The sequence below is a fragment of the Amycolatopsis sp. NPDC089917 genome (assembly GCF_040684635.1).
Lineage (GTDB): Bacteria > Actinomycetota > Actinomycetes > Mycobacteriales > Pseudonocardiaceae > Amycolatopsis.
The window spans coordinates 1-56,432 of sequence record NZ_JBFBGL010000048.1 but is presented as its reverse complement, the minus strand read 5'-3'; the positions used below and the strand labels follow the sequence as shown (position 1 = coordinate 56,432).

Sequence of the window (56,432 nt, the reverse complement as noted above, 5' to 3'; positions counted from 1 at the left end):
AAGATCGACCAGCCGGGCATCACCGACCCGATCGAACGCCGCACCCGTCAGCTCGCGATCACCGGACTCCTCGCCCCGACCGCGTTCCTGCACGGCAACGTGCTGACGTCGTCGCGGCCCGAGGCGAACAAGCCGGCGGTGGCCGTCGACATCTACCGCGGCGACCTCGGCCTCGACGCCGGCCGCGGGCAGTCGATCTTCCAGATCGACCAGTCGCTCGTCGAGGACGGCAGGCTCAAGAAGCTCACCCGGCAGAACCTGGACCAGGGGCAGGAGACCGTGCTGGACGACGGCACGAAGGTCCGCTTCGACGGCGTCCAGGAGTGGGTCGCCATCCAGGTCTCGCACGATCCGGTGCAGGGCTGGGTGCTGGTCTGCGCGATCGGGATGCTGATCGGGCTGGCGGGATCGTTGCTGGTCAAACGGCGCCGGGTGTGGGTCCGGGTGACCCCGGCCCGCGAAGGTGAGACGGGTACCGTGATCGAGGTCGCCGGGCTGGCGCGCACCGATCAGGCGGGCTACGGAGAAGAGTTCCAGCGGATCAGCGGCAAGCTGGTCCAGGGGCGGAGAGGCAACTAGAGGTCATGCCGATCAACGAGACGCTGTCCCAGTACAGCGACTACTCCTACACCACCGCGACGGCGATCTACGTCCTCGCGCTGATGTTCACCCTGGTCGAGCAGGGATTCGGCGCGAAGGGCCGCCTGGCGGCGGAGCGCAGCAAACAGCGCGTGCGGGAACTCGTCGGCGCGGGCGGGCCCTCGGTTACGGACCCCGCGACGCCCGTCGAGCCGCCGCGCGAGATCGGCCGCCCCGAGCGCATCGGCCGCATGGGCGCCGCGCTGCTGGTGCTCGCCGCGCTGCTGCACCTGGCCGCGATCGTGCTGCGCGGGTTCGCCGTGCACCGCGCGCCCTGGGGCAACATGTACGAGTACGGCATGGCCACGACCTTCATCGCGGTCCTGACCTGGATCGTCATCCTGCGGAAGTTCCCGGTCCGCCACCTCACCGGCTTCCTGCTCACGCCCGTCGTGATCCTGATGTTCATCAACGGGACGATGCTGTACACGACGGCCGCGCCGGTGCAGCCCGCGCTCCAGTCGTACTGGCTGATCATCCACGTCTCCGCGGCGATCATCGGTTCGGGCGTTTTCCTGGTCCCCGGTGTCGCGAGCGTCCTGTACCTCTTCCGCGCCGCCTACGACGAGAACCCGGCCAAGTTCGCCAAGTTCGGCCCGAAGCTGCCGACCGCCGACGTGCTCGACCGCATCGCCTACCGCACGACCATCTTCGCGTTCCCGGTCTTCACCTTCGGCGTGCTGTGCGGCGCCGTCTGGGCCGAGGCGGCGTGGGGCCGGTTCTGGGGCTGGGACCCGAAGGAGACCGTCGCGTTCGTCGCGTGGGTCATCTACGCGGCGTACCTGCACTCCCGCGCGACCGCGGGCTGGCGGGGCAAGCGGGCGGCGATCATCAACGTCGTCGGATTCTCCGCGACGGTCTTCAACCTGTTCTTCGTGAACCTGGTTACTTCGGGTCTGCACTCCTACGCCGGGGGCTGACCGTCGCCGCTGCACGCGAGCCGACTACCGTCGATACTGAGGTATGGGGGTAGACGTGCGCGGAGGAGGAATTCAGCGGTGACCGGACCCAGTGAAGAATCGGCTCCTGGCCACCCCGAACCCGCCGAGAGCGGCCAGCCCTCGGAGTTGTTCTCCGAGGACCGGACCGACTCGGCGCCGCATCCGCCCGCGAGCGCGTTCGAGGCCGAGCCGACCCAGGTCGTCCAGCCTCAGCAACCCCAGTACCAGGACCCGCAGCAGTATCAGCAGCAGGCCCAGTACACGCAGCAGCCCGCTCAGCAGCCGCCGCTGCCGCAGCCGTCGCAAGGGCAGTACCAGCAGCCCTACGACCAGAACCTGCCGCCGTTGCAGCCGCAGCAGGCGCCTCAGCAGCCTGCCGCCCAGTACCCGCCGCAGCAGCAGTACGCGCCGCAGCCGCAGCAGCCCGTCCAGCAGCAGGGCGTCCCGGGGCTCCCGCAGCCGCAGGGCAGGCACGCGCTGCCGGACGAACTCGCCACCGCGAGCCTGGTCAAGCCGCAGAAGCGCAAGCCGCAGTCGGGTTGGCGCAAGGCGCTTTACGTGGGCACGGGCAAGCTCGTCAACCCGGGGGAGAGCCCGGCCGACACCCGCAAGCGCGAGCTGATCGCGCAGATCAACCAGCCGCTGCGCGGGTGCTACAAGATCGCGATGCTGAGCCTCAAGGGCGGTGTCGGCAAGACCACCACGACGACCACGCTGGGCTCGACGTTCGCGTCGCTGCGCGGTGACCGGGTCGTCGCCGTCGACGCGAACCCGGACCGCGGGACGCTGTCGCAGAAGATCCCGATCGAGACCACCGCGACCGTCCGGCACCTGCTGCGCGACGCGGACAAGATCACCAGGTACAGCGACGTCCGTTCGTACACGTCGCAGGGCGGGAGCAGGCTGGAGATCCTCGCCAGCGAGCAGGATCCGGCGGTTTCGGAGGCGTTCTCCGAGGACGACTACCGGCGCACGGTCAACCTGCTGGAGCACTTCTACAACATCGTGCTCACCGACTGCGGGACCGGTTTGATGCACTCGGCGATGAAGGGCGTCCTGGACGTCGCGGACGCGCTGGTGGTGGTCTCGTCAGGCTCGGTGGACGGGGCGCGCAGTGCGTCGGCCACGCTCGACTGGCTGGAGGCGCACGGCTACGGCGACCTGGTCAAAAGGTCCGTCGCGGTGATCAACTCGGTGCGGCCGAAGGGCGGCTCCGTCGACCTCGACAAGCTCTCGGCGCACTTCGGCGCACGGGTCCGCTCGGTCTGCCGCATCCCGTTCGACCCGCACCTGGAAGAAGGCGCCGAGATCGAGCTGGACCGGCTCGGCGCCGACACCCGGCTGGCCTTGCTGGAACTGGCCGCCACCGTCGCCGACGGCTTCGGTGGGCAGCAGTACCAGCCGATCCAGCCCTAAGGGCTCTTATTCTTTGTCCTCGTCTTTACCCTTGCGCTGTTGCTCGCCGAGCTTGCGCAGGAAGTCGGGGTCGTCGTCCGGGGCCAGCGTCGGCCGCGCCGAGGGCACGCCGACGCGCTCGATCCCGAAAGCGCGCCACAAGACCACGGCGACGGTGAGCGCTCCGATGGCCGCGAGCAGATAGATCATGCCCGGTCCCTTTCCGCGTGGAGGACGTTGCTCAGTCCCACGAGGCTAGCCTCTTTGCCGAGCGCGGGGGGACCCATGGATACCCCAATGTGACGAAGGGCCATTGCGAACCCTTCGTCACTGGAGTCCCTTTTGGGAGAAATGCCTGTTCAGACCTTGCGAGCGGGCTCGCTGGCGTCGGTGGTGAGCTCGGCGAGGAGCTCGTTCACCTCGGCCTCGCGGAAACGGCGGTGCCCGCCGGGAGTGCGGATCGAGCCGATCCGGCCCGCGGTCGCCCACCTGGTCACGGTCTTGGGGTCGACCCGGAACAGGGCCGCCACTTCGCCGGGGGTGAGCAACCTTCCGCCCATGGTCGCGGTCATTTTCCGCCTCCTTCACGGCTTCACTGCTAAACCGGAGGCGGGCACAGTGCCCGTCGTGCCGGGTAGCCAACACGGCAATCGTTGCATCTCACCCGTCAGGTACTCGAACGGTTGTCCAACAGTAAAGAGCCCTTAAAGGTCAAAACCGACAACCGCGACATCGGGTCCGGGGCGCCGAGGACTTGTCACAGGTGTACGAAAACGCGCCCTGATCTCCCGAATCGGGCCGTGGCCCCTAAGGTGTAGCGGTGGACCAGGTGGATCGGAAGATCATCGCGGCATTACGGGAGAACGGCCGGGCTACCTACGCCGACCTCGGCCGGTCGGTCGGGCTCTCGGCGTCGTCAGTGCACGAGCGGGTCGGTAAACTCGAGGCCGCCGGCGTGATCACCGGCTACCACGCCATGGTCGATCCCAGCACGGTCGGACTCGGGGTGACGGCGCTCGTCGGCATCCACCCCACCGACACCGCGACCGACGAGGACGTGGCGGACGCGCTCGCCGCGCTGGACGAGGTCGAAAGCTGTTACGCCGTCGCGGGTGACGAGGCCTTCGTGGTCAAGGTGCGCGTGGCGACCGTCGACGATCTGGAGCGGTCGCTCAACCGGCTGCGGCGGATCCCCGGCGTCGGCCGGACGAACACCACCGTCGTGCTCTCCACCCGCTTCGAAGGGCGGCCCAACAACGCGGGCCTGGAGGACGGGCCGAACGGCAACGCGTAGCCTGCGTTGATGTGAGCGACAATCACCTGCCCCGAGACCTGACGTTGTACTTGCTGGCCAGGTTCGCCCTGGTCGGGGTCATCGGCGGCGGGTTGGTGCTGGCCAACGTCCCGCTGCTGGTGGCGCTGCTGATCGGGCTGCTCGTCGGGCTGCCGCTGGGCATGCTGCTGTTCCGCTCGCTGAACGCGCGCGTGACCGCCGGGCTCGCCCGCCGCAACGAAAAACGCGCTCGCGCCCGTGCCGAACTGCGCTCCCAGCTGCGTGGCGACCGAGTGGACGGGGCGGCGTGAGCCGGCTGCACAGCCGCAGCTGGGTCCGCGAAGCCGTCCGCATCATCGAGGCCGACGCGAACCGCAGCGCCGATACGCACCTCCACGTCTTCCCGCTGCCCGCCGACTGGGGCATCGACCTGTACCTGAAGGACGAGTCCGTCCACCCGACCGGCTCGCTCAAGCACCGGCTAGCGCGTTCGCTGTTCCTGTACGGCTTGGTGAACGGCCAGATCGGGCAGGACACCGTGCTGGTGGAGGCGTCCAGCGGCTCTACGGCGGTCTCGGAGGCGTACTTCGCGCGGATGCTCGGCCTGCGGTTCATCACCGTGGTGCCACGCAGCACCTCGCCGGAGAAGATCGCGCTCATCGAGTTCTACGGCGGCGAATGCCACTACGTCGACCGCGCGCCGGACATGTACCCGGAGGCCGAACGGCTCGCTTCGGAGTGCAACGGCCATTACCTCGACCAGTTCACCTACGCCGAGCGCGCGACGGACTGGCGCGGGAACAACAACATCGCCGAATCGGTGTACGCGCAGATGCAGTCCGAGCGGCATCCCGTGCCGACGTGGATCGTGGTCGGCGCCGGGACCGGCGGCACGAGCGCGACCTTCGGCCGCTACGTGCGCTACAAGCGGCACACCACGAAGATCGCCGTCGTCGACCCGGAGAACTCGTCGTTCTACGGAGCCTGGGAGACCGGCGCGCTCGACTACGCGACAGGCATGCCGTCGCGGATCGAGGGGATCGGGCGCCCGCGCGTCGAGCCGTCGTTCGTGCCCGGCGTGATCGACGAGATGCTGCAGGTGCCGGACGCCGCTTCGCTGGCGGCCATCCGGATCCTGCGCGAGCGGACCGGGCACTGGGCGGGCGGCTCGACCGGGACGAACCTCTTCGGCGCGTTCACGCTGATCTCGCGGATGGTCTCGGAAGGTCAGGCGGGCAGCGTCGTCACGCTGCTGTGCGACGGCGGCGAGCGGTACGCGAACACGTACTACGACGACGCGTGGCTGGCGCAGAAGAACATCGACATCGCGCCCTACCTGGAGAAGTACCGGGAGTTCCTGGTGAGCGGGAAGCTCGCTCCGGAGGCCTGACGGGCCGCTGCCTGGCGGGGCTGCTGCCTGGCGGGCTCGGGCGTGCTGCGGGGAGGTTGCGAAAGCCACTTTCGCAACCTTCAACGTTGCGAAAGTGGCTTTCGCAACATCCCGGCTGGGCGGCCTACCTCAAGTTCGCCGGATCACCAAAGAAGCAAGGGACCTTTGCTATCGCCGGGGCCGCATGTGGTGACCGTCCAGCTTCCGAGCCACAACAGGTAGTGCCCCAAAGCGGCAAACTCAAGGTATGAACGGCCCGTTCATCGCCCGAACGCAGTCCGGGCCGATTCGGGCCAGAAAGCGCGTGACCGGACCTTTCGCGCACCACTGTGTGGATTTATGGACATCTGACGTCCCTAAATCCACACAGTCGCGCCACAGAGGTCCGGTGACGGACTGGGGGAGAAGCTAGAGCGCGAGGGCGACGGCGGTCAGGACGGCCCACCCCAGCATGGCGAACCCGGTGTCCCGCAGCGCCGGGATCAGCGCCCGTCCCTGCGAGCCGCCGCCGACGGCCTTGACCGACTTCAGCAGGAGGGGCGCGGTCAGCAGACCCAGCAGCGCCCACGGCGTCACGAAGGCGAGCAGGACGCTCACGACGTACGGCACCGCGACCAGCACCAGGTAGAGCCGCCGCGTGCCCTTGTCGCCGAGCCGGGTGGCGAGCGTGCGTTTGCCGGACTCGATGTCGGTCGGGATGTCGCGGAGGTTGTTGGCGGTCAGCACGCCGGTCGAGAACGAGCCGACGGCGACCGCGCAGCCGAGCGCGGTCCAGCTGAGCTGTCCGGCTTGGACGTACACGGTGCCCAGCACACCGGCCAGCCCGAAGAAGACGAAGACCGCGATCTCGCCGAAACCGTAGTAGCCGTATGGCTTCTTGCCGCCGGTGTAGAACCAGGCGCCGAGGATGCAGACCGCGCCCATCGCCAGCAGCCACCACAGGCCGCTGATCGCGACGAGCACGAGCCCGAGGACTCCGGCGAGCCCGAGCGACGCCAGCGCGGCCGTCAGGACCGCCTTCGGCTTCGCGACCCCGGAGCCGACCAGCCGCAGCGGGCCGACGCGGTTCTCGTCGGTGCCGCGGATGCCGTCGGAGTAGTCGTTGGCGTAGTTGACGCCGACGATCAGGGCCAGTGAGACCAGCAGCGCGAGGAGCGACCGTGACCAGGAGAAGCCGTCGAGCGCGAGCGCGGCGCCGACTCCGGCGACCACCGGCGCCACCGCGTTGGGCAGCGTCCGCGGGCGCGCCCCTTCGATCCATTCCCCAGCAGTCGCCATACCGCCATTCTGGCCCTGGCGACTACCGGCCGGTATGCGGGGCTCGTCACCCGTTCGCGGTGCCGAGCCACCGCGAACGGGGGACGGAGCGCGCTACTTCAGATCGTTGATCGTGTCTTCCAGGGTCCAGGTGAGCGTGCCGCTGTTCGGAACGGCGGTTTCCGGTTCGTCCGCCAGCGCGGGTCCGGCCAAAGCGACCAGGCCCATCGTGACGGCGGTGCAGGCCAATACTGTGCGTGTCCAGCGCGTCATACCTAGACGTAAACCCGCGGGTAATGATCGTGTCAACAACGTCCCGGTAATCGGTGGGGAATTCACGACCTTCGTAGGAGATTCCTGACGGCCGTCCTGTCGACCTTCCCGGGGCCCCGCAAAGGGAGCTCTTCGGCGAACTCGACCCGCTTCGGCGCGGCCGCCGAACCGGCCTCTTCGCGGCACGCGGCACGCAGGGAATCGACGTCGCAACCAGCGCCGACGACGAGCGCGACGACCGCTTCGCCCCACTCCGGGTCAGGTACTCCCACCACGCACGCGTCCCGGATCCCGGGCTGCGCGGTCAGGATCCGTTCGACCGCCGAGGCGGCCACTTTCACCCCGCCGGTGTTGATCATGTCGTCGACGCGCCCGAGGATCTCCAACCGCCCGTCGGCCGTCCAGCGACCGCGGTCGGAAGTGCGGAAGCGGCCGCCCTCGAAGGCCTCCGCGGTCAGGTCGGGTCGCAGTCGGTAGCCGTGCGAGAGCACGTCACCCGTGATATAGACCCGCTCGTCTTCGAGTTCGAGGTGTACTCCGTCCAGCGGTACGCCTTCGTAGACGCAGCCGCTGGCGGTCTCGCTCATGCCGTACGCGGGGACGATCTTCACGCCCGCTTCGGCCGCTCGCTCGCGGAGCCCGGCGGTGGTCGCCGCGGCCCCGATGATGATCGCGTCGAAGGCGCGGGCCGCCGCGAGTCCCGCTCCGCCCGCGTCGAGCAGCCGTCCGAGCTGAGTCGGCACGAGAGCGGTGTAGCGCGGCCCGTCCTGGGCCAAGAGCGGCGCCGCGGCTTCGGCGAAGTCGTCGGGGCGGAAACCGGAGCCGTGCAGCACGGCCGGCGTCGTCCCGGCCAGCAGCGAGCGGACCAGGACCTGCAGCCCGCCGATGTACTGCGCGGGGGTCGCGAGCAGCCAGTGCCCCGGTCCGCCGAGCCGCGCGTGGGTGGCGTGCGCGGACGCAGCGAGCGCGGCGGCCGAGAGCAGGACGCCCTTGGGCTCGCCGGTCGACCCCGAGGTGGCGATGATCACCGCCGTCCCGTGCTCGGCCGGGCGTGTCGGCTCCATCGCGTCCCGCATCGCCTCCGACGCGAAGGGGAGGACGGCCGGACCGCCGTCGAGCGCCCCGGCCAAGGCCGAGGTCAGCCCGGTGATCGACGCCGGACTCCCGTCCACCTCCACCGCACGCATCCCGCCACCCTACGTCCGGCCCCAGATCGCGTTTAGCGGGCTAAACGCGATCTGCCTGGTCAGTAGTAGTAGGGGAAGGCCGACCAGTCGGGGGCGCGCTTCTCCAGGAAGGAGTCGCGGCCTTCGACGGCTTCGTCCTGCATGTACGCCAGCCGCGTGGTCTCGCCGGCGAAGAGCTGCTGGCCGACCAGGCCGTCGTCGGTGAGGTTGAAGGCGTACTTCAGCATCCGCTGCGCCGTCGGCGACTTGCCGTTGATCGCCCACGCCCAGTCCAGCGCCTCGGCCTCGAGTTCCGCGTGCGGGACGGCGGAGTTGACCGCGCCCATCGCCTGCATCTGCTCGGCCGTGTACTCGCGTCCGAGGAAGAAGATCTCCCGCGCGAACTTCTGCCCGACCTGCTTGGCCAGATACGCCGAGCCGTAGCCTCCGTCGAAGGAGCCGACGTCGGCGTCGGTCTGCTTGAACCGCGCGTGTTCGGCCGAGGCGAGCGTGAGGTCGCACACCACGTGCAGCGAGTGCCCGCCGCCCGCCGCCCAGCCGGGGACCACGGCGATGACCACCTTCGGCATGAACCGGATCAGCCGTTGGACCTCGAGAATGTGCAGCCGTCCGGCCCTGGCCGGATCGATCGTGTCGGAGGTCTCCCCATCCGCGTACTGATACCCGGAGCGTCCGCGAATACGCTGGTCACCACCGGAACAAAACGCCCAGCCGCCGTCCTTCGGCGACGGGCCGTTGCCGGTGAGCAGGACGCAGCCGACGTCCGAGCTCATCCGCGCGTGGTCGAGCGCGCGGTACAGCTCGTCGACGGTGTGCGGACGGAAGGCGTTGCGGACCTCGGGACGGTCGAACGCGACACGCACGACACGCTTGCCCGAACGGCTCTCAGCGGAGCGGTGATAGGTGATGTCGGTGAAGTCGAAACCTTCGATCTCGGTCCACAAGGCGGGGTCGAACAGCTCGGAAACCTGGGCGTCATCCACGTTTGGGAGAATAGGACGTGTGGCCGTGAGTCGTAGAGTGAAACCCGAGGTCTGCCGGTGAATCCTTCCACCGCGCAGGCCAGGGTCATCGTCGACGAACTCGTTCGCAACACCGTCTCGCACGTCGTCCTCTGCCCGGGCTCACGCAACGCCCCGCTGTCGATCGCGCTCTACGACGCGGCGGCCGCCGGACGGCTCCAGCTGCACGTCCGGATCGACGAACGCGGCGCCGCCTTCCTCGCCCTCGGCATCGCCGCGCGCACCGGCCGTCCCGTCGCCGTGCTGTGCACCTCGGGCACCGCGGCCGCGAACTTCCACCCCGCCGTCCTGGAGGCCGACCGCGCGGGTGTCCCGCTGATCGTCCTGACCGCCGACCGGCCACCCGAGATGCGGGCCGCCGGCGCGAGCCAGGTGATCGACCAGCACCAGCTCTACGGCAACGCCGTCCGCTACTTCGACGAACTCGCCGTCGCCGAACGCCGCGCCGGGCAGAACTCGTACTGGCGCGGCCAGATCTGCCGCGCCTGGAACGCCGCGTACGGCGAATGGCGCTGCGGGCCGGTGCACCTGAACATCCCGTTCCGGGAGCCGCTCGTCCCCGACATCAACGACGGTGACAAGGCAGGCGAGTGGTTCGAGTCACTCGAAGGGCGTCCCGACGGCGCTCGCTGGACCGAGCTGCCCGACTTCGGCGCGCTTCCCTCGTTCGTGGTGCCTTCGGCGCGGCACGGCCTGGTCATCGCGTGTGACACCGGCGTGCAGGCCGCCAGCGAATGGGCCGAGCTGCACGGCTGGCCGGTCGTCTCCGAGACCGGCGGTATCGGGATGGCGGGCGCGACGGCGATCTCGTCCGGCGCGTGGCTGCTCGGCGTCGAGGAGTTCATTTCGCGGCACAAGCCCGAACAGGTCCTGTGCATCGGCCGTCCGACGGTGTTCCGGCAGGTCCAGCGGGTGCTGTCCGATCCCGGCGTCGAGGTGCTGCTGGTCCGGCCCGATTCGGACTGGCCCGCGCCCGCGCACAACGTCCGCCAGGTCGGCCAGTGGTTCGACGAGCCGACCAAACCCGCCGATCCCGAGTGGCTCGCCAGCTGGCAGCGCGCGGACAAGGCGGCGTCGTCGGCGGTGACCGAAGCGCTGGCCTCCGAGCCGTGGCCGAGCGGGCTGCGCCTGGCCACCGAGCTGGTCGACGCGGTCCCGGAGGGGTCGCTGCTGGTCGTCGGCTCGTCCAATCCGACCCGTGACGTCGCGCTCGCCGGACGGCTGCGGCCCGACGTCCTCGTGCACCGCAACCGCGGCGTCGCCGGGATCGACGGCATGGTGTCGACCGCGATCGGCGCCGCGACCGTCCACAGGGGACATTCGTACGCCCTGCTCGGCGACCTGACGTTCCTGCACGACGCGAGCGGACTGCTGACCGGCCCCGCCGAACAGCGCCCCGACCTGACGATCGTGGTGCTCAACGACGACGGCGGCGGCATCTTCTCCCTGCTGGAGCAGGGCGCGCCCGAGCACGAAGCCAGCTTCGAACGCGTTTTCGGCACGCCGCACGGCGCCGACCTGGGCGCCCTGTGCGCCGGGTACCGCGTGCCGCACGTCGTCGCGGAGACGCTCACCGAGTTCCGCGCGGCGCTGAAGCCCGCGCCGGGGCTGCGGGTGGTGGAGGTCCGGGTGGACCGAACGCGCCACCGCGAGCTGCACGCGCGACTCCGTACGGCGGTTTCCTCCGCGGTGGGCGCTGTCTAGCCGATTCACGTCTCAGTCCAGAGGGTAGGAACCCCTCCTTCGGACGTGTCTCCGTGATGATCATCTGGATAGTTTCGAGCGCGCTGACCAATCCTGGGAGGATTCGCAATGCGCTTGAAGACTCGCGCCGGCTTCGCCGGATTGACCGCGGGCGTCGTCTCGGTGCTGCTCGCGGGCACCGCGGCAGCCGTGCCCGCACCCGGCTCGATCGGCATCGGTGACCCGTACTACCCACACGCCGGGAACGGCGGTTACGACGTCGGGCACTACGACCTCCGGCTGACCTACCAACCCTCGACCGACCTGCTGTCCGGGGCGACGACGATCCTGCTGACCGCGACACAGGACCTCTCGCGGTTCAACCTCGACTTCGGACTGAAGGTGTCGAGTGTCCGCGTCGACAACCGGCCCGCGCAGTTCGCGACGTCGACGGACGGCACCGGTGAGCTGAGCGTCACCCCGGCCACTCCGCTGAAGAAGGGCCAGACGGCGACCGTCGTCGTGGCCTACGCGGACACGCCGTCGAAGGTGAAGATCGACGGCTTCACCGCCTGGAAGAAGACCCCGGACGGCGCGCTGGCCGTCGACGAGCCGCAGAGCTCGGCCTGGTGGTTCCCGTCCAACGACCACCCGACCGATCTGGCCACCTACGACATCTCGGTCGAGGTCCCGAACGACGTCGCGGCGCTGTCGAACGGCACGCTCGTGCGCAAGACGGTGCAGCGGCCGGGCTGGACGCGCTGGAACTGGCGCAGCACCAAACCGCAGGCGACGTATCTGACGTCGCTGGAGGTCGGCAAGTTCGAGGTGAACGAGCAGACCACGCCGGACGGCAAACCGTTCATCACCGCCTACGGCGCCGACCTCGGCGAATCGCTCGGCGCGGCCAAGGCCAGCATCGAACGGACGCCGGAGATCACCGAGTTCCTCGCGTCGAAGTTCGGGCCCTACCCGTTCGAGGCACAGGGCGGTGTGGCCACCACCGGCATCACCTTCGCGCTGGAGAACCAGACGCGGCCGGTGTACGGCGCCCGGGCGTTCCGGTCCGGCTCCAACACCTCGGTCGTCGCGCACGAGCTGGCGCACCAGTGGTTCGGCGACAGCGTCACGCTCGGCAAGTGGAGCGACATCTGGCTGAACGAGGGCTTCGCCTCCTACGCCCAGTTCCTGTGGTCGGAGGAGACCGGCGAAGGCACCGCCGACGAACTCGCCCAGTACAGCTACGACGCGCATCCGGCCGACGACCCCTTCTGGCAGGTCCTGCCCGCCGACCCGGGCGCGGACAAGCAGTTCGACGCGGCCGTCTACGACCGCGGCGCGCTCGCGGTGCACGCGTTGCGCAAGGCTGTGGGCGACGACACGTTCTTCCGGATCCTGCGGACCTGGCAGCAGGTGAAGAAGAGCAAGTCGGCGGTGATCCCGGAGTTCATCGCGCTGGCGGAGAAGATCTCGGGCAAGCCGCTGTACGACCTGTTCCAGACCTGGCTGTACACCAAGGGCAAGCCCGCGGTGGGTCCGAACGGGACGCCCGCGGCCGCTCTCCGGGCCGCTGTGGCCCCGGTCGCACCCAAGTCCTACCCGCGGATCAAGGCGACCCAGGAATTCCTCGCCGAGCGACACGCCCACTGACGGGTAGCGCTACGCTCGCGGCGTGACGGCCAAAGCGGAGCGGGTGAGGCGCATCGGGTGGTACGCAGCCCTCGTTGTCGCCTCACTCGTCACCGTGCTCTGCGTCTCGCTGCTGTTCGCCGCCCTCCGCAACGACAGCGCGATCGAAGCCCAGCTCGGCCAGGCGACCGCGCAGGTCGAGTCGGTGGCGTTCGACCGGACGATCATCAACTACGCCACCCCCGACGGCATCATGCACAGCCCGTCCAACGGCGTGCTCTACCCGGCCGGGCTGGCCGCCGGGCAGCTGGTGAACATCGAGTACGACGCCGGCGACCCGGAGCTCGCGCGGGTCGCCGGACGCTCGGCGTCGAACACGCTGCTGCCGCTGGGCAGCACGATCTTCTTCACCTGGCTGATCGCCGGTCCGCTGCTGTGGTGGATCCGGCGGCAGAACGTCAAGTCCCGCGCCGTGTCCCGCGTCTGATCACGTGAGTTCCGCCCCCAATCACGCGAGTCCCGTCTTCAATCACGTGAGTTCGCCGTCTGATCACGCGGGCTGGCCGTGCGGAACCGGCGAACTCGCGTGATCAGGCGGACAACTCGCGTGATCAGAGGCGGGACTCGCGTGCTTGAAGGCGGGACTCAGCCGACCGACTCCCGCCACCAGCCCAGCACCTCGTCGGCCACCCCCGGCGCCGCGACCAGCAGCGCGTCGGAAGGCAGGGCCGCGCCCTCCCCGTGCCGGTCCAGCACCACGGCCCCCGCCTCGATGGCCAGCGCGACCGAGCCGGCGACGTCCCATTCGCGGTAGCTGTGCAGCACCGCCGCGGCCGCGTGGCCCAGCGCGACCTGCGCGATCGCCAGCGCGGCCGAGCCGAGCACCCGGACCCCGGCGTGCGCGGCGGCGGCCCGTTCGATGAACTGGCCCATGCCCGGCCAGACGCCCTTGCGGGTGAGTTCCGTGCAGACGATCGCCCCGGCGGTCCCGCAACGATCGGTGAGGGTGATGGGCTTGCCGTTCGCCCGGGCGCCGCGGCCGCGCGCGGCGGCGTAGATCTGGGCGCGGTACGGATCCGCGACCACGCCCACCACCGGCCCCGACGCGTCGATCAGGGCGAGGCTGTACGCGCACCAGGGGACACCGGCGACGTAGTTCGCCGTGCCGTCGACGGGGTCGACCACCCAGCGGTATTCGGCGACGTCGGCGCCGTGGTCGGCGCCGAACTCACCGCCGACGACGGGGATGCCGGGGAACTCGGCGGTCAGCACGCGGCGGGTGTGGCGTTCGAGGATCCGGTCCGTGTCGGTGACCCAATCGAAGGGTGAGTCCTTCGGATCGGGCTGGGCACCACGGCCCGCGGTGGCGGTGATCACGTCGGTCGCGTCGTTGGCCAGCCGCCCGGCCACTTCGAGGGCCCTCGACAACAGCCCGGGCTCGACGGGCTGAGGCGGCCTTGACGACAGGAGGGTCATGCCTGCCTAGTGTGGCCGAAACTGGTTTACGGAACACGACCTTGAGATGACATGTCGTCTGTTCCGTTTTTGTTGGCGTGGGCGTCACAACCGGATGCGAAAGTGATCGTCGTGCGAGTCGCGATAGTCACCGAAAGTTTCCTGCCCCAGGTGAACGGCGTGACCAACTCCGTGCTCCGCGTCGTGGAACACCTCCGCGACCGCGCGCACGACGTGCTGATCATCGCCCCGGGGCCGGGTCCCGGGGAGTACCTCGGCGCCCCGGTCGTGCGCATCCCCGCCCTCGATTTCCCCGGCGTGAACTCCCTCCCGGTCGGCGTGCCGACCCGGACGGTGCTCACCGCGCTGGCCGATTTCGGACCGGACGTGGTGCATCTGGCGTCCCCGTTCGTGGTCGGCGCCCGCGGGCTCGCCGCCGCGAGACGGCTGCGGGTGCCGTGTGTCGCGGTGTACCAGACGGACATCGCCGGTTTCGCCGCCGCGTACGGCTTCGGCCTCGCCGCCCGCGCGGCCTGGCGCTGGGTGCGCCGCCTGCACTCCCGCGCCGACCGCACGCTCGCCCCGTCGTCGGATTCGATGGAACAGCTGAAACTGCACGGGATCCCGCGGGTGCACCGCTGGGCGCGGGGTGTCGACATCGACCGGTTCTCGCCCGCCCACGCCGATCCCGCGTTGCGTGCCGAGCTGGCGCCGAACGGCGAGCTGCTGGTCGGGTTCGTCGGCAGGCTCGCGCCCGAGAAGGAGGTCGAGCGGCTGACCGCGCTCGCCGGGGTCGACGGGATCCGCGTGGTCGTCGTCGGCGACGGGCCGGAGCTCCCGATGCTGCGCGAGCGGATCCCCGGAGCCGCGTTCCTCGGCGCTCGATACGGCGAAGAGCTTTCCGCCGCGTACGCCAGCCTCGACGTCTTCGTCCACACAGGACCGCACGAGACGTTCTGCCAGGCCATCCAGGAGGCGATGGCGTCCGGGCTCCCGGTCCTAGCGCCGGCCGCGGGCGGCCCGAAGGACCTGGTCCTGCCCGGCCGCACCGGCTACCTGCTGCCCGCCGACCGGGCCGGTTTCTCGACGGCGCTGGTGGACAAGGTGAACGACCTGCGCGACGACGCGCTGCGCGCCAGGCTGGGGGAGAAGGCGCGCAAGGTGGTGCTGGGCCGGACCTGGCCCGCGGTCTGCCGGGAACTCGTCGGCCACTACGAAGCCGTTCAGGGCAAAGTCGCTCGCGCGGCCTAGATGCACATCGTCCAGCTCGCCAACTTCTACGGGCCACGCTCGGGCGGGCTGCGGACGGCGCTGCACCATCTCGGCGCCGGCTACGTGGCCAGCGGACATCAGGTGACCCTCGTGGTGCCGGGGCAGCGCTACGCGGACGAGACGCTGCCCTCGGGCGTCCGCCGGTTTTCCCTGCCGGCACCGCAGATCCCGGGCACCGGCGGCTATCGCGCGGTCGATCCGCACCGGGTCCGCGCGGTGCTGAAACGCCTCGAACCGGACAGACTGGAAGTGTCCGACAGGCTCACGCTGCGCGGCATGGGCGTCTGGGCGCGGCGCAACGGCGTGCCCAGCATGGTGATCTCGCACGAGCGACTGGACAGGCTGCTGGAGCAGTTCCTGATGCCGGAACCCGTCGCGCGGCGCGTCGCGGACGTCGCGAACCGGCGGATGGCGCGGGGCTACGACACGGTGGTCTGCACGACGGCGTTCGCCCGCGCGGAGTTCGACCGGATCGCCGCGCCGAACGTGCGGCGGGTCCCGCTCGGCGTCGACCTCAAGACGTTCGCCCCGGCCCGCCGCGACGACGGCTGGCGGCACACGCTGTCCGGGAACGCGGACGCGCTGCTCGTCCACTGTGGACGCCTGTCCCCGGAGAAGCACGTCGAACGCAGTGTGGACACCGTCGCCGCGTTGGCCGACGCAGGGCACCGCGTACGGCTCGTGATCGCGGGCGACGGGCCTCGGCGGCGCGCGCTGGAACGACGGGCACGCGGGCTCCCGGTGACCTTCCTCGGCTTCCTCTCCGGACGCGGCGACGTCGCGCGCCTGCTGGCCAGTGCCGACGTCTCGCTCGCGCCCGGTCCACATGAGACGTTCGGGCTGGCCGCGCTGGAAGCGCTCGCTTCGGGGACGCCGGTGGTGGTCTCGGCTTCGTCGGCGCTGCGGGAGATCGTGCGGCCCGGCTGCGGCGAGGCTGTCGACGATCAGGCCCCGGCGTTCGCGGGCGCCGTCACCGGACTGCTGGAGAGTCCCGAGGAAGCCCGGCGCGCGGCGGCGCGGGCGCGGGCGGAGGAATTCGCCTGGCCACGATCGGTCGAAGGAATGCTCTCCGCGCTCATCTGATCACGCCAAGATCATTTGTATCTTCTTTGTACAACCGGCATTCATCGTCCCCTCACGCCATCGAGCGAGAGGACGGCACGTGAGGTTCGAAGTACTGGGCACGTTCAACATCTCTTCGGGTTCGCGGTCGGTCCCGCTGCACGGCCGGATGAGAAGAACGCTCCTCGGCGTGCTGCTGGTCCGGGCGAACACCTTCGTGCCGGTCAACGTGCTCACCGAGGCCCTGTGGGACAGCCGGTGGGAGCCCCGGGCGGTGCCGAAGCTGCACTGGCACGTCCACAAGCTGCGGCAGGCCCTGCCCGAAGGCGACCGGCTCGGGTTCGACAACGGCGGCTACCGGCTGGAGGTCCACCCCGGCGAACTCGACGTCGAGACCTTCGAGACGCTCGCGAGCCAGGCGCTGAAGTCCGCGGATCCCGCGCAGCGCACGTCGCTGATCCGGCAAGCCCTCACGCACTGGCACGGCGCGCCCTACGAGGGCTTGGACGTCCCGATGCTTTCGGACGAGACGATGCGCCTCTCGGAGCACCGCCTTGTCCTGCTCGAAGAGCTCTACCAGGCGGAACTGGACCTCGGACGGCACGCGAGCGCGGCCGTCGAGCTGGCGGATCTGGTGCGGCGGCATCCGTTGCGGCAGCGTGCCCAGTACCTCCTGATGGACGCTCTTTGGCGAGCCGGGCGCACCTCCGACGCGCTGGCGGCGTATCGGCGTGCGCGCCGGTTCTCGGTCGATCAGCTCGGCCTCGAACCGGGGCCGGAACTGCGGTTGCTGGAGCGGAGGATCCTCGCCGGCGAGGTCGCGGGGGCCGGTGCGCACCGTGCCCCGGCGTTGCTTCACCGGACCAGGTGACCCTACGGGGCGTCGCTTTGCTCCCGCTTGGCCGAAGTGTCTCAGCGGGGGCGAGTTAGGGTTCGGACATGTCCCGAGCGAGTCTTGACAAGGATCCGCACGAAGTCGCCGCCATGTTCGACGACGTCGCGGACGGCTACGACCGCGCGAATTCGTTCATGACCTTCGGCTTCGACCGCCGCTGGCGCACCATCACCGCCCGGGTGCTGGACGCCAAACGCGGCGAGAAGGTGCTGGACCTCGCGGCGGGCACCGGCGTGTCCACCGTCGAGTACGCGCGCAACGGCGCGTGGTGCCTCGCCGCGGACTTCTCGGTCGGCATGCTCAAGGCAGGCAGGCATCGCGGCGTCCCGATGGTGGCCGCCGACGCGCTGAAGCTGCCGTTCGCCGACGACAGCTTCGACGCGGTGACCATCTCGCTCGCGCTGCGGAACTTCGTCGACACCAAGGCCGCGCTCACCGAGATCGCCCGGGTGGTCAAACCGGGTGGGCGACTGGTGATCTGCGAGGTGTCGACGCCCACATTCCCGCCGATCCGGTTCCTGCACCGCAAGTTCATCCTGAAGCTGCTCACCTGGGTCGGCAGCCGGACCTCGTCGAACCCCGAGGCCTACTCCTACCTGGCCGAATCCATGCTGGCGTGGCCGGATCAGCGGACGCTGGGGGAGATCATCGCGAGCGCCGGCTGGACCGAGGTGGAGTGGCTGAACCTCACGTTCGGCGTCGTCGCCATCCACCGCGCCAAAAAGCCCGCATAACTCCGCCTTCCTCCCCACCGCCACCCTCAACGGACGGGCTTCGCCCGGCTGTAGATTCGAGTCATGACACGTCGCAACCCTGACCACGACGCCGAGGTCATCGTCGTCGGTGCCGGTCCGGCCGGGTCCACCGCCGCCACGTACCTCGCCCGCGCGGGCGTCGACGTGCTGCTGCTGGAGAAGACCGAGTTCCCGCGCGAGAAGGTGTGCGGCGACGGCCTGACCCCGCGCGGCGTCAAGCAGCTCATCGACCTGGGGATCGACACCAGCGAGGACGCGGGCTGGGTGCACAGCCGCGGCCTGCGGATCCTCACCGGCGAGCTGACGCTGGAGCTCGACTGGCCGGATCTGACCAGCTACCCGCCTTACGGCGTCTCGCGGACTCGGCAGGACTTCGACGACCTGCTCGCGAAGACCGCGGTCAAGGCGGGCGCGCGGCTCTACGAGCGCACCACCGTCACCGGCGCGATCACCAGCCCGACCGGCCGCGTGATCGGCGTCGAGGCGAAGGTCGGCCCGGAGAAGACGCCGGTGAGCTACCGCGCTCCGCTGGTCCTGGCCTGCGACGGCGTCTCCGCGCGGCTCGCGCTGAGCGTCGGCATCCAGAAGAACGAGAAGCGCCCGATGGGCGTCGCGGTGCGCCAGTACTACAAGAGCCCGCGTCACGACGACCCGTTCATCGAGGGCCACCTGGAGCTGTGGGACCGCTCGGACCCGCGCGATCCCAAGCTGCTGCCCGGCTACGGCTGGGCGTTCCCGCTGGGCGACGGCACGGTGAACGTCGGCCTCGGCATGCTGTCGACGTCGGCCGCGTTCCGCAGCACCGACTACCGCGCGCTGCTGCGCCAGTGGCTCGACGGGACGCCCGAGGAATGGGGCTACCGCGAGGAGAACGCCATCGGCAAGGTCGGCGGCGCCGGTCTCCCGATGGGCTTCAACCGCACCCCGCACTACCGCGACGGCCTGCTGCTGCTCGGCGACGCGGGCGGCATGGTCAGCCCGTTCAACGGCGAGGGCATCTCGGCCGCGATGGAGTCCGCGCAGCTGGCGTCGGAGTTCGTCGTGCAGGCGCTGGCGCGGCGCGAAGGACCGTCGCGTGAGCGGGCCCTGGAGGGCTATCCGCGCGCCGTCGGGGAGCTGATGGGCGGCTACTACCGGCTCGGCAACGTGTTCGCGAAGCTGATCGGGAAGCCGAAGGTCATGCACGCCGCGACGAAGTACGGGCTGCGGATCAACTCGATCCTTCCGTTGGTCTACAAGGGACTTTCGGGCTGCTACGACGCCAAGGGCGGGGACGGCGTCGACCGCCTCATCGCCGCTCTTGCCCGCGCCACCCCCACCCCGCGCTGACTTTGTGGGCTGAAGGGGCCCTTCGCCGCATGCGACGCGGTGAAGGGCCCCTTCGTCGCGTCGGGGAGCCGCGCAGGTGGTCGGCAGGGGGTCGGGTGGGTCGTGGCCTCACCGCACGCGGTCCCCCTCGCCTCTCACCCCGCCTCCCACCTGCGCCGGACCACACGTCTGGACCAGCCACGGGTACTCCGCGCAGTGGTATCGGTCACAGGACAAATGTGGTCAAACGGACTCGGCGAAGCGATCTTGAGAACGACGTCGCAGGTCATCGGTATCGCACGTGGCAAGAAACCGTGCTGGCCGTGCGGTCAAGTTAGGGCAGCCTTATAGCACGGGGCCTAGGGACAAGAATGTGAGTCACGTCCTACACTCCCCCCATGCTTTGTGAATCGCTTCACATCCTCGACGGGAGGCTTGTGAACTATTTCACAAGCGAGGAGGCCGTCATGCACGGCCCGTAAGGGTTGCCTAACCCTCGGCGGTGTGACCCAGGTGACTTAGGGTGCCGACCGAGGGAAGCGGTGAACCCCGACTCGAAAACCGCAGCGGCGCGGAAAGGATGGCGAAAACCCCGTGCTGATGTTGCCCGTGCTGGCCCAGGCGGACACCTCGAAGGTGCCCAACCTGGACATGTACCTCCCCTTGGTCCTCCTGTTCGTCCTCGCTCTCGCGTTCGCGGTGCTTTCGGTGCTGCTCGGCCCGCTCGTCGGCCCGAGCCGGGCCAACAAAGCGAAGCTCGCGGCCTACGAATGCGGCATCGAACCGTCGCCGCAGCCGGTCGTCGGCGGCGGCCGGATGCCGGTCGCGTACTACATCACCGCGATGCTGTTCATCCTGTTCGACATCGAGATGGTCTTCCTCTACCCGTTCGCGGTCTCCGCGGACGCGCTGGGCATGTTCGGCCTGGTGGAGATCGTGCTGTTCATCGCGACGGTCGGTTTCGCGTACGCCTACGTGTGGCGTCGCGGCGGCCTGGATTGGAACTAGAGAAGCATGGGCCTCGAAGAAAAACTCCCCAACGGCATCCTCCTGGCCAGTCTCGAAGGCCTGGTGAACTGGGCCCGCAAGAACTCGATGTGGCCCGCCACCTTCGGTCTCGCCTGCTGCGCGATCGAGATGATGACCGTCGGCGGTTCCCGTTACGACATCGCGCGTTTCGGCATGGAGCGCTTCAGCGCGACGCCGCGCCAGGCGGATCTGATGATCGTCGCCGGCCGCGTCACGCAGAAGATGGCGCCGGTGCTGCGCCAGATCTACGACCAGATGGCCGAGCCCAAGTGGGTGCTGGCGATGGGCGTCTGCGCCTCGTCCGGCGGGATGTTCAACAACTACGCCGTGGTGCAGGGCGTCGACCACATCGTCCCGGTCGACATGTACCTCCCCGGCTGCCCGCCGCGCCCCGAGATGCTGCTCGACGCGATCTTGAAGCTGCACGCCAAGATCCAGGACGAGCCGATCAACGCCCGCCGGGCCGCGATCCGTGCCGCCAGCGGTGAGCGCACCGAGCTGATCGCCTCCTCGATCAAGTACGCGAAGAAGTGAGCGACGTGCCTGAAGAAACTCCCGAATCCCCGGAAACCGGCGGCGAGCAGTCCAGCGCCGAACGGCCCGAAGGCGGCCTCGAACCGCAGGGCACTCGCCCGGCCGAGCCGGTCGTCACCGGTAAAGAGCGCCAGGGCATGTTCGGCGTCCGCGGCACCGGTGACACCTCCGGTTACGGCGGTGTCCGCCTCCCCGCGTACAGCCCGCCCCCGGCGGAGCGCCCGTACGGCGGCTGGTTCGACGAATTCGCCGACGAGTTCTACGCGGCCTTGGCGGACAACAAGGTTCCGGCGAGCGCGATCCAGCAGACCACGGTCGACCGCGGCGAGATCACCTTCTACGTCGCCCGCGAGCACCTCGTCGAGATCGCCAGGACGCTGCGCGACGACGCCGGTCTCCGCTTCGAACTGCTGAGCTCGCTGTCCGGTGTGGACTACGGCGTCGACGTCCCGCTGCGGCTGCACTCGGTCTACCACTTCACGTCGATGACCTACCGCCGCCGGATCCGGATCGAGGTCACCCTCGACATCGAGGACCCGCACGTCCCGTCGCTGGTCGGGCTCTACCCGACGGCCGACTGGCAGGAGCGGGAAACCTGGGACATGTTCGGCATCGTCTACGACGGGCACCCCGCGCTCACCCGCATCCTCATGCCGGACGACTGGGACGGCCACCCCCAGCGCAAGGACTACCCGCTCGGCGGGATCCCGGTCGAATACAAGGGCGCGGAGATCCCGCCGCCGGACCAGCGGAGGTCTTACTCGTGAGCACCGAATTCCAGGAAACACCGGAAGCCGTCGAGTACGCCGACTCCCGCGACACCACCGAAGGCCGCGTCTACACCGTCTCCGGCGGTGACTGGGAAGACTTCATCGAGGACTCCCGCCACGACGAGCGCATGGTCATCAACATGGGCCCGCAGCACCCGTCGACGCACGGCGTGCTCCGGCTCGTGCTGGAGATGGAGGGCGAGACCGTCACCCAGCTCCGCTCGGTCATCGGCTACCTGCACACCGGGATCGAGAAGAACTGCGAGTACCGCACGTGGACCCAGGGCGTCACCTTCGTGACGCGCATGGACTACCTCGCGCCGCTGTCGACCGAGCTCTCGTACTGCCTCGGCGTCGAGAAGCTGCTCGGCATCCAGGCCCCGCGCCGCGCCGAGCTGCTGCGCGTGATGCTGCTGGAGATCAACCGCATCGGCTCGCACCTGGTCTACATCGCCACCGGCGGCATGGAGCTCGGCGCCACCACCGCGATGACGCTCGGTTTCCGTGAGCGCGAAGAGGTCCTGCACCTGCTGGAGCACCTCACCGGTCTCCGGATGAACCACGCGTTCATCCGGCCCGGCGGTCTCGCGCAGGACATGCCCGCCGACTACCACGAGGTCGTCAGCGCGTTCGTCAAGACGATGGATGAGCGGCTTCCCTTGTACGACAAGCTCTTCACCGGTCAGCCGATCTGGCGCAACCGGCTCAAGGGCGTCGGGTACCTGCCGGTCGACGCGTGCCTCGCGCTCGGCGTCACCGGTCCGGTGCTGCGCAGCGCCGGTCTCCCGTGGGACATGCGCAAGACCGAGCCGTACTCCCGCTACGACGAGTTCGAGTTCGACATCCCGACCTCGACCGACGCGGACTGCTGGGCGCGGTACCTGATCCGCGTCGAGGAGATGCACCAGAGCCTGAGGATCATCAAGCAGTGCCTGAAGAAGCTCGAACCGGGCCCGGTCATGGTCGAGGACAAGAAGGTCGCCTGGCCCGCGCAGCTCTCGATCGGCAGCGACGGCATGGGCAACTCGCTGGAGCACGTCCGCAAGATCATGGGCCAGTCGATGGAATCGCTGATCCATCACTTCAAGCTGGTCACCGAGGGCTTCAAGGTCCCGCCGGGGCAGACCTACACGGCGGTGGAATCGCCTCGCGGCGAGCTCGGGGTGCACTTGGTCTCCGGCGGCGGCACCAGGCCGCTTCGGGTCCACGTGCGCGAACCGAGTTTCGTGAACCTGCAGTCGATGCCCGCGATGGCCGAAGGCGGGCTCGTGGCGGACGTCATCGCCGCGATCGCCTCGATTGACCCCGTCATGGGGGGAGTGGACCGTTGAGCACCCAGCCCGGAACGACACCGACGCCCGAGCCCGGCACCAGCCTGGCCGAGCAGACCCACGCCGCCGCCGGTGGTGACGTCGACGTGATCGCGATCGCGCCGGATCCCGCCGAGGCGGAAGGGATCCTGGAGAACGCGAAGCTCGAAGACATCTTCGACGCCGACACCTACGCCAAGGCGCGGGACCTGATCTCGCGCTACCCGCAGTCGAGGTCGGCGCTGCTGCCGATGCTGCACCTGGTGCAGTCGGTGCAGGGGTACGTGAGCCAGGAGGGCATCGCCTTCTGCGCGAGCAACCTGGACCTGTCCGACGCCGAGGTCAGCGCGGTCGCGACGTTCTACACCATGTACAAGCGCCGCCCGTGCGGCGAGCACCTGGTGAGCGTCTGCACGAACACCCTCTGCGCGGCCATGGGCGGCGACGCGATCTACAAGAAGCTCCAGACGCACCTCGGTTCCGAGGAGAAGCCGCTGGGGCACAACGAGACCGCGGGCACGCCGAACGAGCAGGGCTCGATCACGCTGGAGCACGCCGAATGCCTCGCGGCCTGTGACCTCGCCCCGGTCATCCAGGTCAACTACGAGTACTTCGACAACCAGACCGAGGAAAAGGCCGTCGCGCTGGTCGACGCGTTGCGGGCGGGCAAGAAGCCGGCCCCGACGCGCGGCGCGCCGCTGACGGACTTCAAGGGCGCCGAACTGCAGCTCGCCGGGTTCTTCCCGGAGGACGCGCAGCAGTACCGCACGGACGTCGACGGTCCTTCGCAGGCCGTCGAAACCCTGCGGGGAGCGCAGGTCGCGCAAGACCGTGGCTGGACGGCGCCCGCCATGCAGGACGTAGCTCTCCCTGAAGTGGAGAAAAAGTAATGGCTGACCCGATCACCCCGGTCCTCACGAAGCGCTGGCTTTCGCCCAACTCCTGGACGATCCAGTCCTACGAAGCGCTTGAGGGCTACACCGCGATCCGCAAGGCGCTCAAGGCCACTCCCGAGCAGATCGTCCAGCTGGTCAAGGACTCCGGCCTCCGCGGCCGGGGCGGCGCCGGCTTCCCGGCCGGCATCAAGTGGTCCTTCATGCCGCCGAACGAGGACAAGCCGCACTACCTCGTCATCAACGCCGACGAGGGCGAGCCGGGCACCTGCAAGGACATCCCGCTGATGATGGCGGACCCGCACTCGCTGATCGAAGGCTGCGTCATCGCCTCGTACGCGATGCGTTCGCACCACTGCTTCATCTACGTCCGCGGCGAGGCGCTGCACTGCATCCGCCGTCTCAACGCGGCCGTGCGCGAGGCCTACGACGCGGGCTACCTCGGCAAGAACATCCTCGACTCCGGATTCGACCTCGACATCACCGTGCACGCGGGCGCCGGGGCGTACATCTGCGGCGAGGAGACGGCGCTGCTGGACTCGCTGGAAGGCCGTCGCGGCCAGCCGCGGCTCAAGCCGCCGTTCCCGGCCGCCGCCGGTCTCTACGCGGCGCCGACCACGGTCAACAACGTCGAGACCATCGCCAGCGCGCCGTACATCGTCAACGGCGGCTCGGACTGGTTCCGTCAGATGGGCCGCGAGAAGTCGCCCGGCCCGAAGATCTACTCGATCTCCGGTCACGTCGAGAACCCCGGCCAGTACGAATGCCCGCTCGGCACCACGCTGCGCGAGCTGCTCGACATGGCGGGCGGTATGAAGGACGGCGTCCCGCTGAAGTTCTGGACGCCGGGTGGTTCGTCCACGCCGATGTTCACCAAGGAACACCTCGACGTTCCCCTGGACTTCGAGGGCGCGGCGGAAGCCGGGTCGATGCTGGGCACGACGGCCGTGCAGGTCTTCAACGAGACCGTTTCCGTGCCGTGGGCCGTGATGAAGTGGACGCAGTTCTACGAGCACGAGTCCTGCGGCAAGTGCACGCCGTGCCGCGAGGGCACGTACTGGCTGGCGCAGATCCTGGAGCGCATGGTCGAGGGCAAGGGCACCGAAGAGGACATCGACACCCTGCTCGACGTCTGCGACAACATCCTCGGCCGCTCGTTCTGCGCCCTCGGCGACGGCGCGGTCTCGCCGATCCAGAGCGGGATCAAGTACTTCCGGGACGAGTTCCTGGCGTTGTGTGAGAAGAACAAGGCTCCGAAGCAGGAGCAGGAACTGGTGGGGGCGCAGGCATGACGATCGCACCCGACAAGCCCGGGACGGCCGCGGAGGAGACTCCGGTCCCCGAGGGCCACGTCAAGCTGGTCATCGACGGCGAAGAGGTCATCGCGCCCAAGGGCGAGCTGCTGATCCGCACCGCCGAACGGCTCGGCACGGTCATCCCGCGTTTCTGCGACCACCCGCTGCTCGACCCGGCCGGCGCCTGCCGCCAGTGCCTGGTCGAGGTCGAAATGGGCGGCCGCCCGATGCCGAAGCCGCAGGCCTCGTGCACCATGACGGTCGCCGACGGCATGGTCGTGAAGACCCAGCTGACCTCGGCCGTCGCGGACAAGGCCCAGCAGGGTGTGATGGAGCTGCTGCTCATCAACCACCCGCTGGACTGCCCGATCTGCGACAAGGGCGGCGAATGCCCGCTGCAGAACCAGGCGCTCGCGCACGGCCGCGCGGACTCCCGCTTCGTCGACACGAAGCGGACCTTCGCGAAGCCGCTGCCGATCTCCTCGCAGGTGCTGCTGGACCGCGAGCGTTGCGTGCTCTGCCAGCGCTGCACCCGGTTCTCCCGCGAGATCGCCGGCGACCCGTTCATCGAGCTCCTCGAACGCGGCGCCCACCAGCAGATCGGCACCGCCGAGACCGCGGACGTGCTGGACCTGGCCTCGCGGACGACGTCGGGCCAGCCGTTCCAGTCGTACTTCTCCGGCAACGTCATCCAGATCTGCCCGGTCGGCGCGCTGACGTCGGCCGCGTACCGGTTCCGTTCGCGGCCGTTCGACCTGGTGTCCGCGCCCAGCGTGTGCGAGCACTGCTCGTCCGGCTGCGCCGAGCGGACCGACTTCCGCCGCGGCAAGGTCATGCGGAAGCTCGCGGGCGACGACCCCGAGGTCAACGAAGAGTGGCTCTGCGACAAGGGCCGCTTCGCCTTCCGTTACGCCACCGCCGACGACCGCATCCGCCGTCCGCTGGTCCGCGACGCCGACGGCGTGCTGGCCGAGGCTTCCTGGACCGACGCGCTGCGCGCGGCCGCCGCAGGGCTGGCCAAGGCACGCGACGGCAAGGGCGCCGCGGTGCTGACCGGCGGAAGGCTGACTGTCGAGGACGCCTACGCGTACTCGAAGTTCGCGCGGATCGCCTTGGGCACCAACGACATCGACTTCCGGTCCCGCCCGCATTCGGCCGAGGAACTGAGCTTCCTCGCGTCGCACGTGGTCGGGACGACGCCGGAAAGCGGCGTCACCTTCGGCGAGATCGAGCGGGCGCGCACGGTGCTGTGCGTCGCGTTCGAGCCGGAGGACGAGGCGCCGATCGTGTTCCTGCGGCTGCGCAAGGCGGCCCGCAAGAACCGCACCCGCGTCGTCCACTTGGGACAGTGGACCACCTCCTCGGTCCGCAAGACCTTCGGCGAACTGCTGGCCTGCGCGCCGGGTGCTGAAGCCGCCGCGATCGACGGCATCGCGCAGCACGCGCAGGACGTCGACCAGGCGCTGACCTCCGAGGGCGCGGTGATCCTCGTCGGCGAGCGCGCCGCCGAGGTCCCCGGTCTCTTCTCGGCCCTGCACCGGCTGGTGGAGCGCACCGGCGCCCGGCTCGCGTGGATCCCGCGTCGCGCGGGTGAACGCGGTGCCCTGGCGGCGGGCGCGGCGCCGACGCTGCTGCCGGGTGGCCGTCCGGTCACCGACGCGGCGGCTCGCGCCGAGGTCGAAAAGGCCTGGGGCGCCGAGCTTCCCGCCACGGCGGGCCGCGACACCACCGCGATCCTCAAGGCCGTTTCCGGCAACGACCTCGACGGCCTGCTCGTCGGCGGCGTCGACCCGGACGACCTGCCGGACCCGGCCCTGGCCCGCCGCGCGCTGGAGAACGCGAAGTTCGTGGTGAGCCTGGAACTGCGGCACAGCGCGGTCACCGAGCACGCGGACGTCGTCCTCCCGATCGCTCCGGCGGTCGAGAAGGCGGGCAGCTACCTGAACTGGGAAGGCCGCCGCCGCGAGTTCGCCGTCACCCTCGAAGGCGCCGGCTCCCTGCCGGACTGCCGGGTGCTCGACACCCTCGCCGTCGAGATGGACGCCGACCTGTTCACCCAGACCCCGGCCGCTTCGGCCGCCGATCTGGCCAAGCTGCCCGGCAAGACCGAGCCCGCGACCTTCGAGCCGGTGGCCGCGTCGGCCGCCGCGATCGCGGGTGACGGCAAGGTCCTCCTCGCCACCTGGCGGCAGCTGATCGACAACGGTTCGCTGCAGGACGACGAGCCGCACCTCAAGGGCACCCAGCGCGAGGTCGTCGCGAAGCTCTCGGCGAAGACCGCCGAAGGCTTGGGCGCCACCGTGAAGGTCTCCACCGAACGCGGTTCCATCACGCTGCCGATCGAGGTCGCGGACCTGCCGGACGGCGTCGTGTGGCTCCCGGGCAACTCCGACGGCTCGGCCGTCCGCGCCGCCCTCGGCGCGGGGCACGGTTCGGCCGTCAACCTCACCGGAGGTGAGAAGTGACTCCGTTGCTCAGCCAGATGCCGGACGCCGCCGAGCGGGCGGCGCTGCTGGCGGACGACCCGTTGTGGCTGGTCCTGCTCAAGACGGTCGTCATCCTGCTGATCGGCCCGATCCTGACGATCTTCCTGATCGTCTGGGAGCGCAAGGCCGTCGGCCGGATGCAGAACCGTCCCGGCCCGAACCGGGTCGGCCCCGGCGGCTACCTGCAGTCCCTCGCGGACGCGATCAAGCTGCCGTTCAAGGAACAGATCATCCCGGACACCGCCGACCGCAAGGTGTACTTCCTCGCGCCGGTGATCTCCGCGGTGCCGGCGCTGATCGCTCTCGCGGCGATCCCGTTCGGCCCGGTGGTCTCGATCTTCGGTGAGAAGACCGTGCTCCAGCTGGTCGACCTGCCGGTCGGCGTGCTGGTGATCCTGGCCTGCTCCTCGATCGGCGTGTACGGCCTGGTGCTGGCCGGCTGGTCATCCGGATCGCCGTACCCGCTGCTCGGCGGCCTGCGAAGCGCGGCTCAGGTGATCTCCTACGAGATCGCGATGGGCCTGTCCATCGTCGGCGTCATCCTCTACTCGGGTTCGATGTCGACCTCGGCGATCGTCGAGTCGCAGCAGACCGGCTGGTACTTCTACCTGCTCCTGCCGAGCTTCGTGATCTACCTGATCTCCATGGTCGGTGAGACCAACCGCGCCCCGTTCGACCTCCCCGAGGCCGAATCCGAGCTGGTCGGCGGTTTCCACACCGAGTACAGCTCGATGAAGTTCGCGATGTTCTTCCTCGCCGAGTACGTCAACATGGTGATCGTTTCGGCGTTCGCGACCACGTTGTTCCTCGGCGGCTGGAAGTTCCCGTTCGTCGGCGCGGACCACGCGCTCAACCAGGGCTGGCTCCCGCTGCTCTGGTTCACCGCGAAGCTGTTCATCCTGCTGTTCGGCTTCATCTGGCTGCGCGGCACGCTGCCGCGGCTGCGGTACGACCAGTTCATGCGGCTGGGCTGGAAGGTCCTGGTGCCGGTCAACCTGGTCTGGATCGTCGTGATCGTCACGGTCCGCGCGATCAAGAACTCGGGCGGGCTGTCCACGCCGCAGATCCTCATCGGCGGCGGCGCGCTCATCCTCGTCGTCGTCATCCTGAGCCTGCTGCTGCCGGACAAGAAGATCCCGGAAGAGGACTACGTCCCGGTGACCGGCGGCGGGTTCCCCGTGCCGCCGCTCGACCTGCAGGTCCCGGAGCACACTCCGCGTCAGAAGGCCCTCGCGAAGGCCGAAGCCCGGGCTGCCAAGCGCAAGCCCGCGGCGGTTTCCAGTGGAAGGGAGGCCGGCGATGGGGATTCTTGATCCCATCAAGGGTTTCGGTGTCACCTTCGGCATGATGTTCAAGAAGGTCGCCACCGAGGAGTACCCGGAGGCGGGCGCCCCCGCGGCGCCGCGCTACCACGGCAGGCACCAGCTCAACCGGCATCCGGACGGGCTGGAGAAATGCGTCGGCTGCGAGCTGTGCGCGTGGGCCTGCCCGGCGGACGCGATCTTCGTCGAAGGCGGCGACAACACCGAAGAGGCACGGTTCTCGCCCGGTGAGCGGTACGGCGCCGACTATCAGATCAACTACCTGCGCTGCATCGGCTGCGGGTTGTGCGTCGAGGCCTGCCCGACCCGGTCCCTGACGATGATCAACTTCTACGAGCTGGCCGACGACGACCGGCAGCGGTTGATCTACACGAAGGAAGACCTCCTCGCGCCGCTGCTGCCCGGCATGGAGCAGCCGCCGCACCCGATGCGGCTGGGCGAGAACGAGCAGGACTACTACGTGAACGGCCCCGAGCTGGCGCGCAAGCAGCCCGCGGAATCGACGGAGGCCGTCAAGTGATCACGGCTCTCCTCGCCCAGGCGCCGGACGTCTCCGCCGGGATCACCACCGGCGAGACCATCGCGTTCTGGGTGCTCGGCCCGCTCGCGCTGCTCGGCGGGCTCGGGATGATCTTCTCCCGCAACGCCGTGCACTCGGCGCTGTGGCTGGTCCTCACGATGCTGTGCCTCGGCGCGCTGTACATGATCCAGCAGGCGCCGTTCCTCGGCTTCACGCAGATCATCGTCTACACCGGCGCGATCATGATGCTGTTCCTGTTCGTGCTGATGCTGGTCGGCCGGGAGAGCTCGGACTCGGTCGTGGAAGTGCTGCGCGGGCAGCGGGTCATGGCGACCCTGCTCGGCATCGGCGTCGGCGGGCTGCTCGCCGCGGGTCTCGCCCGCGCGCTGGCGAACGTCACCCCGGCGCTGCCGCGCGACCCGGCGAACCTCGACGGCGGTGGCCCCGGCGGGCTGGGACGGCTGATCTTCACCAAGTACCTGTTCCCGTTCGAGCTCACGTCGGCGCTGCTGATCACCGCCGCGCTCGGCGCGATGGTGCTCGCGTTCACCGACCGGCACGCCAAGGGCGGCAAGAAGTCGCAGAAGGAACTCGTCGTCGACCGGTTCACCGGCAAGCACGACCGGCCTTCGCCGTTGCCCGGCCCGGGTGTCTTCGCGACGGCCAACTCGGTCGCCACCCCGGCGCTGCTGCCGGACGGTTCGATCGCGCCGGAGTCGCTCTCGGAGATCATCGAGTCGACTTCGGCCTCGCAGCTGGAAACCGAGCGGAAGCAGGTGGCCGGGTCCGGCGAAGGCCCCGACGCCCACGCTCTGGTCGGCAAGTCTGAAGGGGAGAAGGAATGACCCCGACGTACTACCTGCTCCTGTCCGCGCTGCTGTTCGCCATCGGCGCGGTCGGGGTGCTGGTGCGCCGCAACGCGATCGTCGTGTTCATGTGCATCGAGCTGATGCTGAACGCGGCGAACCTGTCCCTGGTCACGTTCGCCCGGATCAACGGGTCGCTCGACGGTCAGGTGATGGCGTTCTTCGTGATGGTCGTCGCCGCCGCGGAGGTCGTGGTCGGTCTCGCGATCATCATGGCGATCTTCCGCACCCGGCGCTCGGCCTCGGTCGACGACACCAACCTGCTGAAGTACTAAGGGAGCACGGAGTTGACCGCATCATCGTGGCTGCTGGTGGCCTTCCCTGCCCTCGGCGCCCTCATTCTTCTGCTGGCCGGTAAACGAGCTCGGGGCTGGGGACACCTCCTCGGCAGTGCGACCGTCTCACTGTCCTTCGTCTACGGCCTGATCCTGTTCTTCACGGCCGACACGAAGTCCATCGCGGACGTCAAGCTGTTCTCGTGGATCCCGGTTTCGGCGCTGCAGGTCGACTTCGGGCTCCGGATCGACGCGCTTTCGCTGACGTTCGTCCTGCTGATCACCGGCGTCGGCATGCTGATCCACTTCTACTCGATCGGCTACATGGCCGAGGATCGCGACCGCTCGCGGTTCTTCGCCTACCTCAACCTGTTCGTCGCCTCGATGCTGATCCTGGTGCTGGGCAACAGCTTCGTGACGCTGTACCTCGGCTGGGAAGGCGTCGGCCTCGCGTCGTACCTGCTCATCGGCTGGTACCAGGACCGCCCGTCCGCGGCCACCGCGGCGAAGAAGGCGTTCCTGATGAACCGCGTCGGCGACGTCGGGCTCGCGCTGGCGATCTTCCTGATGTTCAAGTACGTCGGGAGCACCGGCTACGCCGAGGTCTTCGGCGCGATCGACAAGATCCCGACCGGCGCGATCACCGCCATCGCGATCCTGCTGCTGCTGGGCGCCTGCGGTAAGTCCGGTCAGTTCCCGCTGCAGGCCTGGCTCCCGGACGCGATGGAGGGCCCGACCCCGGTCTCGGCCCTCATCCACGCCGCGACGATGGTCACCGCCGGCGTCTACCTGGTCGCCCGCGCGCACGAGATCTTCAACGCCACTCCGGACGGCCGCCTGATCGTCACCCTCGTCGGTACGGTCACGCTGCTGATCGGGTGCGTCATCGGCTGCGCGTACGACGACATCAAGAAGGTCCTGGCGTACTCCACGGTCAGCCAGATCGGGTACATGATGCTCGCCGTCGGCCTCGGGCCGATCGCCTACGCGCTCGGCATCATGCACCTGGTGGCGCACGGTTTCTTCAAGGCCGGGCTGTTCCTCGGGGCCGGTTCGGTCATGCACGCCATGAACGACGAGGTCGACATGCGGAAGTACGGCGGGCTGCGCAAGCACCTGCCGGTCACCTTCTGGACCTTCGCGCTCGGCTACCTGGCGCTGATCGGCATCCCGCCGCTCTCGGGCTTCTTCACCAAGGACGCGATCATCGAAGCGGCGCTGAGCCAGGGCGGCTGGCGCGGCTGGGTGATGGGCGGCGCGGCACTGCTCGGCGCCGGGCTCACCGCGTTCTACATGACGCGCCTGATGGTGATGACCTTCTTCGGCAAGGAACGCTGGAAGGAGATCAAGTCCAGCGATGGCCGCGACTTCCACCCGCACGAGTCTCCTGCGGTGATGAAGTGGCCGATGATCATCCTGGCCGTCGGCTCGGTCGGCGCCGGCGCGTTCTTCGCCCTCGGCGACCGGTTCGCCGAATGGCTCTCGCCGGTGGTCGGCCCGCTCGAAGAGGGTGGCCACAGCGTCATCCCGCACGCGCTGGTCCCGATCCTCACCGTGGCGCTGTCCGTACTCGGCGCGGTGGCGGCGTGGCTGTTCGTCGGCCGCAAGGACGTCCCGGTGGAACGCCCCGAGCGGGTCTCCGCCGTGGTCAAGGCCGCGCGCAACGACCTCTACGGCAACACCCTGAACGAGACGCTGGTCGCCCGTCCGGGCACCTGGCTCGCCCGCGCGCTGGTCTACGTGGACAACCGCGGGGTCGACGGCGCGGTCAACGGCCTCGCCGCCGGGCTCGGCGGCGGATCCGGGCGCCTGCGCCGCCTGCAGACCGGCTTCGTCCGCTCGTACGCCCTGTCCATGCTGGGCGGCACATTCCTGCTTCTGGCGGCACTCCTGCTGGTGAGGTTCTCCTGATGACCTGGGTTCTCGCATCCATCCTGCTGCCGCTGCTCGGTGCGGCGGTCGTCGCCGGGATGAAGAAAAACGACCGCCTGGCGACGCTCACCGCGCTCGTGGTGTCGATCCTGACGTTCCTGCTGGTGATCCCGATGTGGGCGAGCTACGCGCCCGCCGGGGACCGGATCCAGCAGAAGACGTCGATGGACTGGATCCCGAACTTCGGCATCCACATCTCGTTCGGCATCGACGGCATCGCGCTGGTGATGATCGCGGTCATCGGCCTGCTGGTGCCGATCGTGGTCGGCGCGCTGGGCCTGACCGACAAGCTCCCGGCCGGGCGCTCGGCGGGCGGGTTCCTCTCGCTGATCCTGGTGCAGGAGGCGCTGACCATCGCGGTGTTCGCCGCGACCGACGTCTTCCTGTTCTACGTGCTGTTCGAGATCATGCTGATCCCGATGTACTTCCTGATCGGCGGCTACGGCGGCGCGAACCGGCAGTACGCGGCGGTCAAGTTCTTCCTGTACTCGTTCCTCGGCGGCCTGATCATGCTGGCCTCGGCGATCGGCGCGTACTCGCTGGCGTCGGACAAGCTCGGCAAGGGCACCTTCGACTGGGCCACGCTGGTCACCGTCGTCCGTGACGCCCCGACCGGCACGCAGATCTGGCTGTTCCTCGGGTTCTTCCTCGCCTTCGCGATCAAGGCCCCTTTGGTGCCGTTCCACACCTGGCTGCCGGACGCCGCGGGCCAGGCGCCCATCGGCGTCGCGGTCCTGCTGGTCGGCGTGCTGGACAAGGTCGGCACGTTCGGGTTCCTGCGCTACTGCCTCCCGATGTTCCCCGACGCCAGCAAGGAACTCGCGCCGTGGGTGCTGGTGCTCGCCGTCGCGGGTGTCCTCTACGGCTCGATCCTCGCGGCAGGCCAGCGCGACATGAAGCGGTTCATCGCCTACGTGTCGATCGCCCACTTCGGGTTCATCGCGCTCGGCATCTTCACCTTCAACGAGCAGGCGATGGTCGGCTCGGTGTCGTACATGCTGAACCACAGCCTCGCTACCGGCATGCTGATCGTGGTCGTCGGCCTCATCGTGATGCGCGGCGGATCCACCCGGATCTCCGACTACGGCGGCATGGCGAAGGTGACCCCGCTGCTCGGCGGGATGCTCCTCATCGCCGGTCTGTCCACCTTGTCCCTGCCCGGCACGAACTCCTTCGTCAGCGAGTTCCTGGTGCTGCTGGGGTCCTTTGTGGACTATCCGGTGTACACGATCATCGCGACGGTCGGCATGGTGCTGGCCGCGGCGTACGTGCTCTGGCTCTACCAGCGCGTCATGCAGGGCCCCGTCCGCGGTGACGCCCTGATCGGCGCCGGCGGCGGCCCGGGTACGGCCATCGCCCCGGAACTCGGGGCGAAGAAGACCATCAAGGACCTCGGCGGCAGGGAGATCGCGATCCTGGCGCCGATGGTCGTGCTGATCATCGCGCTCGGGTTCTATCCGAAGCCGGTGCTCGACACGATCACCCCGTCGGTGCAGGCGACGCTGTCGTCCGTGCAGGGAGGCAAGTAAACCGTGCTCTTCTTGACTCAGGCGCCACCGGTGCAGGTGCCGTCGATCGACTACTTCGCCGTCACGCCGATCCTGATCATCCTCGGGGCCGCGTGTGTCAGCGTGCTGTTCGAGGCCTTCCTGCCCAAGCACATGCGGTGGCCGTCGCAGGTCTTCCTGTCCCTGGTCGGGATTGGGGCCGCGGGTGTCTTCCTGGTCTGGTACGCCAGTTCGTCGGCGCCCAAGGGCGGTGTCACGACCTTCAGCGGCTCGATCGCCGTCGACCGGCCGTCGCTGTTCCTGTGGGGCACGCTGCTGGCGCTCGCGCTGGGCGCGCTGCTGCTGATCGCGGACCGCTCGGTCGAACCGGGCGGCGCGTTCGTCGCGCAGGCCGGTATCCGCCCCGGCACCATCCAGGACCGCGCGCAGGTCGGCACCACCGGCATGCAGACCGAGGTCTTCCCGCTGACGCTGTTCGCGCTCGGCGGCATGATGGCGTTCGTCGCGGCCAACGACCTGCTGACCATGTTCATCGCGCTCGAAGTGCTGAGCCTGCCGCTGTACCTGATGTGCGGTCTCGCCCGGCGTCGTCGCCTGCTCTCGCAAGAGGCCGCGGTCAAGTACTTCCTGCTCGGCGCGTTCTCGTCGGCGTTCTTCCTCTACGGTCTCGCGCTGCTCTACGGCTACGCGAACTCCGTGAAGCTGTCGGACATCGCCAACGCGGCCGCCGGTTCGGACCGGTCGGACACGCTGCTGTTCGCCGGGCTCGGGCTGCTCGCGGTCGGCCTGTTGTTCAAGGGTTCGGTCGGTCCCTTCCACACCTGGACCCCGGACGTCTACCAGGGCGCGCCGACCCCGGTCACCGCGTTCATGGGCGCCTGCACCAAGGTCGCCGCGTTCGGCGGGATCCTGCGGGTGTTCTCGGTGGCCTTCGAGTCGACCAGCTGGGAATGGCGCGGCGTGCTCTGGGGCGTCGCGATCCTCTCGATGCTGATCGGCGCGGTGCTCGGCCTGACGCAGACCGACGTGAAACGCATGATCGCCTACTCGTCCATCGCGCACGCCGGGTTCCTGCTCATCGGTGCGATCACGATGACCGAGCAAGGCCTGTCGAGCACGCTGTTCTACCTGCTGGCCTACGGCTTCACCACGCTCGCCGCGTTCGGCGTCGTCTCGCTGGTGCGGGACTCGAACGGCGAGGCGACGCACCTGTCCGCCTGGGCGGGGCTGGCGAAGCGGTCACCGGTGCTGGCGGGCGTGTTCACGTTCCTGCTGCTCGCGCTGGCCGGTATCCCGCTGACCAGTGGTTTCGTCGGCAAGTTCGTGGTGTTCTCGGCGGCCCTGTCCGACGGGATGGCGCCGCTGGTCGTCGTCGCCCTGATCTTCAGCGCCGTCGCCGCGTTCTTCTACCTGCGGGTGATCGTGCTGATGTACTTCTCCGAGCCGGCTCCCGACGGTCCGACCGTCACCGTGCCCGGCGCGTTCACCACGACGGCGATCACGCTCGGCGTCATCGTCACGCTGGTGCTCGGCCTGATCCCGGCGTTCGCCCTCGACTGGGCGGGCTCCGGCGGTTTCGCCCTCAAGTAGTCCCCGCTTTCCGGGAAGGCCCCCTCGCTGTCGTGAGGGGGCCTTTCCGTGTCAGAGCGACGTCAGGGCGGTGTCAGGCCGGGCCGCGATAGTTCTCCCATGACTTCCTCCTCCTGGACCGGGATGCTCCCCGTCGAAGACACCCACCTGGCCGTCACCGACACCGGCGGCCCCGGCATCCCGGTCGTCTACCTCAACGGCCAGTTCGCGACCCAGGGCTACTGGAAGCGGATCCTCGCCGACCTGGGCACGGACTTCCGCCACATCACCTTCGACGAGCGGGCGCGCGGCAAGTCCGGGCGTTCGGCCGACTACTCCTTCGAAGCCGCCGTCCGCGACGTCGACGCCGTCCTCGCGGCCAGGGGAGTGGAGAAGGCCGTCGTGGTGGGCTGGTCCTACGGCGCGGTCGTCGCGGCGCACTGGACCGCCCACAACCCGGAGCGGACGCTCGGCACCGTCCTCGTCGACGGCGCCTTCCCGTACGACTGGCTGGACGACGCCATGGAGGCGCGGATCCGGAAGCTGTTCAAGCGCCTGAACCTGTTCATGCCGCTGCTGCGCCCGACCGGTCTCGCGCCGCGCATGTCCGCCGCGGAGCAGGCGGAGAGCAACATCGAACTGGGCAAGCTCTCGCGGGAGTCCGCGCTGGGCCCGGTGCTCGACGGCATCACCGTCCAGACACGCTACGTCGTCGCCTCGGGAACTTCCTTCGGCAGCAAGGGGGACGAGCAGGAGCAGATCCGGACCAGCCTGGACGCCGTGACCGAGCGCAACCCGAAGATCAAGGTGAGCGCGAAGGTCGGCAGCAACCACGGCGCCCTGCTGAAGAAGGACTTCGGCGCCATCTCGGCGGCGATCCGCGAAGTCGCCCACGTCGGCGAATGACTTGCCGGAGCGCAACGGTCAGGGTGCTCGCCTGGAGAGGGGGAGCGATGCCGAAGCCGAAACCCACGCCCCAGGCGAGGGCGCTCGCCGAAGGACTACGAGACGCGCGAAGGACGGCCGGACTGGCAGCCACCGAGGTGGCGGACAGACTGGCGTGGTCCCAATCGACCATCAGCCGGATCGAAACCGGAGCGCGAGCGGCGTCCGCCGAAGAGGTCTCGGCACTGCTCGCGGTCTACCGGGTCACCGGGGAGCGGCGGGACGCGCTGCTCATCCTGTCTCGCGACACCGGGCGCTGGTGGTTCGGCGACGTGTCGCTCCAGAGGAAAGTCCTGGCTCAGTTCGAAAAGGAGGCCACCAAGATCGTCGAATTCGGAACGATCCTCTTGCCCGGTCTGCTGCGAACCCCGTCCTACGCACGGGCGTCGGAGTTTCCCGCAGCTCTCGAGCGGCAGAAGATACTGGGGCAAAAGAGGTTCGTCGCCTACATCGACGAAGGGGCGCTGCGCCGTCGGGTCGGTGGGCCGCGAGTGATGGCGGACCAGCTGCGACACCTCGTCGCGATGGCCGAGCGCCCCAACATCGACCTGCGGGTCATCCCCTTCGCGGCTGGAGCATATCCCGGCGATTCCTACGTCTTGCTGGAATTTGGCGGCACCCGGTCGTTGGTGTACCAGGAACGCCGGAGATACGGGCTGATCCTGCACCGGCCCGCCGATGTCGAACCGTACCTTCAGTCCACTGTGGACGCGGTGGCGCTGGACCCGGCTCGGTCGGTGCGGTTCATCGAGTCAGTGATCGAGGCTCGCCCGCAGCGCGGCGACTTTCTGGGCCAGGAGAACAGGTTCGCCGGGGAGAACGGTGACGTACCGGTTCCGGGGCGGACCGGTCACGTGCATGGCCACCCGGCCGGCGTCGAGGTCCAGATACGTCAGACCGTCGACGGCCTCGGTGCGTCTGCCTCCGTCAGCGCGCTTGGCCGCGGCGAAGAACCCGATGCCGAAATACGGCTGCTCGAAGACCTCGTCCAACCGCCGGGCTTCCCGGCTTCGTGACGCGGTTTCGTCGTAGAGCTCGTTTCCCGCGTCGGCCTTGAAATCGTCCTGGGGCAAGGAAAACGGCGCGAACCGCGCCGGCGGATACTCGGGCAGGTTCATCACCAGCGCCGCCGCGCGGTCGGCCGTCCGCACGCGTTTCAACCACACTCGATCGCCTTCGCAGATCGCCGTCACCGCTGCCCGCCCGCGCACGGCCACGAGCACGCTGTACTGCTCCTCCTCTGTCCGCGTCGTCGCGTAGTACTCGGTGTTCGGCCGGTCGAGAATGTGCAGGACGTCCTCGAAGCCGCTGGTCAACCGCTTGCCCTCGGTGAACCCGAGCCCGCCGAGCTCCTCGAACGCCGAGCGGTCCTCGCCGTTGCGCGACGACGGCGGGACGTAACGCAGGCCGCCCGCGAAGATCAGATGCGGATCTCCGCAACCGGCGTGACGGAACGCGGTCAACAAAGTGTCGAGCGTGATCTCGACCGGGCGCGCGAGCACCACGTGTCTCCCTCCCCTGGGACTGTGGTGCTAGCTCTTCTTTTCGCCGATCACCGGCGGCGTCGGCTTTTCGGTGTAGCCACCGAAGGTCTCGTCCGGATCCGGGTTCTGGAGGTACGACGGAGCCCTCTTCTCCTTGTCGTCCTCGCCCTTCCCGCGATTCGCGCCGGGCGCCATTGGCATACCGTTCGCGCCGCCACGGCTGGCGGCCCCCGCGGCCCCCGCGGACCCCGCCGCGCCACGCCCGGCGATGCCTTCACCCGGCGTCCCGGCGCCGCTGCGGCCACCCATCCCGGGCTGTCCCGCCGTGCCACCGGGGACTCCTCCTCGGAAGCCGCCTCCTGACACGCCTGGTGTCTTGCCACCGGCCCCCGGGTCACTCGTTCCCGGCCCGCCGGTCACCGGTCCTCCGGTCCCTGGGCCGAACGGGCCGTACCCGGGCGGGAACGTGCCGGGCGGGTTGTAGGAGGTGGGCGGTCGGCCGTTCGGCCCGAAGTCGAGGTTCGCCGCCGGCGGCACGACCGGCGTGGTCTGGGGCGGCGTATACGAACTTGCGCGGGTCCCGTCGTCGGGCTGCTGATGGTGGCCCGGCAGGTGCTGACCTGGCTGGGGGCCTTGGCCGGGCTGCGGGCCGCTGTCGGTGGGCCCGCCCTGGCGAGGCCCCTGCCCCGGGTCGCCGCTGCCCGGCCCGCTCGGTCCACTTGGCCCGCTCGGTCGGCCATAGGGCTCGCTGATGCCGGGATCGTGCCTGTCGGAACCCCCGCCGAACCCCTTCACCGCAGGCTTCCCGGAGCTGCCGTCGTCCAGGGTGACGCTGCCACCGGGGTCGGTGAGCTGCGCGTACTGCGCGGGCAACTCGTCGCCGTTGGAAGTGCTGGCCGAGTGGTAGGTCGCGAAGGTGTCGATGTTGTGCTGGCTGTCGGCCTGGTAGCTCTTGACCCTGTCCCAGTACCCGAACTGACCGCCGCCGCCCATGAGAGCCTTGACATCCTCGGCCGTCGGGGCGGGTTGCTCGGGCGGAACCGGCTTGACCGAGTTCTTCGCCGACCCGAACGCGCCCATCTGCGCGGTGATGGCGTTCTGGGCGACGGAGAGATGCATCGCGTCGTCCATCGCGGCCTCGACGAGCGGCTTCGTCGCGGCTACGGCAGCGTCGCCGGAACCACCCTGCCAGCCGGAGGCGGTCTTCTGGGCGAGCTTGGTGAGCCGCTGCATGCGTTCTTGGTGACGCTGGGCCAGGTTGTAGGCACCTTGCTGGGCATCGGACAGCGAGGCGGTGCCTTCACCCCCGGTGACTTGTTCGTAGATCTGGGCGGCAGTGAGCGGTCCTTCGGCGACCATCAGTTGCCTCCTCGGATGGTGGCGAGGACCCTGATCGCCGCTTCGCGCGCGGCGTCACAGGGGTCCTTCTTGCCGATGTTGGTCGTGGACTGTTCTGCCACGATGCCGATGGTTTCTGTGTCACTGGCCCCTAATGCCACTGAGCACTTGCCTGAAGGGCGCTCGTCTTTTGTGCCGTAGACAGTCAGGGGGTATCCGTCAACCGATGCAAGTGGTTCGACGAGTTTGTAGGTCCCCCCTTTCGCTTTGTAGACACTTGCGGTGCCACCGTCCGGGGACCTGCCGAAGATCACGTCGACCAATGGGCGGGACGTGGCTGGAATGGACCACATGCAGGAAGGTCCTGCTGCGCCGTCAAGGCTTTCCTTGGGCACTGCGTTGGATCCAAGAAGTTCTTCGGCCTGTTTGTTGGTGAGCGCGTTGCAGGGGGTCTGCTTCACCTGGGTCAGATTGAGGGGTTCGGCGACTTTGGGGACGTCGGGACCGGGCGTCTGAGCAGTCGAGCCGGACGGGCCCGGACTCGATCCGCTTGTGGGCGTGGGTGTGCCGTTGTTGGTTGGGGACGAGCACGCGGAGAGGACAAGCGTGGCAGCAGCTGCAAGGACAATGGAGCGTCGCATCAGAGGATGCCCTTCGGCTGTTGATTGAGGACCGTGGTGGCATGGTCTTCTTCTGTGGCGTACTTGCCGAGCGCGGTCACGTACTTGTTCGCCATGTTCTCGCAGTACGCGATGCGCTGGTTCAGTGCGTCCGATAGTGCGGTGCCAGACTGCTGGGTGATGCCAGCGTTGTTCTTGCTCGCGTATTCCTCGCCCGGACCCTTCGCCTTGGCTAGGTACTCCGCCTGGTTCAGGTCAGCTTTGTACTCCTTGGCCAGGTCTAACCACTCCTTCGCCAGCTCGTGAAGGGTCGCCTCGTCGTACTTGAACCCCGCGCCTTCCGCGACAGGTGTCCCGTATGAGCCTCCGGTGGGACGGGCGGCGATACCGAGAGCGTCGTTCCAGCGGATTCCCGGTTCATAGGTCGGCGTCTCGTCAGACACGGCCATGCACCTCTGCCGTCTCGAACCGATCCCCGCTGAATGGCCGAAGCCACCCTGAAGTCACCGTCGTCATGTGCCCCTCCCGTGGCTACAAGGCGCGTCTCCCGATGCACCCTGCGTAATCCGACGCCGGGAAGATTACCAGGGTTCCCGAGGCGAGGAACCGGTCTGCATATAGTTCGGTTCCGCACTGAATAGCGTCAACGAACCCGGTGACTATCCGTGAAAACCGTTCAGGTGAACGTGCCTCGGGTCGCGGGGTTCTACCTGGTAGTCGGCGCGCGGAATTCGCATACTCTGCGTAATGAAGTTCCGAAGAGTGATTCTCGGTGCGTTACTTGTCAGCCAGTTGGCGGCTTGTACGGATTCCGTCGATACGCCCCCGCCGAGACCGCAGTTTCCGAAATGGCATCCGAAACAACCGCGTCCTGCCGATCGCGACGAACAGGTCGTCGACGCCGCACTGGCCGCACTCGATTTCTGTCAGCTGATCGACCAGGCCACCTACGACCGACGGAAGGGTGGCAATCCCCGGCCCGTGACTCGTGAACCCAAGGTGAAGGACGGAAGGAAGACGTGCACGCTCTATCGAGACGGCTACGAGGCCATCGTCGACGTCCGCGACGGGGACCCGGGGCACACGGCGTTTCGGAATGATGGAGCCGTCGTCGACCTGGGCGGGGTGAAGGGCTATCAGATCGAAACCCGTCGCGAGGGCGTTGTCAGCGGCTGCGCGATCACGGTGCCGCTCAGCTTCCAACGCGCGGTCAAGTTCGAACTCGGGCTCCAGAGCCGGAGCAAGGACTGCGGACTCCTTCGCGACTTCGCCACCGCTGGTACCGCGAAGCTGCCACGAGATCTCGTTTATCCGCTCGACGGCCAAGACAACGAACGCGTCGGGGTCTGCGCGAACTGGGTCTCCACCAGCAAGGGCGAGAACTGCGATCCCGCGGTAGCCGCGCAGGTGCCCGCGGGTGCAGAGCTGATTCTCGCCGCCGGTGCCGCTGATCCGAACGTCGAATGCGCGGTGTTCCGCGACGCGGTCAAGAAGACCTTCGGGCCGGAGTTCGAGCCGATCGCCACACCGGGCTCCTGTTACTTCGTCGAGCCGAAGCATCGGCTTCAGATCGAGGCCGGGGCCACCGCCAACGGCGGCGCGCCGGGGGAGTGGCTCGCGGATCCGAACAAGACCTACAAGGACCATCACCAGACCTCGTTCAGCGGAAACCCTGGTGTCACGTTCCGTGCGAAGGACGACCGCGAATTCTCCCTCTATGTCTCCCCGCTGGGGAATCTCGACTCGCGCGGACATGTCCGGCTCACGATCACACCTGAGCGGGAGCGAGGGATCGACGATTGGGACCGCTCGAAAGCCGTCTCGACCATGGACGTCGCGCGGGCGCACGCTGTGATGGAACTCGTGATGGCGACCCACTTTCGGGTGGCGAGGTGACGTTCGCGCCGACGTAAGCTTCCTCCATGTACATCGAGCGGGTCCGGCTGGAGAACATCCGCGGCTTCAGCGGCGCCCGCGCCGTCGACCTGCGGTTACCCGGCCCTGGCTGGGTGGTGCTCGCCGGGCGCAACGGCTCGGGCAAGACCTCGCTGCTGCGCGCCATCGCGGTCGCGGCGGCGCCGGACGTGGCCTGGGGGCTGCTGTCGGACGCCGGCAGCTGGATCTCGATGGACCAGACCTCCGGGTCGATCGAGCTGTCGGTGATGCGCGAGGAGGGGCCGGCGCCGGTCGAGGTCCGCTGGCTCGACTCCGGGCTGCTGCCGATCTCCGGACTCCCGCCGGGCCAGCCGTTCTGCGCGGCCTACGGACCCTTCCGACGGCTCGCGGGCGGCAGCGGCGAGGCCGAGTCGTGGATGCGCGGCGCGGGATCACTGGCACGGATGGCCAGCCTGTTCCACGAAGACGCCTCGCTCGCCGAAGGCGTCACGTGGCTGATCAACCAGCATCTCCGTGCCCTGGAAGGAAAAGCGGGCGCTCGCGAGCTGAAGGAAACGGCGCTGGAGATCCTCGGCGACGGCCTCCTGCCCGGCGGTTACCGGATTCGGGACGTCGATTCGGACGGGCTCTGGGTCGAGTATCGCGGCGACCGGTTCCCGTTGCGCGAGATGAGCGACGGCTACCGCACGGTGACCGCGCTCGTCGTCGACCTGCTCAAGCAGCTCGACGGCGCGGGCCTCGATCACGAAAGCCCCGGCGTCGTGATCATCGACGAGGTGGACGCGCATCTCCACGTGTCGTGGCAGAAACGCATGGGGCCGTGGTTCAAGGCGCATTTCCCGCGGATCCAGTTCATCGTCACCACGCACAGTCCCTACGTCTGCCAGGCAGCCGACCCCGGCGGCCTCATCCGGCTTTCCGGGCCCGACGAGGAGGTCCCGCCGCGTGTGGTCTCCGAGGAGCTGTACGAGCGGGTCGTGTTCGGCAGCGGGGACGACGCCGTGCTCTCCGACCTCTTCGGCCTGGACACGCCTTATTCGCCGCAGGCGGTCGAACTGCGGGAACACCTCGCCGAACTCGAGTTCCAGGTGGCTTCCGGACGGGCGGACGCGAACGGCGTCCGGGAATGGGAACGCCTCCGGGGGATGCTGAGCAGTTCGCCGCCGAGCCGGGTGGACGAGGTGGCCAGGCGGTTCGAGGCCGACGATCGGTGATCGGGATCCGCCGGATCGCGCTGCCGGGGCGGGTGGTGGCCGATCTCGAAGACCTGACCGCGCGGATCCCTTCCGGTGACAGCAAAGAAGCACGCCGGCTCTGGCGAGTTTCCCGTGCTGTCCGGCGTTCTTTGCGAGCAGGCCTGGACGTCATGGCCGCGGGCCGCGGCTACTGCATGTACTGCGGCGACGGCCTCGGGTCCACTGTGGACCATTTCGAGCCGATCGCGCGGAACCCGGGGCGCGCGTTCGACTGGCTCAACCACCTGCTCGCCTGCGAGTACTGCAACAGCCACCACAAACGCGACCTGTTCCCGGTGGACGACGACGGCGACAGCCTGCTGATCGACCCGACCGTCGACGATCCGCTGGACCACCTGTTCCTGGTGCTGTCGATCGGGACCTACCGCGCGCTGACCGAAAAAGGCGAGCAGACCATCAAGGTGTGCGGCCTGAACCGCGCGCAACTGGCGCGCGGGCGGGAAACGGCGGTCAACCAGGTGAGCGCGCTCGTCACCGGGTGGTGGACCGCGCGCGAACTGGGGGACGACGCGAAACGCCGCGCGATGGCCTGGACCTTGCTCGACCAGCCGCACGCCGACGTCCTCCACGCGATGCTCCGGCAGGCGGGGATGCCCGGTGCCCGCGCCGTTTTCCGGGCCGACGACGAGCTCATCGAACTGCTTCGCGCTCCGGAACTCGCCGAAGATCTTCAGCTCTCCGGCGGCGCGGTGTAGGCGGCCAAGGTGGCGTCGGCGCGCGTGCGGGCGGTGTCCGCGGCGGTTCCGTTGGCGACGTCCGCCTCGTACCAGGCCTCGTTGCTCAGGGTCATGAACCGCACGCCGTCTTCGCTGGTCATCCAGGCCATCGCCGCTTCGGGGTCGGCGGCCTCGCCGGATTCGAGGTGCAGCGCGAGGCCGTTCAGCATCATGTCCCAGCCGATGCCGACGGCACCCGGGCCGAACTGGTTCCAATGCTCGTTGGGTACGGCGGTGTGGTCGAGTTCGAACCGTGTGCGCCCGTCGGCTTCGGGGCTCAGCCGGACCTCGATCCAGCTGACGTCGCCGCCGTACTCCCAGGTCGCGGCGAAGCTCTTCGGAGGATCGCACCGTTCGACGGTCCCGCCCGCGTTGCCTTCGAGCTGGTACCTGCCGCCGACGCGCAGGTCGCCGCTGACCGGCAGGAACCAGCGCGGGATGCGCCCGGGGTCGGTGCAGGCGTTCCAGAGATCGTCGATGCCGGTGTCGTAGACCTGGCTGACGGTCGCCGTCACCGCCTCGACCACGCGCTTGCCCAGCTTGTCACGCCGACCACCGGTGCCCTCCTCGGCTCGGCTGCCGTCAAGATATCAGCGTAGGCTTATATAAGCCAGAAGAGAAAAGGGGTGCCCGGCGCGGCGCCGGACACCCCTTTTCGGAGGACGGCTTACGGGGTGGGAGAGCAGGCCGTGCGCCCGATGACCACTTCGCCGGTGATGTTCGACGCCGGGGCGAACTTGATCCGCAGCATGGTCAGCCCGATGCTGCCGTCGCCCGGCAGCGTCTGCTCGTTGAAGATCGCTTCGGCGAGCAGGGTGCCGTTGGACTTGGTGATCGGCTTGACGTAGCCGACCGGCACCGGCGACGGCAGGGTGCCGATCCCGGTCGCGCCGCCGTAGGTCCAGGTCGCGTTCGTGTTGTTCTGGGTCGCCGTGCAGCTGACCGAGTACGACCTGATCTTGATCCGAGGGCCGCTCGCCGAGACCAGCGCCGAAAGCTCGAAGTTCTCCCCCTTGGCCTCCGACTTCGTCGTGGTCACGTCGTTCGCGGGGTCGACGACGGTGGTCGTGCACGTCGAGGTGCCGCCACCGAACGTGATCCCGGTCTTGCTCACGACCCCTGACGAGTTGCTGGTCGGTCCCTCGACCGCGCAGTCGGCGAGCGACGAGATCGAAATCGGCGCCGAACTGCCCTTGGTGAAGGCGGCGGAACCGAGCGAGGCCACGCCCGCGGGGTTCGACGCGGCGGCCGGTGCCACCCCGGCGCCGAGACCGGCCAGCAGCAGCGCGCCGACCAGGCCGGCCCGGCTTGCGATGGTGATGCGCATGGGCTTCCTCCTCACGTGACGGAGAGCGAGCCGGATCGGCCGTTCTTCCTTTGTCATCACTATCTGCGTGTCGGATTCGCCCGTTGCGCGCGTGACGGTCGTTTCACTCGACCGTGGATCATGGACACCCGTTGGATATTCGAGTTCGTATCCGGATACAGGTCTGTATATTCGAGTGCATGCCGACCTACCGCGTCCTCGTCAACGGCAAGTTCGACCACCCCGACGCCGACATCCGCGCCAAGCTCCTCGCCGAGCTGGACCGGTACCAGGCGATCGGGTTCACCGAGGACGGCCTGTTCACCTACAGCGCGCACCTCGGCTCGTTCACCTACCGCATCACGCTTCAGGGCGAAGAGGAACGCGACGTGCTCGACGAGGCCGAACTGAAGGTCATGGAGCTGCTGGACGCGAAGGGCTACCCGTACCGCGACGTCGCGGGGAAGGCGACCTGCATGGACGACATCAAGATCCGCCGCCGCTGACTCAGGAGACCTCGTTCGCCGGTGCGGCGAAGGTGTTGCACGCCGAGGTGTCCTTCGCCGCCAGGCCGCGCTTCTGCCACAACGAGGCGCTCTTCGACGAGCCGTGGGTGTCGCTGTCCTCGAACGTGCTCTGCCTGAGCTGGGTGACCAGCCCGGCGCCGATCGAGCCGCGGCCGGCGGCGTTGGCGAGGAACATCGCGCTGAAACAGTCGGCCTGGAGTTCGAGCCGCCTGCTCAGCTCCAGGATCTTCGGCTGGTCGCCGTTCGCGTCGCCGGAGAGCATGTCGTGCTTCGACAGGATCCCGGACTGCTCCTGGACGTGGTGCCCGTACTCGTGGGCGAGCAGGAACAGCTGGTCCAGGAGGTAGGGCCCGCCATCCTCGAGCTGCCTCGGCAGCGGGACGAAGATCGTCGTGCCGTCCGAGCAGTAGTACCCCGCGGCCTCGTCGGGCGGTGGCGGGGGACCGCAGGCGGTGTTCGCGACATCGTCGGCGTTGACCGAGACAGGGATCCGCGGTTCGCCCGCCTGGGTCAGTATCGGATGCCACGCCCGCTCCAGGCAGGGGATCAGCGCCAGGTAGAACGCCTCCAGCTTCTCCTTCGTGCCGCGAAGCCCGGGTAGGTCGCAGGTCACCTTCGGCATCGTCACGCCCGGAGCGACGAGCGGATTGGCCGCTGTCTCGTACTTGCGGGTCGGTACCTCCGCTTGTGACGTCGTCGGCGGCGTCACGGAGGTCACAGCCGTCGAGGACGGCGGGACGGTCGGCCGCCGGGTCTGGACGGCACCCGCTTTCGACTCTTTCAAACCGCCCACCACCAGGGCGGCCACGACCAGCATCACCGCCATGAAGGCGACGAAGAGGACGATGGTGATCCACACCGTCGAACGCTGCTCCCGGTGCTCTTCGGCGGGCGGCGCCCACGCCGGTCTGTCGCCGGAATCGTCCGGACTTTCCATGGTGTTCCCCCAGTTCGTGCCAAGGTCGGCAGGATACGCGGTGGGGGTGTCATATTCGTCACCGTTTCCCCTGGACAGCACGTCAACAGGCCTCAGTGGGTAGCCACTACGCTGGAAGCAACCCCGAACGGTGTCAAAGAGAGCGGAGCCGACGTGTCTGTGTCTTCACCTGCCCCAGGTGGTGCCATCGAGGACCTGCGCGCGTCCGTCGGGCTCCAGATCGCCGACGAGCAGCTCCTGCGCACCCTCGCGACCGGTCTCGCCGACGTCGAGACGCTCCTCCGCGATGTCGTCCGCAGTGACGTCAAGGCCGTCGAGGACGCCGCTTCGCACCTGGTCGAGGCGGGGGGCAAACGTTTCCGCCCGCTGTTCACGCTGCTGTCGTCGCAGTTCGGGCCGAAGCAGGGCGACCAGGTGGTCACCGCCGCCGCGGCCGTCGAGCTGGTGCACCTCGCGACGCTGTACCACGACGACGTGATGGACGAGGCGACGATGCGCCGCGGCGCGGAGAGCGTCAACGCCCGCTGGGACAACACCATCGCCATCCTGACCGGCGACTTCCTGTTCGCGCACGCCTCGCGGCTGGTCGCCGACCTCGGCACCGACGCGGCCCGGATCATCGCCGAGACCTTCGGTGAGCTGGTCACCGGCCAGATGCGCGAGACCGTCGGCCCGGGTGACGGCGACGACGCGGTCGAGCACTACCTCACCGTCATCGCGCAGAAGACCGGTTCGCTGATCGCCACCTCCGGCCGGTTCGGCGGGATGATGTCCGGCGCGCCCGACGACTACATCGACGCGCTCCGCCGCTTCGGCGACATCATCGGGACCGCGTTCCAGATCTCCGACGACGTCATCGACATCGCGTCCGCCTCGGACGAGCTCGGCAAGGCGCAGGGCACGGACCTTCGCGAAGGCGTCCGCACCCTTCCGATGCTGTACGCGCTGGCCGACCCGGCCACCGACCCGCGCCTGGTCGAGCTGCTGTCGGGGCCGATCTCCGACGACAAGCTCGTCGCCGAGGCCCTGGATCTGCTGCGTGCCTCGTCCGGACTCGAACGCGCACGCGAAACTCTTTCCGACTACGCTCGGCGGGCGCGTGCCGAGCTCGCGGCGCTGCCCGCGTCGCCCGCCCGGGACGCCTGCGAATCGGTCGCCGACTACCTGGTCGCACGAACGCATTGACAAAGGGCGGGTTGGATGTCCATTTTCGGACAGGTTTGGCTGTGGAGTCTGCTGGCGTTCGTCGTCGGCGCGCTGCTCACCTGGCTGGTGCTGGTGATCCCGGCGCGCAAGCGCATCCGTGAGCTGGAAAGCTCGCTGGCCACCGCGCACGCCGAGAAGTCCCGGCTGCCCGCCGGGGTGAGCCTCGGCGCCGGTGCCGCCGCCGTCGCGGGCGGGACCGCGTACCTCACGAAGCCGTCGCACGACGAGCTGGACGAGGAGTTCGCGGCCGCCGAGGAGCCGAAGCCCGCGTATCCCGATACGCTCACCGAGCACGAGCCCGCGCAGCGGCCGTGGTCGGAGCCCGTCGAGGAGCAGGCGCCGGAGCCCGTCCAGGACCTGCGTGAAGACGTCGTCGAGGAGACGGCGCCCGAGCCGGAGCCCACCGCCACGCAGATCTTCGAGCCCGCGGAACCGGCGCAGGCGCCGGAGCCCGTGGAGCCGCAGACCTTCGAGCCCGAAGACGAGTACGCGGCCGAGTACCGCACCACGCCTCAGCCGGAACCGGAGCCCGAACCCGATCCCGAGCACGCGGCCGAGCGGACGCAGTTCATCCCCGCGGCCCAGCTGGAACCGGAACCGGAGCCCGAACCTCAGCCCGAGCCGGAGAACCCGTACGCCGCCGCGGCCACCGAGTACCTCCAGCCCGCGTCGAAGCTGGACCTCGAACCGGAACCCGAGCCCGAGCCCCTGCCGATCCTGCCGGGCGACGGGCCGTACCGGTCCCGCCTGGAGATCCAGCTGGATCCCGAAGGCGCCGAGACGCAGCCGGAGCAGGAGCAGGTGTCGCTGTTCAGCCCCGCTTCGCGCGTCGAGACGGAGCAGGCGCCCGTCGAGACCAGCTGGTTCGAGCGGGAAGAACAGCTCCACGACGACCCGCCCGCGTACGCCTTCGGTTCCGACGAAGAAGCGAAGGCCGGTCTCCTCGACTCGGAGCCCGAGACGCCCGCCGAAGCCACCCAGGTGCTGCCCAAGCGCACGCCGCGGGGAGCGGTGCGCGGCGGTTTCGAGCCGCCGCAGCCGATCCAGCCGTCCATGCGGGCGATCGAACGTCGTGAGCCGGAGCTGTCCGGCGGGCAGAGCGGTTCGCTGTTCGAGCCCGCCGTCCAGCCGGGTGACGCGATGCCGGCGCCGGAGCCGCCTCCCGCACGGCAGTCCGCCGCTCCTGTCTCGGAGTCCGTTCCGCCCGGCCCGTTCGGTCCGGGTTCGGCGATGCCGCGTCCGGGCGGTGGCCGTCCCGCCGACGACTTCGCGGTCAAGGCCAGCGTGACGGCGCTGCGGTACTGCGCCGAGGACTCGCCCCAGTTCCCGAAGATGGTCGCGGAGGTCTGGTTCCGGACCGCGGCCGACGCGGAGCGCGTGGGCTTCCGCCCGTTGAGCTGAAGTACATGAAGGCCCCCTTCCTTGCGCCAGGCGCAAGGAAGGGGGCCTTCATGTACTTCTGACTAGCTGACGACGGTCCAGGTGTCCTTGCCGCGCAGCAAGCCCTGAAGGTCCGGCTTGCGGGCCGCGCGGGCCTCTTCGACCTGGGCGCGCGCCTGGTCGTCGTAGGTGGGCCGCTCGACCTGACGCAGGATGCCGGTCGGCACGTGGTTCAGGTTCTGGTCGCCGATCCGCGAAAGCGCGAACGCGTACGCCGTGTCCTCGATCGTCGGATCGTGCACGACGAGGTTCTCCTCGCCGATGTTCGCGACCTTCCCGACTTCCAGCCCGGCGAAGCCGCCGCGTGTGACGCCGTATTCGCCCTGCGGCCCGAACTTGATCGGCTCGCCGGACTTCAGCGGGATGAGCCGGGTGGCGGCCTCGTCCTTGTCCTTGAGGACGTCGAACGCGCCGTCGTTGAAGATCGGGCAGTTCTGGTAGATCTCCACCAGCGCCGACCCGCGGTGCTTCGCGGCGGCCTCCAGCACCTCGGTCAGGCCCTTGCGGTCCGAGTCGAGCGCGCGGCCCACGAACGACGCTTCGGCGCCGATCGCCAGCGAAAGCGGGTTGAACGGGGTGTCGACCGAGCCCATCGGGGTGGACTTCGTGACCATGCCCGGGCCGGACGTCGGCGAGTACTGGCCCTTGGTGAGGCCGTAGATCCGGTTGTTGAACAGCAGGATCTTGATGTTCACGTTGCGCCGCAACGCGTGGATCAGGTGGTTGCCGCCGATGGACAGCGCGTCGCCGTCACCGGTGACGACCCACACCGACAGGTCCGGTCGCGCGGTCGCGAGCCCGGTCGCGATCGACGGCGCGCGGCCGTGGATCGAGTGCATGCCGTAGGTGTTCAGGTAGTACGGGAACCGGGACGAGCACCCGATGCCCGAGATGAAGACGATGTTCTCGCGCTTGAGGCCGAGCGTCGGCAGGAACGACTGCACGGCGTTGAGCACGACGTAGTCCCCGCAGCCGGGACACCAGCGGACCTCCTGGTCCGACTTGTAGTCCTTCGCCTTCTGCGGCTCGGCCTCGCTCGGAACCAAGTCCAAGCCGCCGAGGGTGGGAATCCCCAGGTCAATCGCGGTCACTTCGCCGCCTCCGTACTGGTGATGATCTCCGTGAACACGCCTTGCAGCTCCTCCGCCTTGAAGGGCAGCCCGGCGACCTTCGTATACGACTTCACGTCCACGAGGTACTTCGCCCTCAGGAGCATCGACAGCTGGCCGAGGTTCATTTCAGGGACGACGACGGTGTCGTACGAACGGAGTACGTCACCGAGGTTGCCCGGGAACGGGTTGAGATGCCGCAGATGCGCCTGCGCGATCGGCATGCCGTCCTTGCGGACCCGGCGGCACGCGGCGCCGATCGGCCCGTAGGAGGAGCCCCAGCCGAGCGCCAGCACCCTGGCCTTGCCGCCGCTCGGATCGTCGACGACCAGGTCCGGGACGTCGATGCCGTCGATCTTGGCCTGGCGAAGGCGGACCATCTTGTCGTGGTTGTCGGGGTCGTAGGAGATGTGGCCGGTCTTGTCGGCCTTCTCCAGTCCGCCGATGCGGTGCTGGAGACCGGCCGCGCCGGGCACCGCCCACTCGCGGGCGAGGGTCTCGGGGTCGCGGACATACGGCCAGAATTCCCCGGATCCGTCCTCGGCATTCGGCTCGGTGGCGAACTCCACCCGCAGATCCGGCAGCCGGTCGACGTCCGGGATCAGCCACGGCTCGGAGCCGTTCGCGATCGCGCCGTCCGACAGCAGGAACACCGGGGTGCGGTACTTCAGCGCGATCCGGGTGGCCTCCAGCGCCGCGTCGAAGCAGTCCGCGGGGGACAGCGGCGCGACGATCGGCACCGGGGATTCGCCGTTGCGGCCGAACATGGCCTGCAGCAGGTCGGCCTGCTCGGTCTTGGTCGGCAGCCCGGTCGACGGGCCGCCGCGCTGGACGTCGACGACGACCAGCGGCAGTTCGGTCATCACCGCGAGGCCGATCGCTTCGGACTTCAGCGCGACACCGGGACCGGACGTCGAGGTGACCCCCAGCGCGCCGCCGTAGGAGGCGCCGAGCGCCGCGCCGATGCCGGCGATCTCGTCCTCGGCCTGGAAGGTGAGGATGCCGTAGTTCTTGTGCTTGGACAGCTCGTGGAGGATGTCCGACGCCGGGGTGATCGGGTACGTGCCCAGCAGGATCTGCAGGCCGGACTGCTGCCCGGCGGCGACCAGCCCGTAGGCCAGCGCGGTGTTCCCGGTGATCTGGCGATACGTGCCCTGGTTCAGCTTCGCGGGCGCGACCTCGTACGTCGTCGCGAACGACTCCGTCGTCTCGCCGTAGTTCCAGCCGGCGCGGAAGGCCAGGATGTTCGCCTCGGCGATGTCGGCCTTCTTCGCGAACTTCTCGCGCAGGAAGCGTTCCGTGCCCTCGGTCGGCCGGTGGTACATCCAGGAGAGCAGGCCGAGCGCGAACATGTTCTTCGCGCGTTCGGCGTCCTTTTTGGACAGTCCGGTCTCTTCGAGCGCGCCCCTGGTCAACGTCGACATGGCCACCCGATGCACTTGATAGGCCGAAAGGGTGTCGTCGTCGAGCGGGTCGTTCTCGAAACCGACCTTGACCAGGTTCCGCTTGGAGAACTCGTCGGTGTTGAGGATGATCGTCCCACCTGTCGGGACGTCGGCGAGGTTCGCCTTCAGCGCGGCGGGGTTCATGGCGACCAGGACGTCCGGCCGGTCGCCCGGCGTCAGGATGTCGTAGTCGGCGAAGTGCACCTGGAAGCTCGAGACGCCCGGGATGGTGCCCTGTGGCGCGCGGATCTCCGCGGGGAAGTTCGGCATGGTGGACAGGTCGTTGCCGAAGGCCGCCGCTTCCGACGTGAACCTGTCGCCCGTCAGCTGCATGCCGTCACCGGAGTCACCGGCGAACCGGATGACCACCCGGTCCAGCTTGGCGACCTCGGTGGGCCTGACGGCCGACAAGGAGCCGTTGCCGTTCGCACTCGTGCTCATAGGTCAGGGATTCCCTCTCTCCCGACGTGCGTCGTCCCCGGCCTTGCCGGAGATCGGGTGCCTCGCCCGGCGATGTCGGCCAGGTCACAGGTGCCATGTTCCGAGGTTAGTCCCCGGCACACTTCCCAGATTGCCAAAAAAATGGCCTGGACCTACTCCTCGAGTGTCCTGAGCTCGTCGCTGAGCGGGGGTTTTCCGGTTTAACTGTTACCGATGGTAACGGTTATCGATGTGCCCCGATTGTGAGGCGTATCTCGTTCCAGCGTAGTGAAGTCCGGTCGAGGAATGGTCATCGGCCGGTAATGGCCGCGCGCAGCTTGGTGAGCCGTTCGGCGAACGCGGGCCCGGTGAGCGACGCGATCTGCGGCTCGATCTCGGCGTCGACGGCGGCCGAATGGTCGGTCAGTGAAGCGGTGTGCCGGAGCGTGCGCTTCGTCGCCAGGAGGACGTCGCGCGGGGCGGCGACGGCGGGTTTCGCCAGTTCACGGGCGGCCTCGACCAGATCTCCTTCGACGAGCCGGAGCGCGAGTCCGGATTCGACGGCGGCTTCGGCGTCGACGATCTCACCGAAGAGTGTCATCGCCGCGGCCTTCTGCGGTCCGACGAGCCGCTGGATCATCCACGTCATCCCGCCGCCGGGATGGATGCCGAGATCGAGAAATCTGGCCACGAACTTCGCCTTCGATCCCACGATGCGGACGTCCGCGGCGAGCGCGAGGTTCAAACCGGCGCCGACGGCGGCACCGCCTACCGCCGCGATCGTCGGCAGGGAACAGTGCGCCACCGAGAGAAATCCGGCATAGATCGCGCGGAGGCCCTCCTCCCGGGCGTCGGCGAGCGTGTCCAGGTCCGCGCCCGCGCAAAAGGCCGGGGGAGCGCCGGTGATGACCAAGGCGTGGACACTCTCGTCGGCCTCGGCACGCGCGACGGCCTCGGCCAGCTGCGCGGACAGATCGAGCGTCAGGGCGTTGCGGGTCGCGGGGGCGTCGATGGTGAGCACGGCGACGCCGCCGTCGTGGCTGGAGCGGATCTGATCGGTCACCGATCGAGGGTGTCACGCTTCGGGTGTCGGTGGGCGCTCCAGCAACCGGGAAAGGACGACGGTGGAGACCGTGCGGTCGACGATCTCCAGTCCTCGCAGCCGCTCCAGCGCGGTCTCCAGGTGATGGATGTCCGAAGCGCGCAGGTGGACGATCGCGTCGGCCGCGCCGGACACCGTGTAGGCCGCGACGACCTCCGGCAGCGGTTCCAGCCGGGCGCGGATCCGGGCCGGGGTGATGTTGCCGTTGCAGGTCATCTCGACGAACGCCTCGGTGCCCCAGCCCAGCGCCTCGGGATCCACGACCGCGGTGAACCCGCGCAGGACCCCGGTTTCCAGCAGCCGGTCGACCCGTCGTTTCACCGCGGGCGCGGACAGGCCGACCACTTTGCCGATGTCGGCGTAGCTGGACCTCGCATTGGCCATCAGGCATGAAACGATTCGCTGGTCGATGGTGTTCACACGCAATGTTTAGCAGGTATGTGCGCAGCGAACAGCGATTGATTGCGGAATTAGGTGAGCCTTACTCTTCGGGTATGCCGGAACTGGAGCAGCAGCCCCGTGTACCCACGACGCGCCGCTACCTCATGTGCCCGCCGCGGTACTTCGCGGTGGATTACGTCATCAACCCGTGGATGGACCCGTCCGTCCCGGTCAGCGTCGACACCGCGATGGCGCAATGGACCGAACTCCGTGACACCTACCGACGCCTCGGCCACACGGTCGAGGAGATCGACGCCCAGCCCGGTCTGCCCGACATGGTGTTCGCGGCGAACTCCGGCACGGTCGTCGACGGCCGCGTCCTCGGCTCGCGGTTCCGTGCCCCGCAGCGCACCGCCGAGGCCGAGCACTTCCGCCGCTGGTTCGTCGAGCACGGTTACCGCGACATCACCATGCCCGAGAAGATCAACGAGGCCGAAGGCGACTTCGCCTGGACCGGCAGGATCCTGCTGGCGGGCACCGGCTTCCGGACCGACCCGGCCGCGCACGCCGAGGCGCAGGAGGTCCTCGGTGTCCCGGTCGTCTCGCTGCGGCTGATCGACCCGAGCTACTACCACCTCGACACCGCGCTGTTCGTGCTCGCCGAGGCCACCGACGCCACGCCCGCCCAGATCGCCTACTACCCGGAGGCCTTCTCCGCCGGGTCGCGGAAGGTGCTGGAGAGGATGTTCCCGGACGCGGTAATCGCGGACCGGGCCGACGCGGAGTGCTTTGGGCTGAACGGGGTCTCCGACGGCCGCAACGTCGTCCTGCCGGTCGAGGCGACCGGGTTGGCGGCGCGGCTGACCGATCGCGGCTACGAGGTCGTCTTCGTGGACATTTCCGAGCTCAGGAAGGCCGGCGGCGGCCCGAAGTGCTGCACCCTGGAGATCCGCAAGTAATCCGTTCGTGGACACTTCGCTGGAGTGTGTAACTACTCCATTCGCCAACTCGATTAATCGGGAAATACAGTCGGTCCCGAATGAGGCGCGGATGGTGATCCTGGCGATTGGCGGCGTGGGCAAGCCCGTGCGCGCGCTCGATCCAGGCGAGAACGAGACATGGGTGACGGTCGACCAGTTCGAGCGCGTGCTCGACACGGTGGCCGGACGCGACGACGTCGGACTCACCTTCGACGACGGCAACGTCTCGGACGTTGAGATCGCGCTCCCCAAGCTGGTGGAGCGCGATCTCACGGCGGAGTTCTTCCCGCTGGCGGGCCGGATCGGCCAGCGGGGCTTCGTCGACGCCGACGACCTGCGGGGCCTGACCGAGGCGGGGATGTCGATCGGCTCGCACGGCTGGGAGCACCGGGACTGGCGGCGTCTCGACGACAGGCACGTCCGGCGCGAACTCGAAGCCGCGCCGAAGCTGCTCGCCGACCTGAGCGGGAAGCCCGTACGCGCGTACGCGCCGCCGTTCGGCGCCTACGACCGGCGCGTGCTCAGCAGGCTCCGGCGTTCCGGTGCGACGCGGGTCTACACGACCGAAGGCGGCGCGGTGCCGCGCGACAGCTGGCTGCGGCCGCGCACCGAGGTGCGGCACGACGTCGACCAGGAGTGGATCGACAGCGTGCTCGGTGAGCGGGATGGCCTGTACCGCCGAGCGGGACGGATGATGGCGCGCGTCGCCAGGCTTGCCCGCTTTTGACCGGTTTTCTTTCCATGGTTGGAAAACAACCCCCCGCCGGGTCTTGAGTTGCCCCGAGCCCGGCTGCATCCTGAGCACCCTCGGTAAAGAAGTCTTATTAACTAAGGGGTGCACGGTATGCGGAAGTTGCTCCTGTTCTCGGCGATGGTGGTGGCCGCAGGACTGGCCCCCGCGGCGATGGCCTCGGCGGCCCCTTCGATACAGGCGGGTCCGACCGCGCAGCAGTTGCTGGCGAAGACCGCCAGCTGCAACCAGATCTCGAACGGCAAGTACAAGACCGACGAGGAGACCGGCCGGACCATCGCGGTCTGCGACGCCGGAAGCGCCGTGTTCTGGAAGGCCGACATGGACGTCGACTGCGACGGGCAGCCGACCCCGCGGTGCAACAAGAACACCGACCCGTGGTTCCAGGACGGCACCGCGTACCCGCGCTCCGACGGCAAGGCGCTGATCGCCGACCAGACGCCCTACATCGTCGTGCCGAGCATCAGCAGCACGTGGAACTTCGAGAAGTCCGGCCTCAAGGGCGCCGGCTCGTGCGCGGTGATCTACAACAACAAGGTGCTCTATACCGTCATCGGTGACACCGGCCCGAAGGACATCATCGGCGAGGCGTCCTACGCGACCGCGAAGTCGCTGGGCATCAACCCGGACCCGGCGAACGGCGGCGTCGACTCGGGCGTGACCTACATCTGCTTCAAGAACTCGAAGGTTTCGCCGACCGAGGATCATGGGAAGGCGACTTCGGTGGGCGAGGGCTGGTGAGCTCCCCGGCCTGGGCACGTCATCTGCGGACCCTCGCCGCCTCGCTGCGGGAGCGCCGCGACGTCGCCGTCTCGGCGCTGCGGGAGT

The 56,432-nt window shown here is 68.8% G+C and carries 56 protein-coding genes and 1 pseudogene (1 of these 57 running past the window's edge); 39 read left to right on the top strand and 18 right to left on the bottom strand.

The window, feature by feature from the left end:
• The 3 genes from AB0N89_RS29430 to AB0N89_RS29420 form a co-directional block, all read left to right on the top strand.
• Positions 1-579 carry the 3' portion of a cytochrome c biogenesis protein ResB gene (locus tag AB0N89_RS29430; protein ID WP_364210886.1) on the top strand. Its footprint begins 1,020 nt before the window's first position, so 579 of the gene's 1,599 nt are visible here — the last part of the coding sequence; its start codon lies beyond the left edge, outside the window; the stop codon is at positions 577-579.
• Positions 580-584: 5 nt separating this feature from the next.
• Entirely contained in the window at positions 585-1,559 is a 975-nt protein-coding gene (gene ccsB, locus AB0N89_RS29425; protein ID WP_364210883.1) for a c-type cytochrome biogenesis protein CcsB, read from the top strand.
• 78 nt (positions 1,560-1,637) lie between these two features.
• Entirely contained in the window at positions 1,638-2,996 is a 1,359-nt protein-coding gene (locus tag AB0N89_RS29420) for a MinD/ParA family protein (RefSeq protein ID WP_364210880.1), read from the top strand.
• Between the two features lie 6 nt (positions 2,997-3,002).
• Here AB0N89_RS29420 and AB0N89_RS29415 read toward each other — a convergent pair whose 3' ends face one another.
• A complete protein-coding gene (locus AB0N89_RS29415; protein ID WP_184898759.1) occupies positions 3,003-3,185 on the bottom strand; it encodes a hypothetical protein in 183 nt (60 codons plus the stop codon).
• Positions 3,186-3,334: 149 nt separating this feature from the next.
• Positions 3,335-3,547: a BldC family transcriptional regulator gene (locus AB0N89_RS29410; RefSeq protein WP_005151795.1), complete on the bottom strand. Its 213-nt coding sequence runs from the start codon at positions 3,545-3,547 to the stop codon at positions 3,335-3,337.
• Positions 3,548-3,795: 248 nt separating this feature from the next.
• Between AB0N89_RS29410 and AB0N89_RS29405 the strand changes: the two genes are divergently transcribed.
• The 3 genes from AB0N89_RS29405 to AB0N89_RS29395 are packed head-to-tail and all read left to right on the top strand — an operon-like array spanning position 3,796 to position 5,638.
• Entirely contained in the window at positions 3,796-4,269 is a 474-nt protein-coding gene (locus AB0N89_RS29405; protein ID WP_364210877.1) for an Lrp/AsnC family transcriptional regulator, read from the top strand.
• A gap of 11 nt (positions 4,270-4,280) precedes the next feature.
• Entirely contained in the window at positions 4,281-4,559 is a 279-nt protein-coding gene (locus tag AB0N89_RS29400; RefSeq protein ID WP_364210874.1) for a DUF4229 domain-containing protein, read from the top strand.
• Positions 4,556-5,638 (top strand): PLP-dependent cysteine synthase family protein, encoded by a 1,083-nt coding sequence (locus AB0N89_RS29395; protein WP_364210871.1) that lies wholly within the window; start codon positions 4,556-4,558, stop codon positions 5,636-5,638. Before AB0N89_RS29400 ends, AB0N89_RS29395 begins: the two co-directional genes overlap by 4 nt.
• Positions 5,639-6,046: 408 nt before the next feature.
• Here the strand turns inward: AB0N89_RS29395 and AB0N89_RS29390 are convergent, their stop codons facing one another.
• The 4 genes from AB0N89_RS29390 to AB0N89_RS29375 all read right to left on the bottom strand — a co-directional run bounded on the left by AB0N89_RS29390 (position 6,047) and on the right by AB0N89_RS29375 (position 9,338).
• Entirely contained in the window at positions 6,047-6,916 is an 870-nt protein-coding gene (locus AB0N89_RS29390) for a 1,4-dihydroxy-2-naphthoate polyprenyltransferase (RefSeq protein ID WP_364210868.1), read from the bottom strand.
• A gap of 93 nt (positions 6,917-7,009) precedes the next feature.
• Positions 7,010-7,168 carry a hypothetical protein gene (locus AB0N89_RS29385; RefSeq protein WP_167333169.1) on the bottom strand — a complete coding sequence of 53 codons (159 nt, stop codon included), beginning with the start codon at positions 7,166-7,168 and terminating at the stop codon, positions 7,010-7,012.
• Between the two features lie 62 nt (positions 7,169-7,230).
• The gene (menE, locus tag AB0N89_RS29380; protein WP_364210864.1) at positions 7,231-8,355 is read right to left on the bottom strand and encodes an o-succinylbenzoate--CoA ligase; all 1,125 of its coding nucleotides are present in this window, start codon (positions 8,353-8,355) and stop codon (positions 7,231-7,233) included.
• Between the two features lie 59 nt (positions 8,356-8,414).
• Positions 8,415-9,338, bottom strand: a complete 924-nt coding sequence (locus tag AB0N89_RS29375) for a 1,4-dihydroxy-2-naphthoyl-CoA synthase (RefSeq protein WP_364210861.1) — start codon at positions 9,336-9,338, stop codon at positions 8,415-8,417.
• A 57-nt stretch (positions 9,339-9,395) separates the two neighbouring features.
• On the opposite strand from AB0N89_RS29375, the gene menD reads away from it, so the two are divergent.
• The 3 genes from menD to AB0N89_RS29360 all read left to right on the top strand — a co-directional run bounded on the left by menD (position 9,396) and on the right by AB0N89_RS29360 (position 13,176).
• The gene (gene menD, locus AB0N89_RS29370; RefSeq protein WP_364210858.1) at positions 9,396-11,081 is read left to right on the top strand and encodes a 2-succinyl-5-enolpyruvyl-6-hydroxy-3-cyclohexene-1-carboxylic-acid synthase; all 1,686 of its coding nucleotides are present in this window, start codon (positions 9,396-9,398) and stop codon (positions 11,079-11,081) included.
• Between the two features lie 108 nt (positions 11,082-11,189).
• Positions 11,190-12,710, top strand: coding sequence for a M1 family metallopeptidase (locus AB0N89_RS29365; RefSeq protein WP_364210855.1), 1,521 nt, complete (start codon positions 11,190-11,192; stop codon positions 12,708-12,710).
• A 22-nt stretch (positions 12,711-12,732) separates the two neighbouring features.
• On the top strand, positions 12,733-13,176 hold the full coding sequence (locus tag AB0N89_RS29360; RefSeq protein WP_364210852.1) for a DUF3592 domain-containing protein: 444 nt from the start codon (positions 12,733-12,735) through the stop codon (positions 13,174-13,176).
• A gap of 158 nt (positions 13,177-13,334) precedes the next feature.
• Here the strand turns inward: AB0N89_RS29360 and AB0N89_RS29355 are convergent, their stop codons facing one another.
• Positions 13,335-14,165, bottom strand: a complete 831-nt coding sequence (locus AB0N89_RS29355) for an inositol monophosphatase (RefSeq protein ID WP_364210849.1) — start codon at positions 14,163-14,165, stop codon at positions 13,335-13,337.
• Positions 14,166-14,276: 111 nt separating this feature from the next.
• On the opposite strand from AB0N89_RS29355, the gene AB0N89_RS29350 reads away from it, so the two are divergent.
• The 21 genes and pseudogenes from AB0N89_RS29350 to AB0N89_RS29250 form a co-directional block, all read left to right on the top strand.
• Positions 14,277-15,395 (top strand): glycosyltransferase family 1 protein, encoded by a 1,119-nt coding sequence (locus AB0N89_RS29350; RefSeq protein WP_364210846.1) that lies wholly within the window; start codon positions 14,277-14,279, stop codon positions 15,393-15,395.
• The gene (locus tag AB0N89_RS29345; protein WP_364210843.1) at positions 15,396-16,499 is read left to right on the top strand and encodes a glycosyltransferase family 1 protein; all 1,104 of its coding nucleotides are present in this window, start codon (positions 15,396-15,398) and stop codon (positions 16,497-16,499) included. It abuts the gene before it with no gap.
• A gap of 79 nt (positions 16,500-16,578) precedes the next feature.
• Positions 16,579-17,349, top strand: coding sequence for an AfsR/SARP family transcriptional regulator (locus tag AB0N89_RS29340; RefSeq protein WP_364210840.1), 771 nt, complete (start codon positions 16,579-16,581; stop codon positions 17,347-17,349).
• A 68-nt stretch (positions 17,350-17,417) separates the two neighbouring features.
• Entirely contained in the window at positions 17,418-18,107 is a 690-nt protein-coding gene (locus AB0N89_RS29335) for a demethylmenaquinone methyltransferase (RefSeq protein ID WP_364210837.1), read from the top strand.
• Between the two features lie 63 nt (positions 18,108-18,170).
• A complete protein-coding gene (locus AB0N89_RS29330; protein ID WP_020633185.1) occupies positions 18,171-19,457 on the top strand; it encodes a geranylgeranyl reductase family protein in 1,287 nt (428 codons plus the stop codon).
• A gap of 579 nt (positions 19,458-20,036) precedes the next feature.
• Complete coding sequence (locus AB0N89_RS29325; RefSeq protein ID WP_037335926.1) at positions 20,037-20,444, top strand: NADH-quinone oxidoreductase subunit A; 408 nt, start codon at positions 20,037-20,039, stop codon at positions 20,442-20,444.
• 6 nt (positions 20,445-20,450) lie between these two features.
• On the top strand, positions 20,451-20,999 hold the full coding sequence (locus tag AB0N89_RS29320; protein ID WP_005151847.1) for an NADH-quinone oxidoreductase subunit B: 549 nt from the start codon (positions 20,451-20,453) through the stop codon (positions 20,997-20,999).
• A 5-nt stretch (positions 21,000-21,004) separates the two neighbouring features.
• Positions 21,005-21,766, top strand: a complete 762-nt coding sequence (locus AB0N89_RS29315) for an NADH-quinone oxidoreductase subunit C (RefSeq protein ID WP_364210834.1) — start codon at positions 21,005-21,007, stop codon at positions 21,764-21,766.
• Positions 21,763-23,100, top strand: coding sequence for an NADH-quinone oxidoreductase subunit D (locus tag AB0N89_RS29310; protein ID WP_364210831.1), 1,338 nt, complete (start codon positions 21,763-21,765; stop codon positions 23,098-23,100). Before AB0N89_RS29315 ends, AB0N89_RS29310 begins: the two co-directional genes overlap by 4 nt.
• A complete protein-coding gene (gene nuoE, locus AB0N89_RS29305; protein ID WP_364210828.1) occupies positions 23,097-23,969 on the top strand; it encodes an NADH-quinone oxidoreductase subunit NuoE in 873 nt (290 codons plus the stop codon). The genes AB0N89_RS29310 and nuoE overlap by 4 nt, the downstream gene beginning before the upstream one ends.
• A complete protein-coding gene (gene nuoF, locus AB0N89_RS29300) occupies positions 23,969-25,264 on the top strand; it encodes an NADH-quinone oxidoreductase subunit NuoF (RefSeq protein ID WP_364210826.1) in 1,296 nt (431 codons plus the stop codon). The genes nuoE and nuoF overlap by 1 nt, the downstream gene beginning before the upstream one ends.
• Positions 25,261-27,732 carry an NADH-quinone oxidoreductase subunit G gene (locus AB0N89_RS29295; RefSeq protein ID WP_364210824.1) on the top strand — a complete coding sequence of 824 codons (2,472 nt, stop codon included), beginning with the start codon at positions 25,261-25,263 and terminating at the stop codon, positions 27,730-27,732. The genes nuoF and AB0N89_RS29295 overlap by 4 nt, the downstream gene beginning before the upstream one ends.
• Positions 27,729-29,066 (top strand): NADH-quinone oxidoreductase subunit NuoH, encoded by a 1,338-nt coding sequence (gene nuoH / locus AB0N89_RS29290; RefSeq protein ID WP_364210822.1) that lies wholly within the window; start codon positions 27,729-27,731, stop codon positions 29,064-29,066. Before AB0N89_RS29295 ends, nuoH begins: the two co-directional genes overlap by 4 nt.
• The gene (nuoI, locus tag AB0N89_RS29285) at positions 29,053-29,595 is read left to right on the top strand and encodes an NADH-quinone oxidoreductase subunit NuoI (RefSeq protein WP_364210819.1); all 543 of its coding nucleotides are present in this window, start codon (positions 29,053-29,055) and stop codon (positions 29,593-29,595) included. The genes nuoH and nuoI overlap by 14 nt, the downstream gene beginning before the upstream one ends.
• The gene (locus tag AB0N89_RS29280) at positions 29,592-30,440 is read left to right on the top strand and encodes an NADH-quinone oxidoreductase subunit J (protein WP_364210817.1); all 849 of its coding nucleotides are present in this window, start codon (positions 29,592-29,594) and stop codon (positions 30,438-30,440) included. Before nuoI ends, AB0N89_RS29280 begins: the two co-directional genes overlap by 4 nt.
• A complete protein-coding gene (nuoK, locus tag AB0N89_RS29275; protein WP_005151882.1) occupies positions 30,437-30,736 on the top strand; it encodes an NADH-quinone oxidoreductase subunit NuoK in 300 nt (99 codons plus the stop codon). Before AB0N89_RS29280 ends, nuoK begins: the two co-directional genes overlap by 4 nt.
• Before the next feature lie 12 nt (positions 30,737-30,748).
• The gene (gene nuoL, locus AB0N89_RS29270; protein WP_364210814.1) at positions 30,749-32,647 is read left to right on the top strand and encodes an NADH-quinone oxidoreductase subunit L; all 1,899 of its coding nucleotides are present in this window, start codon (positions 30,749-30,751) and stop codon (positions 32,645-32,647) included.
• Complete coding sequence (locus AB0N89_RS29265) at positions 32,647-34,197, top strand: NADH-quinone oxidoreductase subunit M (RefSeq protein WP_364210811.1); 1,551 nt, start codon at positions 32,647-32,649, stop codon at positions 34,195-34,197. Before nuoL ends, AB0N89_RS29265 begins: the two co-directional genes overlap by 1 nt.
• A gap of 3 nt (positions 34,198-34,200) precedes the next feature.
• Positions 34,201-35,766, top strand: coding sequence for an NADH-quinone oxidoreductase subunit NuoN (nuoN, locus tag AB0N89_RS29260; RefSeq protein WP_364210808.1), 1,566 nt, complete (start codon positions 34,201-34,203; stop codon positions 35,764-35,766).
• A gap of 99 nt (positions 35,767-35,865) precedes the next feature.
• A complete protein-coding gene (locus tag AB0N89_RS29255) occupies positions 35,866-36,651 on the top strand; it encodes an alpha/beta hydrolase (protein ID WP_364210806.1) in 786 nt (261 codons plus the stop codon).
• Positions 36,648-37,430: pseudogene (locus AB0N89_RS29250) on the top strand (helix-turn-helix transcriptional regulator); the annotation flags it as partial. The gene AB0N89_RS29255 and the pseudogene AB0N89_RS29250, both read left to right, overlap by 4 nt.
• A 12-nt stretch (positions 37,431-37,442) precedes the next feature.
• On the opposite strand, the gene AB0N89_RS29245 reads toward AB0N89_RS29250, so the two are convergent.
• The 4 genes from AB0N89_RS29245 to AB0N89_RS29230 are packed head-to-tail and all read right to left on the bottom strand — an operon-like array spanning position 37,443 to position 40,581.
• The gene (locus tag AB0N89_RS29245) at positions 37,443-38,195 is read right to left on the bottom strand and encodes an ESX secretion-associated protein EspG (RefSeq protein WP_364210804.1); all 753 of its coding nucleotides are present in this window, start codon (positions 38,193-38,195) and stop codon (positions 37,443-37,445) included.
• Between the two features lie 27 nt (positions 38,196-38,222).
• Complete coding sequence (locus AB0N89_RS29240; RefSeq protein WP_364210801.1) at positions 38,223-39,533, bottom strand: hypothetical protein; 1,311 nt, start codon at positions 39,531-39,533, stop codon at positions 38,223-38,225.
• The gene (locus AB0N89_RS29235; RefSeq protein ID WP_364210799.1) at positions 39,533-40,153 is read right to left on the bottom strand and encodes a DUF3558 domain-containing protein; all 621 of its coding nucleotides are present in this window, start codon (positions 40,151-40,153) and stop codon (positions 39,533-39,535) included. The genes AB0N89_RS29240 and AB0N89_RS29235 overlap by 1 nt, the downstream gene beginning before the upstream one ends.
• Positions 40,153-40,581 (bottom strand): hypothetical protein, encoded by a 429-nt coding sequence (locus AB0N89_RS29230; protein ID WP_364210797.1) that lies wholly within the window; start codon positions 40,579-40,581, stop codon positions 40,153-40,155. Before AB0N89_RS29230 ends, AB0N89_RS29235 begins: the two co-directional genes overlap by 1 nt.
• Positions 40,582-40,894: 313 nt before the next feature.
• Between AB0N89_RS29230 and AB0N89_RS29225 the strand changes: the two genes are divergently transcribed.
• Genes AB0N89_RS29225 through AB0N89_RS29215 form a run of 3 tightly spaced genes read left to right on the top strand, consistent with a single transcriptional unit; the run spans position 40,895 to position 43,979 of the window.
• Positions 40,895-42,028 (top strand): hypothetical protein, encoded by a 1,134-nt coding sequence (locus AB0N89_RS29225; protein ID WP_364210794.1) that lies wholly within the window; start codon positions 40,895-40,897, stop codon positions 42,026-42,028.
• Positions 42,029-42,054: 26 nt separating this feature from the next.
• Complete coding sequence (locus AB0N89_RS29220) at positions 42,055-43,242, top strand: AAA family ATPase (RefSeq protein ID WP_364210791.1); 1,188 nt, start codon at positions 42,055-42,057, stop codon at positions 43,240-43,242.
• Positions 43,239-43,979, top strand: a complete 741-nt coding sequence (locus AB0N89_RS29215; RefSeq protein ID WP_364210788.1) for an HNH endonuclease — start codon at positions 43,239-43,241, stop codon at positions 43,977-43,979. The genes AB0N89_RS29220 and AB0N89_RS29215 overlap by 4 nt, the downstream gene beginning before the upstream one ends.
• Here AB0N89_RS29215 and AB0N89_RS29210 read toward each other — a convergent pair.
• Positions 43,955-44,527: an SRPBCC family protein gene (locus tag AB0N89_RS29210; RefSeq protein WP_364210785.1), complete on the bottom strand. Its 573-nt coding sequence runs from the start codon at positions 44,525-44,527 to the stop codon at positions 43,955-43,957. The genes AB0N89_RS29215 and AB0N89_RS29210 overlap by 25 nt on opposite strands.
• A gap of 140 nt (positions 44,528-44,667) precedes the next feature.
• A complete protein-coding gene (locus AB0N89_RS29205) occupies positions 44,668-45,327 on the bottom strand; it encodes a hypothetical protein (protein WP_364210783.1) in 660 nt (219 codons plus the stop codon).
• Positions 45,328-45,506: 179 nt separating this feature from the next.
• On the opposite strand from AB0N89_RS29205, the gene AB0N89_RS29200 reads away from it, so the two are divergent.
• A complete protein-coding gene (locus AB0N89_RS29200) occupies positions 45,507-45,812 on the top strand; it encodes a DUF6204 family protein (RefSeq protein WP_364210780.1) in 306 nt (101 codons plus the stop codon).
• Between the two features lies 1 nt (position 45,813).
• Here AB0N89_RS29200 and AB0N89_RS29195 read toward each other — a convergent pair whose 3' ends face one another.
• A complete protein-coding gene (locus AB0N89_RS29195; RefSeq protein WP_364210777.1) occupies positions 45,814-46,770 on the bottom strand; it encodes a neutral zinc metallopeptidase in 957 nt (318 codons plus the stop codon).
• A gap of 159 nt (positions 46,771-46,929) precedes the next feature.
• On the opposite strand from AB0N89_RS29195, the gene AB0N89_RS29190 reads away from it, so the two are divergent.
• Positions 46,930-47,955, top strand: coding sequence for a polyprenyl synthetase family protein (locus AB0N89_RS29190; RefSeq protein ID WP_364210916.1), 1,026 nt, complete (start codon positions 46,930-46,932; stop codon positions 47,953-47,955).
• A 15-nt stretch (positions 47,956-47,970) separates the two neighbouring features.
• Positions 47,971-49,377: a LapA family protein gene (locus AB0N89_RS29185; protein ID WP_364210774.1), complete on the top strand. Its 1,407-nt coding sequence runs from the start codon at positions 47,971-47,973 to the stop codon at positions 49,375-49,377.
• A gap of 62 nt (positions 49,378-49,439) precedes the next feature.
• On the opposite strand, the gene AB0N89_RS29180 is transcribed toward AB0N89_RS29185, so the two are convergent.
• The 4 genes from AB0N89_RS29180 to AB0N89_RS29165 form a co-directional block, all read right to left on the bottom strand.
• On the bottom strand, positions 49,440-50,507 hold the full coding sequence (locus AB0N89_RS29180) for a 2-oxoacid:ferredoxin oxidoreductase subunit beta (RefSeq protein WP_364210771.1): 1,068 nt from the start codon (positions 50,505-50,507) through the stop codon (positions 49,440-49,442).
• On the bottom strand, positions 50,504-52,411 hold the full coding sequence (locus AB0N89_RS29175) for a 2-oxoacid:acceptor oxidoreductase subunit alpha (RefSeq protein ID WP_364210769.1): 1,908 nt from the start codon (positions 52,409-52,411) through the stop codon (positions 50,504-50,506). The genes AB0N89_RS29180 and AB0N89_RS29175 overlap by 4 nt, the downstream gene beginning before the upstream one ends.
• Before the next feature lie 289 nt (positions 52,412-52,700).
• Positions 52,701-53,453: an enoyl-CoA hydratase gene (locus AB0N89_RS29170; protein ID WP_364210766.1), complete on the bottom strand. Its 753-nt coding sequence runs from the start codon at positions 53,451-53,453 to the stop codon at positions 52,701-52,703.
• Between the two features lie 12 nt (positions 53,454-53,465).
• Entirely contained in the window at positions 53,466-53,912 is a 447-nt protein-coding gene (locus tag AB0N89_RS29165; protein ID WP_005151923.1) for an Lrp/AsnC family transcriptional regulator, read from the bottom strand.
• A 74-nt stretch (positions 53,913-53,986) separates the two neighbouring features.
• Here AB0N89_RS29165 and ddaH point away from each other — a divergent pair, with 74 nt between their 5' ends.
• From ddaH to AB0N89_RS29150, 3 genes are all read left to right on the top strand, one after another.
• A complete protein-coding gene (gene ddaH, locus AB0N89_RS29160; protein ID WP_364210763.1) occupies positions 53,987-54,832 on the top strand; it encodes a dimethylargininase in 846 nt (281 codons plus the stop codon).
• Between the two features lie 91 nt (positions 54,833-54,923).
• On the top strand, positions 54,924-55,580 hold the full coding sequence (locus AB0N89_RS29155; protein ID WP_364210760.1) for a polysaccharide deacetylase family protein: 657 nt from the start codon (positions 54,924-54,926) through the stop codon (positions 55,578-55,580).
• Positions 55,581-55,697: 117 nt separating this feature from the next.
• Positions 55,698-56,345, top strand: coding sequence for a glycoside hydrolase family 75 protein (locus AB0N89_RS29150; protein WP_364210757.1), 648 nt, complete (start codon positions 55,698-55,700; stop codon positions 56,343-56,345).
• Positions 56,346-56,432: the final 87 nt, after the last annotated feature.

Excerpts from the sequence above, each read along its gene's own strand:
- ccsB (WP_364210883.1), top strand. The coding sequence starts at position 585 with ATGCCGATCAACGAGACGCTGTCCCAGTACAGCGACTACTCCTACACC.
- AB0N89_RS29415 (WP_184898759.1), bottom strand. The coding sequence starts at position 3,185 with ATGATCTATCTGCTCGCGGCCATCGGAGCGCTCACCGTCGCCGTGGTC.
- AB0N89_RS29410 (WP_005151795.1), bottom strand. The coding sequence starts at position 3,547 with ATGACCGCGACCATGGGCGGAAGGTTGCTCACCCCCGGCGAAGTGGCG.
- AB0N89_RS29390 (WP_364210868.1), bottom strand. The coding sequence starts at position 6,916 with ATGGCGACTGCTGGGGAATGGATCGAAGGGGCGCGCCCGCGGACGCTG.
- AB0N89_RS29385 (WP_167333169.1), bottom strand. The coding sequence starts at position 7,168 with ATGACGCGCTGGACACGCACAGTATTGGCCTGCACCGCCGTCACGATG.
- menE (WP_364210864.1), bottom strand. The coding sequence starts at position 8,355 with ATGCGTGCGGTGGAGGTGGACGGGAGTCCGGCGTCGATCACCGGGCTG.
- AB0N89_RS29365 (WP_364210855.1), top strand. The coding sequence starts at position 11,190 with ATGCGCTTGAAGACTCGCGCCGGCTTCGCCGGATTGACCGCGGGCGTC.
- AB0N89_RS29355 (WP_364210849.1), bottom strand. The coding sequence starts at position 14,165 with ATGACCCTCCTGTCGTCAAGGCCGCCTCAGCCCGTCGAGCCCGGGCTG.
- AB0N89_RS29345 (WP_364210843.1), top strand. The coding sequence starts at position 15,396 with ATGCACATCGTCCAGCTCGCCAACTTCTACGGGCCACGCTCGGGCGGG.
- AB0N89_RS29335 (WP_364210837.1), top strand. The coding sequence starts at position 17,418 with ATGTCCCGAGCGAGTCTTGACAAGGATCCGCACGAAGTCGCCGCCATG.
- AB0N89_RS29330 (WP_020633185.1), top strand. The coding sequence starts at position 18,171 with ATGACACGTCGCAACCCTGACCACGACGCCGAGGTCATCGTCGTCGGT.
- AB0N89_RS29325 (WP_037335926.1), top strand. The coding sequence starts at position 20,037 with ATGTTGCCCGTGCTGGCCCAGGCGGACACCTCGAAGGTGCCCAACCTG.
- AB0N89_RS29320 (WP_005151847.1), top strand. The coding sequence starts at position 20,451 with ATGGGCCTCGAAGAAAAACTCCCCAACGGCATCCTCCTGGCCAGTCTC.
- nuoF (WP_364210826.1), top strand. The coding sequence starts at position 23,969 with ATGGCTGACCCGATCACCCCGGTCCTCACGAAGCGCTGGCTTTCGCCC.
- AB0N89_RS29295 (WP_364210824.1), top strand. The coding sequence starts at position 25,261 with ATGACGATCGCACCCGACAAGCCCGGGACGGCCGCGGAGGAGACTCCG.
- nuoI (WP_364210819.1), top strand. The coding sequence starts at position 29,053 with ATGGGGATTCTTGATCCCATCAAGGGTTTCGGTGTCACCTTCGGCATG.
- nuoK (WP_005151882.1), top strand. The coding sequence starts at position 30,437 with ATGACCCCGACGTACTACCTGCTCCTGTCCGCGCTGCTGTTCGCCATC.
- AB0N89_RS29265 (WP_364210811.1), top strand. The coding sequence starts at position 32,647 with ATGACCTGGGTTCTCGCATCCATCCTGCTGCCGCTGCTCGGTGCGGCG.
- AB0N89_RS29255 (WP_364210806.1), top strand. The coding sequence starts at position 35,866 with ATGACTTCCTCCTCCTGGACCGGGATGCTCCCCGTCGAAGACACCCAC.
- AB0N89_RS29240 (WP_364210801.1), bottom strand. The coding sequence starts at position 39,533 with ATGGTCGCCGAAGGACCGCTCACTGCCGCCCAGATCTACGAACAAGTC.
- AB0N89_RS29235 (WP_364210799.1), bottom strand. The coding sequence starts at position 40,153 with ATGCGACGCTCCATTGTCCTTGCAGCTGCTGCCACGCTTGTCCTCTCC.
- AB0N89_RS29230 (WP_364210797.1), bottom strand. The coding sequence starts at position 40,581 with ATGGCCGTGTCTGACGAGACGCCGACCTATGAACCGGGAATCCGCTGG.
- AB0N89_RS29220 (WP_364210791.1), top strand. The coding sequence starts at position 42,055 with ATGTACATCGAGCGGGTCCGGCTGGAGAACATCCGCGGCTTCAGCGGC.
- AB0N89_RS29205 (WP_364210783.1), bottom strand. The coding sequence starts at position 45,327 with ATGCGCATCACCATCGCAAGCCGGGCCGGCCTGGTCGGCGCGCTGCTG.
- AB0N89_RS29200 (WP_364210780.1), top strand. The coding sequence starts at position 45,507 with ATGCCGACCTACCGCGTCCTCGTCAACGGCAAGTTCGACCACCCCGAC.
- AB0N89_RS29195 (WP_364210777.1), bottom strand. The coding sequence starts at position 46,770 with ATGGAAAGTCCGGACGATTCCGGCGACAGACCGGCGTGGGCGCCGCCC.
- AB0N89_RS29185 (WP_364210774.1), top strand. The coding sequence starts at position 47,971 with ATGTCCATTTTCGGACAGGTTTGGCTGTGGAGTCTGCTGGCGTTCGTC.
- AB0N89_RS29175 (WP_364210769.1), bottom strand. The coding sequence starts at position 52,411 with ATGAGCACGAGTGCGAACGGCAACGGCTCCTTGTCGGCCGTCAGGCCC.
- ddaH (WP_364210763.1), top strand. The coding sequence starts at position 53,987 with ATGCCGGAACTGGAGCAGCAGCCCCGTGTACCCACGACGCGCCGCTAC.
- AB0N89_RS29155 (WP_364210760.1), top strand. The coding sequence starts at position 54,924 with ATGGTGATCCTGGCGATTGGCGGCGTGGGCAAGCCCGTGCGCGCGCTC.
- AB0N89_RS29150 (WP_364210757.1), top strand. The coding sequence starts at position 55,698 with ATGCGGAAGTTGCTCCTGTTCTCGGCGATGGTGGTGGCCGCAGGACTG.